50 protein-coding genes (1 of these 50 running past the window's edge) are annotated in these 57,448 nt (G+C 66.1%); 33 read left to right on the top strand and 17 right to left on the bottom strand.

Going from position 1 to position 57,448, the window contains the following annotated elements:
- Window positions 1-223 precede the first annotated feature (223 nt).
- Window positions 224-2,497, top strand: a complete 2,274-nt coding sequence (locus tag ABIA30_RS22090) for a hypothetical protein (RefSeq protein WP_370069346.1) — start codon at window positions 224-226, stop codon at window positions 2,495-2,497.
- Between the two features lie 10 nt (window positions 2,498-2,507).
- Here the strand turns inward: ABIA30_RS22090 and ABIA30_RS22085 are convergent, their stop codons facing one another.
- The gene (locus ABIA30_RS22085) at window positions 2,508-3,272 is read right to left on the bottom strand and encodes a pirin family protein (protein ID WP_370069344.1); all 765 of its coding nucleotides are present in this window, start codon (window positions 3,270-3,272) and stop codon (window positions 2,508-2,510) included.
- Between the two features lie 80 nt (window positions 3,273-3,352).
- Here ABIA30_RS22085 and ABIA30_RS22080 point away from each other — a divergent pair, with 80 nt between their 5' ends.
- From ABIA30_RS22080 to ABIA30_RS22065, 4 genes are all read left to right on the top strand, one after another.
- Window positions 3,353-3,784: a MarR family winged helix-turn-helix transcriptional regulator gene (locus ABIA30_RS22080; RefSeq protein ID WP_370069342.1), complete on the top strand. Its 432-nt coding sequence runs from the start codon at window positions 3,353-3,355 to the stop codon at window positions 3,782-3,784.
- Window positions 3,785-3,850: 66 nt separating this feature from the next.
- Window positions 3,851-4,225 (top strand): hypothetical protein, encoded by a 375-nt coding sequence (locus ABIA30_RS22075; protein WP_370069340.1) that lies wholly within the window; start codon window positions 3,851-3,853, stop codon window positions 4,223-4,225.
- A 101-nt stretch (window positions 4,226-4,326) separates the two neighbouring features.
- Window positions 4,327-5,103, top strand: a complete 777-nt coding sequence (locus ABIA30_RS22070) for an SDR family NAD(P)-dependent oxidoreductase (RefSeq protein WP_370069338.1) — start codon at window positions 4,327-4,329, stop codon at window positions 5,101-5,103.
- A gap of 298 nt (window positions 5,104-5,401) precedes the next feature.
- On the top strand, window positions 5,402-8,068 hold the full coding sequence (locus ABIA30_RS22065) for a beta strand repeat-containing protein (protein WP_370069336.1): 2,667 nt from the start codon (window positions 5,402-5,404) through the stop codon (window positions 8,066-8,068).
- Between the two features lie 22 nt (window positions 8,069-8,090).
- Here the strand turns inward: ABIA30_RS22065 and ABIA30_RS22060 are convergent, their stop codons facing one another.
- Window positions 8,091-9,215 (bottom strand): NDMA-dependent alcohol dehydrogenase, encoded by a 1,125-nt coding sequence (locus tag ABIA30_RS22060; RefSeq protein WP_370069334.1) that lies wholly within the window; start codon window positions 9,213-9,215, stop codon window positions 8,091-8,093.
- 118 nt (window positions 9,216-9,333) lie between these two features.
- Entirely contained in the window at window positions 9,334-10,233 is a 900-nt protein-coding gene (locus tag ABIA30_RS22055; protein WP_370069332.1) for a MarR family transcriptional regulator, read from the bottom strand.
- 60 nt (window positions 10,234-10,293) lie between these two features.
- Between ABIA30_RS22055 and ABIA30_RS22050 the strand changes: the two genes are divergently transcribed.
- Window positions 10,294-11,427 carry a dihydrodipicolinate reductase gene (locus ABIA30_RS22050; protein ID WP_370069330.1) on the top strand — a complete coding sequence of 378 codons (1,134 nt, stop codon included), beginning with the start codon at window positions 10,294-10,296 and terminating at the stop codon, window positions 11,425-11,427.
- Here ABIA30_RS22050 and ABIA30_RS22045 read toward each other — a convergent pair whose 3' ends face one another.
- Window positions 11,428-12,453 carry a sigma-70 family RNA polymerase sigma factor gene (locus ABIA30_RS22045; RefSeq protein WP_370069328.1) on the bottom strand — a complete coding sequence of 342 codons (1,026 nt, stop codon included), beginning with the start codon at window positions 12,451-12,453 and terminating at the stop codon, window positions 11,428-11,430.
- Between the two features lie 35 nt (window positions 12,454-12,488).
- Here ABIA30_RS22045 and ABIA30_RS22040 point away from each other — a divergent pair, with 35 nt between their 5' ends.
- The 4 genes from ABIA30_RS22040 (at window position 12,489) to ABIA30_RS22025 (ending at window position 15,678) form a co-directional block, all read left to right on the top strand.
- Window positions 12,489-13,328, top strand: coding sequence for a lysophospholipase (locus ABIA30_RS22040; RefSeq protein ID WP_370069326.1), 840 nt, complete (start codon window positions 12,489-12,491; stop codon window positions 13,326-13,328).
- Entirely contained in the window at window positions 13,325-14,362 is a 1,038-nt protein-coding gene (locus ABIA30_RS22035) for a hypothetical protein (RefSeq protein WP_370069324.1), read from the top strand. Before ABIA30_RS22040 ends, ABIA30_RS22035 begins: the two co-directional genes overlap by 4 nt.
- A gap of 75 nt (window positions 14,363-14,437) precedes the next feature.
- Entirely contained in the window at window positions 14,438-15,187 is a 750-nt protein-coding gene (locus ABIA30_RS22030) for a DUF2786 domain-containing protein (RefSeq protein WP_370069322.1), read from the top strand.
- Window positions 15,184-15,678 carry a TIGR04338 family metallohydrolase gene (locus tag ABIA30_RS22025; protein WP_370069320.1) on the top strand — a complete coding sequence of 165 codons (495 nt, stop codon included), beginning with the start codon at window positions 15,184-15,186 and terminating at the stop codon, window positions 15,676-15,678. Before ABIA30_RS22030 ends, ABIA30_RS22025 begins: the two co-directional genes overlap by 4 nt.
- Before the next feature lie 31 nt (window positions 15,679-15,709).
- Here ABIA30_RS22025 and ABIA30_RS22020 read toward each other — a convergent pair whose 3' ends face one another.
- Complete coding sequence (locus ABIA30_RS22020) at window positions 15,710-16,711, bottom strand: DUF4331 family protein (protein WP_370069318.1); 1,002 nt, start codon at window positions 16,709-16,711, stop codon at window positions 15,710-15,712.
- Here ABIA30_RS22020 and ABIA30_RS22015 point away from each other — a divergent pair.
- The 4 genes from ABIA30_RS22015 to ABIA30_RS22000 all read left to right on the top strand — a co-directional run bounded on the left by ABIA30_RS22015 (window position 16,710) and on the right by ABIA30_RS22000 (window position 20,043).
- Window positions 16,710-17,186 carry a hypothetical protein gene (locus ABIA30_RS22015; protein ID WP_370069316.1) on the top strand — a complete coding sequence of 159 codons (477 nt, stop codon included), beginning with the start codon at window positions 16,710-16,712 and terminating at the stop codon, window positions 17,184-17,186. The genes ABIA30_RS22020 and ABIA30_RS22015 overlap by 2 nt on opposite strands.
- A 52-nt stretch (window positions 17,187-17,238) precedes the next feature.
- Window positions 17,239-17,904 carry an O-methyltransferase gene (locus ABIA30_RS22010; protein ID WP_370069314.1) on the top strand — a complete coding sequence of 222 codons (666 nt, stop codon included), beginning with the start codon at window positions 17,239-17,241 and terminating at the stop codon, window positions 17,902-17,904.
- The gene (locus ABIA30_RS22005; RefSeq protein WP_370069312.1) at window positions 17,904-18,296 is read left to right on the top strand and encodes a hypothetical protein; all 393 of its coding nucleotides are present in this window, start codon (window positions 17,904-17,906) and stop codon (window positions 18,294-18,296) included. The genes ABIA30_RS22010 and ABIA30_RS22005 overlap by 1 nt, the downstream gene beginning before the upstream one ends.
- 136 nt (window positions 18,297-18,432) lie before the next feature.
- A complete protein-coding gene (locus tag ABIA30_RS22000; RefSeq protein WP_370069310.1) occupies window positions 18,433-20,043 on the top strand; it encodes a PE-PPE domain-containing protein in 1,611 nt (536 codons plus the stop codon).
- A 147-nt stretch (window positions 20,044-20,190) separates the two neighbouring features.
- On the opposite strand, the gene ilvD is transcribed toward ABIA30_RS22000, so the two are convergent.
- Window positions 20,191-21,891, bottom strand: coding sequence for a dihydroxy-acid dehydratase (gene ilvD / locus ABIA30_RS21995; protein WP_370069308.1), 1,701 nt, complete (start codon window positions 21,889-21,891; stop codon window positions 20,191-20,193).
- A gap of 75 nt (window positions 21,892-21,966) precedes the next feature.
- Here ilvD and ABIA30_RS21990 point away from each other — a divergent pair, with 75 nt between their 5' ends.
- Window positions 21,967-22,266, top strand: coding sequence for a metal-sensitive transcriptional regulator (locus ABIA30_RS21990; protein ID WP_370069306.1), 300 nt, complete (start codon window positions 21,967-21,969; stop codon window positions 22,264-22,266).
- Between the two features lie 160 nt (window positions 22,267-22,426).
- Window positions 22,427-23,572 (top strand): Ig-like domain-containing protein, encoded by a 1,146-nt coding sequence (locus ABIA30_RS21985; protein ID WP_370069304.1) that lies wholly within the window; start codon window positions 22,427-22,429, stop codon window positions 23,570-23,572.
- 70 nt (window positions 23,573-23,642) lie between these two features.
- On the opposite strand, the gene ABIA30_RS21980 is transcribed toward ABIA30_RS21985, so the two are convergent.
- Window positions 23,643-25,625: a M13 family metallopeptidase gene (locus tag ABIA30_RS21980; protein ID WP_370069302.1), complete on the bottom strand. Its 1,983-nt coding sequence runs from the start codon at window positions 25,623-25,625 to the stop codon at window positions 23,643-23,645.
- Between the two features lie 59 nt (window positions 25,626-25,684).
- Between ABIA30_RS21980 and ABIA30_RS21975 the strand changes: the two genes are divergently transcribed.
- Window positions 25,685-26,320: a hypothetical protein gene (locus ABIA30_RS21975; protein ID WP_370069300.1), complete on the top strand. Its 636-nt coding sequence runs from the start codon at window positions 25,685-25,687 to the stop codon at window positions 26,318-26,320.
- Window positions 26,317-27,006: a hypothetical protein gene (locus ABIA30_RS21970; protein ID WP_370069298.1), complete on the top strand. Its 690-nt coding sequence runs from the start codon at window positions 26,317-26,319 to the stop codon at window positions 27,004-27,006. The genes ABIA30_RS21975 and ABIA30_RS21970 overlap by 4 nt, the downstream gene beginning before the upstream one ends.
- A gap of 3 nt (window positions 27,007-27,009) precedes the next feature.
- Here ABIA30_RS21970 and ABIA30_RS21965 read toward each other — a convergent pair whose 3' ends face one another.
- Window positions 27,010-27,468 (bottom strand): XRE family transcriptional regulator, encoded by a 459-nt coding sequence (locus ABIA30_RS21965; protein ID WP_370069425.1) that lies wholly within the window; start codon window positions 27,466-27,468, stop codon window positions 27,010-27,012.
- A gap of 17 nt (window positions 27,469-27,485) precedes the next feature.
- On the bottom strand, window positions 27,486-30,362 hold the full coding sequence (locus ABIA30_RS21960) for an MMPL family transporter (RefSeq protein WP_370069296.1): 2,877 nt from the start codon (window positions 30,360-30,362) through the stop codon (window positions 27,486-27,488).
- Window positions 30,363-30,770: 408 nt separating this feature from the next.
- Here ABIA30_RS21960 and ABIA30_RS21955 point away from each other — a divergent pair, with 408 nt between their 5' ends.
- Together ABIA30_RS21955 and ABIA30_RS21950 are read left to right on the top strand one after the other, a co-directional pair.
- On the top strand, window positions 30,771-31,355 hold the full coding sequence (locus ABIA30_RS21955) for a hemophore (RefSeq protein ID WP_370069294.1): 585 nt from the start codon (window positions 30,771-30,773) through the stop codon (window positions 31,353-31,355).
- A gap of 154 nt (window positions 31,356-31,509) precedes the next feature.
- Window positions 31,510-31,896, top strand: a complete 387-nt coding sequence (locus ABIA30_RS21950) for a heme-binding protein (RefSeq protein WP_370069292.1) — start codon at window positions 31,510-31,512, stop codon at window positions 31,894-31,896.
- Between the two features lie 65 nt (window positions 31,897-31,961).
- Here ABIA30_RS21950 and ABIA30_RS21945 read toward each other — a convergent pair whose 3' ends face one another.
- From ABIA30_RS21945 to ABIA30_RS21935, 3 genes are read right to left on the bottom strand one after another with little or no spacing between them, the layout of a single operon-like run.
- Window positions 31,962-32,348: a DUF3054 domain-containing protein gene (locus tag ABIA30_RS21945; protein WP_370069290.1), complete on the bottom strand. Its 387-nt coding sequence runs from the start codon at window positions 32,346-32,348 to the stop codon at window positions 31,962-31,964.
- Window positions 32,338-33,573 carry a M23 family metallopeptidase gene (locus ABIA30_RS21940; RefSeq protein ID WP_370069288.1) on the bottom strand — a complete coding sequence of 412 codons (1,236 nt, stop codon included), beginning with the start codon at window positions 33,571-33,573 and terminating at the stop codon, window positions 32,338-32,340. The genes ABIA30_RS21945 and ABIA30_RS21940 overlap by 11 nt, the downstream gene beginning before the upstream one ends.
- Window positions 33,554-34,693, bottom strand: a complete 1,140-nt coding sequence (locus ABIA30_RS21935) for a YbhN family protein (RefSeq protein ID WP_370069286.1) — start codon at window positions 34,691-34,693, stop codon at window positions 33,554-33,556. Before ABIA30_RS21935 ends, ABIA30_RS21940 begins: the two co-directional genes overlap by 20 nt.
- Window positions 34,694-34,789: 96 nt before the next feature.
- Between ABIA30_RS21935 and ABIA30_RS21930 the strand changes: the two genes are divergently transcribed.
- Window positions 34,790-35,926, top strand: coding sequence for an AI-2E family transporter (locus tag ABIA30_RS21930; protein WP_370069284.1), 1,137 nt, complete (start codon window positions 34,790-34,792; stop codon window positions 35,924-35,926).
- Here ABIA30_RS21930 and ABIA30_RS21925 read toward each other — a convergent pair.
- The 3 genes from ABIA30_RS21925 to trmB all read right to left on the bottom strand — a co-directional run bounded on the left by ABIA30_RS21925 (window position 35,886) and on the right by trmB (window position 40,451).
- The gene (locus ABIA30_RS21925; RefSeq protein WP_370069282.1) at window positions 35,886-38,873 is read right to left on the bottom strand and encodes an MMPL family transporter; all 2,988 of its coding nucleotides are present in this window, start codon (window positions 38,871-38,873) and stop codon (window positions 35,886-35,888) included. The genes ABIA30_RS21930 and ABIA30_RS21925 overlap by 41 nt on opposite strands.
- A 65-nt stretch (window positions 38,874-38,938) precedes the next feature.
- A complete protein-coding gene (locus ABIA30_RS21920) occupies window positions 38,939-39,646 on the bottom strand; it encodes an NYN domain-containing protein (RefSeq protein ID WP_370069280.1) in 708 nt (235 codons plus the stop codon).
- Between the two features lie 61 nt (window positions 39,647-39,707).
- The gene (trmB, locus tag ABIA30_RS21915; protein WP_370069278.1) at window positions 39,708-40,451 is read right to left on the bottom strand and encodes a tRNA (guanosine(46)-N7)-methyltransferase TrmB; all 744 of its coding nucleotides are present in this window, start codon (window positions 40,449-40,451) and stop codon (window positions 39,708-39,710) included.
- 124 nt (window positions 40,452-40,575) lie between these two features.
- On the opposite strand from trmB, the gene ABIA30_RS21910 reads away from it, so the two are divergent.
- Complete coding sequence (locus tag ABIA30_RS21910; RefSeq protein WP_370069276.1) at window positions 40,576-41,613, top strand: hypothetical protein; 1,038 nt, start codon at window positions 40,576-40,578, stop codon at window positions 41,611-41,613.
- 207 nt (window positions 41,614-41,820) lie between these two features.
- Window positions 41,821-43,650 (top strand): phosphoenolpyruvate carboxykinase (GTP), encoded by a 1,830-nt coding sequence (locus tag ABIA30_RS21905; protein WP_370069274.1) that lies wholly within the window; start codon window positions 41,821-41,823, stop codon window positions 43,648-43,650.
- Between the two features lie 101 nt (window positions 43,651-43,751).
- Here the strand turns inward: ABIA30_RS21905 and ABIA30_RS21900 are convergent, their stop codons facing one another.
- Complete coding sequence (locus ABIA30_RS21900) at window positions 43,752-44,522, bottom strand: hypothetical protein (RefSeq protein ID WP_370069272.1); 771 nt, start codon at window positions 44,520-44,522, stop codon at window positions 43,752-43,754.
- A gap of 555 nt (window positions 44,523-45,077) precedes the next feature.
- On the opposite strand from ABIA30_RS21900, the gene ABIA30_RS21895 reads away from it, so the two are divergent.
- Genes ABIA30_RS21895 through ABIA30_RS21885 form a run of 3 tightly spaced genes read left to right on the top strand, consistent with a single transcriptional unit; the run spans window position 45,078 to window position 48,839 of the window.
- Window positions 45,078-46,367 (top strand): sodium:proton exchanger, encoded by a 1,290-nt coding sequence (locus ABIA30_RS21895; protein WP_370069270.1) that lies wholly within the window; start codon window positions 45,078-45,080, stop codon window positions 46,365-46,367.
- Window positions 46,368-46,417: 50 nt separating this feature from the next.
- Entirely contained in the window at window positions 46,418-47,938 is a 1,521-nt protein-coding gene (gene fadD4 / locus ABIA30_RS21890) for a fatty-acid--CoA ligase FadD4 (protein ID WP_370069268.1), read from the top strand.
- On the top strand, window positions 47,931-48,839 hold the full coding sequence (locus ABIA30_RS21885) for an enoyl-CoA hydratase/isomerase family protein (protein WP_370069266.1): 909 nt from the start codon (window positions 47,931-47,933) through the stop codon (window positions 48,837-48,839). The genes fadD4 and ABIA30_RS21885 overlap by 8 nt, the downstream gene beginning before the upstream one ends.
- A 22-nt stretch (window positions 48,840-48,861) precedes the next feature.
- Here the strand turns inward: ABIA30_RS21885 and ABIA30_RS21880 are convergent, their stop codons facing one another.
- Window positions 48,862-50,022: an acyl-CoA dehydrogenase family protein gene (locus ABIA30_RS21880; protein ID WP_370069264.1), complete on the bottom strand. Its 1,161-nt coding sequence runs from the start codon at window positions 50,020-50,022 to the stop codon at window positions 48,862-48,864.
- A gap of 17 nt (window positions 50,023-50,039) precedes the next feature.
- On the opposite strand from ABIA30_RS21880, the gene ABIA30_RS21875 reads away from it, so the two are divergent.
- The 7 genes from ABIA30_RS21875 to ABIA30_RS21845 form a co-directional block, all read left to right on the top strand.
- A complete protein-coding gene (locus ABIA30_RS21875; protein WP_370069262.1) occupies window positions 50,040-51,038 on the top strand; it encodes a MaoC family dehydratase in 999 nt (332 codons plus the stop codon).
- Window positions 51,039-51,057: 19 nt separating this feature from the next.
- The gene (locus tag ABIA30_RS21870) at window positions 51,058-52,230 is read left to right on the top strand and encodes a CoA transferase (protein WP_370069260.1); all 1,173 of its coding nucleotides are present in this window, start codon (window positions 51,058-51,060) and stop codon (window positions 52,228-52,230) included.
- Complete coding sequence (locus ABIA30_RS21865) at window positions 52,224-53,528, top strand: amidohydrolase family protein (protein WP_370069258.1); 1,305 nt, start codon at window positions 52,224-52,226, stop codon at window positions 53,526-53,528. Before ABIA30_RS21870 ends, ABIA30_RS21865 begins: the two co-directional genes overlap by 7 nt.
- A complete protein-coding gene (locus tag ABIA30_RS21860) occupies window positions 53,525-54,556 on the top strand; it encodes a PucR family transcriptional regulator (RefSeq protein WP_370069256.1) in 1,032 nt (343 codons plus the stop codon). The genes ABIA30_RS21865 and ABIA30_RS21860 overlap by 4 nt, the downstream gene beginning before the upstream one ends.
- 108 nt (window positions 54,557-54,664) lie before the next feature.
- Complete coding sequence (locus ABIA30_RS21855; RefSeq protein WP_370069254.1) at window positions 54,665-55,219, top strand: nuclear transport factor 2 family protein; 555 nt, start codon at window positions 54,665-54,667, stop codon at window positions 55,217-55,219.
- The gene (locus tag ABIA30_RS21850) at window positions 55,219-56,901 is read left to right on the top strand and encodes an AMP-binding protein (protein WP_370069252.1); all 1,683 of its coding nucleotides are present in this window, start codon (window positions 55,219-55,221) and stop codon (window positions 56,899-56,901) included. Before ABIA30_RS21855 ends, ABIA30_RS21850 begins: the two co-directional genes overlap by 1 nt.
- A 20-nt stretch (window positions 56,902-56,921) precedes the next feature.
- Window positions 56,922-57,448, top strand: the start of a protein-coding gene (locus ABIA30_RS21845; protein WP_370069250.1) for an FAD-binding protein. It continues 1,018 nt past the right edge of the window; the window shows 527 of its 1,545 coding nt (coding positions 1-527); the start codon lies at window positions 56,922-56,924; its stop codon lies beyond the right edge, outside the window.

Raw genomic sequence — 57,448 nt, 5'->3', positions numbered from 1 at the left:
CCGTCAGAATTTTGGCGTTTGCCAAATTCGGATTGCCGAGTGGTGTTTAGCGAGTGCAATTAAGACGCCATTAATTGACGCTAGAGTCAACAATTCTTGACCGCCTGAGTTTGGCGAATTAGATGGGAAATTGGTGTTACCGTCCTGTCAATTGTCGGGTGTGGACATAACGGGGGTTGCGATGGCCGGTGGGCACTACAGGACGAAAACCCAGGTGCGGCGGATGGCTGTGCTGGGTGCGGCTACGGCTACGGCCACCGCGGTCACGATGGCGGCGGCGGTACCTGCCCCGCTACCGCCGAAGCCGGTGCTGCGGCCCGTCATCACCCATTCGGTCGATCTGTCTTCGTACACCAGCCTGTTTCCGGGACCCGGTGTGCTGCATGACATTACGAATGGCCTGGGTACCGATGTGTACGACACCGGCCAGAACATCATCAACACCGTTTTGCCGGCGATCGTCAATGCGATCGGCCTGGAGGGGATCGCGAACAATACCGGCCTGAACCTCACGGGCCTCATCAACCAGATCCCCAAATCGCTGCTGCCGCAGATCCTCAACGCCTTGCCGCTGAACCTTGGGCCGTTACTCGAACAATTGCTGCCCGTCGTCGGCGGGCCGTTGGTCGGTGTCCTTCAGGCGCTGGGCCTGCTCGACAGCAAGGGCAACATCACGCTCAACAACCTGCTCGGCTTGGTCGGTATCGACATCAACAACCTGCTGAACCTGGGCGGCTTGGCCATCCCCGGCGTCAAGATCGTCACCGCCGGACCGTTGTTCACCCTGGCGAAGATGATCGGCATCGACCTGGGCTGGACGCCCGGCACGGCCACCGCGGTGGCCAAGGCCATCGACGGCACGCAGTACCTCGACGTGGGCGTCGCGGGCCTGGTCACCACGGTGCTTAACAAGGCGGCTTCCGCACTGCCGCTGCTCGATCCGGTCGTGGTGTTGCTGGAGAACGTGATCAAGGGACTCGACCTGTCCAAGCTCGACCTGATCGGCATTCGAGTGCCGATCACCATCGGCTTCGGACTGGGTGCCTTCTCGCTCGGGCAGGCCTACAACCAGATCGTCAAGAATCTGGCCAATCAGCCCGGTGGTCTTGACGACAAGGGTGCCAATCTCCTCGGCAGCCTGACGATCATGCCCGAGATCCTGCTGAACAACCTGGGCCGCGCCAATGGCGGCCTGCTGGCGCGGTTCTATCCGGTCGGCGACCTGTTGGGCATCAACACCATCACCCCGGACGCGCAAGCCGCCCACAGCGGCAGCGGCCTGGACGTGTTGGGCACCGGAATTTCGCTCGGTGCTGCGAACATCTTGCCGGTCAAGGTCGATGCAACCCTTGAGTACCAACCATTTTCGGACTTCGCCGCCTGGCCCGACCCCTTCAGCCTGCTCAACAACCTGGTGGCAGGAACGCTGCCGACCTACCTGCTGCGCGGCATCTCCACCAACACCCTGACCAGCCAGCTGGAGTCGGCGCTGGGCGCCATCACCGGCGGCATCCTCGGCAATAAAGCGTTGGCAGCCAACATCTATCTGACCATCCCGACCGCGACCCTGCCGCTGCTGGAACCGCTCTACCTGGCCGGCGACGTGGCGAACATGGTCAGCTTCGGCACCCTTGGCGGTTTCTTCACCCGACTGGCCAACGCGCTCTCGCCGGCCCTGACCAGCCTGGTGAACCTCGGTTACACCGACGTGGTGCGCAATAGCGACGGCACGTACAGCCGTACCCTCGACAGCGCCGGGCAAGCAGTTCCGTTCTTCTCGTTCCCGAACCTCAACTGGTCCAGGGTGCCGGGCGACATCCTGCATGACCTTCAGGTGGGACTGCAGAAGCAGTTCAGCGCCACCCCGACTGCGGCGCCGCCGAATATCATCGAGGCCGTGGTCTCGTTGTTGACCGGCGGCAAGGTCAAACTGGGCTTCAACCCGTTGGCGGGCCCGTTGGCCGCCGTCGGCAAGATCCTCTCGACGTTGATCGGGGACCTCACCGGCACGCTCAGGGGGCTGACCGCCAAGACCACCAGTGTTGCGGCCACGCACGCGGCGGCACTGCCAAGTGCCACCAGCAAGTTGGTGGCACTGCCCGCGGCATCGGCTGCGGCAGTGGGGGATTCGGCTCGCCCCGCGGGCAAGGCCGACAAGACGACGAAGTCGGGCAAGCACGCGGCCGCCGATGACGGCACCACGCCGGTGGACTCCGGTAAGGCGCCCAAGCATGCTCGGCCCGACACTTCCGACAGTGCCGGAACCACGTCCCCGACCAAGAACTCGGGCAGCAAGAAATCCGGTCAGAAGGACGGCCAGGACGTGCCGTCGCTCAAGGTCGTGCACGACGCAACGTCGTCGGCTGCCGGCGCTGCGGCGGCATCGGCTGCCGACGCCGCCAAGCCGGGTGCGAAAGCTTCTGGAAACAAGGGGAATCCAGGTGCGCACCACGGCTCGTCGGGCAATCGGGCCGCGGCCGGCGGCCACGCCGCCTGACCGTCACCGGTTATTGGGAGAAGACGTCGGCGTGCATCTCCCACACCAGGATCTCGGCCGGTGTGGTCGCGGTGACGCGCTGTCCGCCGGAGGAGGTGAAGCGGACCGCGTCTCCTTCGCGCAGTTCCCCGGCGCCCTCCAACGTGACTTCGCCCTGTGCGACGAACAGGTGCAGGTACGGGGCCGTCGGCAGTTCAACAGCCTCGCCGGGCTGCAGCCGGGCACCGTGTAGGGCGGCGTCGCGGTTGCCGATGGCTATCGCCGTCTCGCCGGCGTGCTGGGGCATCCCGGAGGCGATGGTGACCAGTCGGCCGCGCATCAGCTCGTCGTCGATCTCCAGCTGCTGGTAGCCGGGGGTTCTGCCGGCCTGGTCCGGGACCACCCACATCTGTACGAAACGGACCGGCTCATTGTGATCCTGCGAGGCGTTGAGGGTCCAGGAGTCGTTCTTCTCCGAGTGCAGAATGCCGCGGCCCGCCGACATCCGCTGGGCCAGGCCGGGGTAGATGATGCCGGAGTTTCCGGTCGAATCCTGGTGCACCAGGGAACCGCGCAGCACCCAGGTCACGATCTCCATGTCGCGGTGCGGATGCGTCTCAAAACCACTGCCCGCCTTGACAATATCGTCGTTGTTGACCAATAGCAGGCCGTGATGGGTGTTGGCGGGGTCGTAGTGATCGGCGAACGAGAACGAGTGACGCGAGTCCAACCAGGAGATCTTGGTGGCGGCGCGGTCGTCGGCACGGCGGATGTCGATGCTCTCGGCACGGGTCATGTCATCACCTCTGTTGTCAGGTGCAGCTTATCGGCGGCTGCTACTGGACGGCACAACATAAATGATGTGTCATATATTTCATGTGGCTCACCGATGACCAGCAAGAGTTGTGGCGCAGTTATCTGGCGATGAGCGCCCGGCTGCAAAGTGAACTCAACCGGCAACTGCAGGGCCATGGGTTGTCCCTCGCGGACTACGACGTGCTCGTCGCCCTCAGCGAACGCCCGGGATGCCGGATGAGCGTGCTGGGCGAGCATCTGGGGTGGGAGCAGAGTCGCGTCTCGCACCAGCTGGCCCGGATGCGGGCCCGGGGACTGGTGATACGCACCGGTTCGCAGGACGATCGACGGGCCGCCGCCGTCGAGCTCACTGCAGAGGGAGTTCAGGCACTGGAGACGGCCGCACCGGGGCATGCCGAATTGGTCCGTGCGACGGTGTTCGGCTCGATGAGCCGGCAGCAGGCCGACGTGGTGCGACAGTGGATGAGCGAGGTCTTGCAGCGGCTCGATTGAGGGCCGAGCAACCCGCTCTACGCCGGCTCACAGCTACAGTGGGGTCGAAACTGCGGGAGGGTTCACGTGAAACATTCGGTCGGCGTCGCCATGACACTGGGCAGCGCACTGACGGCCGGAATGACCGTGATCGGCGGTCCGCTGGCGACAGCGGGCAACAAGTGCGTTCCGCTGGATGGATCCAACCTGGTGCAGAGTCGTACCCACAATCCCGGCGTCGGCATGAGGGTCCTGACCACGGAGTCCTACAGCTATCGCGAGGGACAGGTGCTCTACGACTTCCAGTCCACCGGTGGTCTCAAGCCCCGAAATGACCGTCTGCCCGGTGGAGACCTGATCGCGCCCTACGCGGTCGCCGGCTCGCAGCCGGCCGGCCCCGGGGACACCATCACCATCATCACCCCCGGCTACGTCAGCACCATCACGGTCTGCAAGCAGTAAGGCGGGGTTGTTCCGTCCGGCGTAATCGCCGAATGGGCCAGCAACTTTTGCGCCCGTGCCCGGTAGATCTCGGCCACGTCGGTACGCATACTCTGTGGCACGTGGATATCAATGGAGCTAGCGCGATCGTCACTGGCGGCGCGTCAGGAATCGGTGCGGCGACTGCGCGTCAGTTGGCCGCCAAAGGTGCCCGGGTCGTCGTAGCCGACCTGCAGGCGGAAAAGGGCGAGGCCCTCGCCAAGGAGATCGGCGGCGTCTTCGTCACCGTCGATGTCACCAACACCGACCAGATCATCGACGCGGTCAAGACCGCCGCGGACCTCGGCCCGCTGCGCGCCCTGGTGAACTCGGCCGGCGTCGGTTGGGCCCAGCGCACCATCGGCAAGGACGGCGAGTTCTCCTCGGCTCACGACCTGGGCCTGTACAAGAAGGTGCTCGACATCAACCTGGTCGGCACCTTCGACTGCATCCGCCTGGCCGCCACCCAGATGAGCAAGAACGAGTTCACCGAGACCGGTGAACGCGGCGCCATCGTCAACATGACCAGCGTCGCGGCCTTCGACGGCCAGATCGGCCAGGCCGCCTACTCGTCCTCCAAGGGCGGCGTCGTGGGTCTGACCCTGCCGGTTGCCCGCGACCTGTCGGCTGTCGGCATCCGCGTGAACACCGTCGCCCCCGGCTTGATCGACACCCCGATCTACGGCGAGGGCGAGGCCTCCGAGGCCTTCAAGGCCAAGCTCGGTGAGTCCGTGCTGTTCCCGCACCGCCTGGGCAAGCCCGACGAGCTGGCCTCCATGGTCGTCGAACTGCTGACCAACTCGTACATGAACGCTGAGGTCGTCCGCGTGGACGGTGGCATCCGGATGCCACCGAAGTAACTTCTTTCTACGAAAAGACACAAATGTCCCCGCACGCCTGGCGTGTCGGGGACATTTGCGTTTGCTCGCGTGTGGGCCGGCTTCGCCTCTGTCCCCGTCGACCCGGTAGCTAATTAGTTGTCTAGCCCGACTATTTGCTATGCACCTGCCGAGGCGAGCCGCCGACGTATTGTCCGATTCGTCTGCGGCAGGGCCAAAAACATCGAGAATTCGGCAGCGCAACAGGCCTTTTGGGAGCCCGAGCGAGTGTTACGGTGATGTCAATTACGTGTAGCGCTACGTAGGGAGGGGCAGTCCAATGAGTCCCAACAACCTCGCGATCGGTGCCAACACAAGACGAATGGCATTGCTGGGAGTGGCGGCGGCTACCGTCGCCGCGACCGTGGCCACGACGACTGTGCCGACCCCGCCGGCGCTGCTCGCCGAGAGTCACCACAGCGTCAGCCTGACCGGTGCGGTCAGCCCGTACCAACAGCTGCAGAACGTCGTCGACACGGTGCTGCCGGCCTTGGTCAACACCTTCGGCGGAAAACCGAAGGTGACGCTGCAAAGCCTGCTGTCTCAGATCCCGTCGAGTCTGCTGACCGATGTGCTCAACGCCAACGGCGGGGCGATCAACGTGAACTCGCTGCTCACCAGCATCGGATTCGGGAACACCGGATCGAGCCTGAACTCGGCGATCACCGGCGCCCTCGCGTCTGCCTTGGGCGGCTTGCTGACCACGGCCACCACGGGGACAGGTGCGACGACCTTGATCTCCGAGCTGTCGAGTGCGATCGCGTCTGCGGTGGGATCGACGCTGAACGGCCTCAGCATCACGGTTCCCGTTCCGGGGCTCGGAAATCAGACCATCGGGCTGTCGGCGATTCTCAACAGCACGGGCATCAACAATCTGGTGACCAGCGTGGCGAACCTCGTCGCCGGCGGCCTGGTGACGGATCTGACCGGCCTTCTGCCGAACACTTCGCAGCTCGCGTCAGATCTCCTCCCGGCCCTGCCGAACGTCCTGGACACCATCCTCACCTCGGCCAACCTGACCGACGCGAGCGGCAACATCAAACTCGGAAACCTGTTGAATCTGCTGGGTGTGAACCTCAGCGGCATCCAGACCGCCAATGCGCTCACTGTGACCTCGGCCGGTCCGCTGTTCACCGCGGCACGGCTGTTCGCCGGCGTCGACCTCGGCTGGGTACCCGGCACCGAGACCGCAGTCGCGAATTCCGTCAACAGCACCGGGTACCTGGACGTCGGGACGTCGACGCTCAAGACGAACCTGGCCGACGCCCTGTCCGGCGTGCTGGGCGACGGCTCCCTGGCCTCCAGTCTGGGCACCGACCTGACGCCAGCACTGACCTCCATCGTCAGCCAGATCGTGGGCAGCTCGACGGCGAATCTGCAGAGCGACCTGACCAGTGCCCTCAACAGCGCCCTGGCCGATCTGAACCTTTCGATCATCGGCCTCACGATTCCGGTGGGCACGTTGCTCCAAAGTGCCGTCGACCCGCTGATCGGCGGGCTCGTCTCCGGTCTGACAAGTGGCCTGCAGGGCACCGTGAGCAGTGCGGTGAGCGGAGTGATCAGCGGTACGACCGGCAGCATCTCGGGAGCGCTGAATACCGCCGTCACCGCCGCGATCAATGCGATCCCGAATCTCAGCGTCGCCGACCTCCGGGTGCCGATCGTCATCGGCAGTGGTCTCGGCGCATTCTCCGCCGGCGCGGCCTACAAGGACGTGCTGGCCCAGTTGTCGGCGCAGCCGGGCGGTGCGAACTTCGCCGGCACCAACCCGGTCGCGGGCAGCCTGACCATCCTGCCGGAGCTCCTGCTCAACAACGCCGGGCGCGCCAACGGCGGCCTACTGGCCAGGTTCGCGTCGATCCTCAAGCTGTTCGGGATCAATGCCGTCACCCCGGATGTGGCGACCAGCAGCAGCGGCGGAACCGCGATCGGCAGCACCGGACTGGCGCTCGGCGGCGCAAACCTGCTGCCCGTCAAGGTCGATGCGACCGTCGAATACCAGCTGATGTCCGACTTCGCGGCGTGGCCCGACCCCTTCACCCTGGTCAACAACCTGGCGTCGCTCATCCCGACCTACATGTTGCGGGGCCTGGACACCACTGCGGCGATCGGGCAGGTGACCACCGCGCTGCAATCACTGGTCAGCGGCCTCACTGGCCAGCAGTCGGTGAACCCCAACATCTACCTCACAGTGGCGGCCAAGACTCTGCCGCTGCTTGAGCCGATGTACCTGGTCGGGGACGTGATGAATCTGATCGGTCTGCGGCCCGTGGCCACCTTCGTCAACGACCTGGCCAATGCGATGTCCCCGGCGCTGACCAGCTTGGTGAATCTCGGCTACTCCGATGCGTACTGGGATCCCACGACTGGTACCTACCAGCGCACGCTGCAATCTGCGGCCCAGCAGGTCCAGTTCGGCACCTTGCCGCACATCAACTGGTCGGAGGTGCTGCCGAACGTTCTCAACTCCCTCGTCAAGGGCTTCCAGACGGCGTTCACCGCGAATGCGCCGGTGCCCAACGCGATCAAGGCGGTGCTCTCGGGACTCAGCGGTGGCGTCAACGGTCTGCTGTCGGGTCTGCTCGGCGGACTGACCAGCCTGAGTGCCGCGACACCCGTGGCAGCGGCTGCGAAGGCGCCCGCTGCGCTGACCGCCGTCAAGCCCGCCACTGCGCAGGCCAGCGCCACGTCGTCCAGCACATCGACACCGACCCCGATGACCAAGAGTCAGAAGAAAGCGGCCAAGCAGGCCAAGCTGCTGGCCGCTACGGCGTCGGGCAGCGACACCGGTGCGGGCGCACCGAAGAAGACTGCGGCGCACCCGAACAAGGGCACGGACGCCACGACGAGTGAGTCCGACAACAGCAGCGGGAGCTCGGCCAAGGGCAGCGGGAACTCGCCGAAGCACACCAATTCGTCGGGCAGCGCCGGCAAGCACGCCGCCTGACCCACTGTTGGGCGGCGGCGAGTTACCAGTCCGACTCGTCGAAGGTGACTACACCGCGAATGTTGTTGCCGTCCAACATGTCCTGGTAGCCCTGGTTGATGTTCTCGAGCTTGTAGGTCCGGGTGATCATGTCGTCGATGTTCAGCAGGCCCGACTTGTACAGTGCGGTCAGTCGCGGGGTCTCGATGTGGCTGCTGCCGCCGCCGAAGATGTTGCCCTTCAACGTCTTCTGCAACATGGTGAACAGGAACAGGTTCAGCTTGACGTCGGCGTCCATCATCGAGCCCATGCCGGTGACCACGCAGGTGCCGGTCTTGGCGGTCAGGATCATCGCCTCTTCGAGGTACTCGCCCTTCATCTCGCCGACCGCGATGATGACCTTGTCGGCCATCAGTCCCCAGGTCAGGTCGATCATCGGGCCGATCGCATCGGCCATCGAGGCGTACACGTGCGTCGCGCCGAACTTGATGGCCTGCTCGCGCTTCCACTCGTTGGGGTCGATGGCGATGACGTGCTTGGCGCCGGAGATCACCGCGCCCTGCAGCGCGCTCATCCCGATACCGCCGACGCCGACGATGGCGACGGTTTCACCCGGCTGTACCTGAGCGACGTTGGTGGCCGAACCGAAGCCGGTCGGCACCGCGCAGCCCATGATGGCGGCCGACTCGAACGGGATGTCCTTGTCGATCTTGACGACGGAGTCCTTATGGACCGTCATGTACGGGGCGAAGGTGCCCAGCAGGTTCATGGCCGCGACCTCTTTGCCGCGGGCGTGAATGCGGTTGGTGCCGTCGGCGATCGACTTGCCGCCAAGCAGCACCGCGCCGCGGTCGCACAGCGACCGGAAGCCCTTCATACACGGCGGGCAGGAGCCACAGGCCGGGATGAACGCCAGGATGACGTGATCGCCCTCTTCGATGCCGGTCACGTTCTTGCCGACCTTGGTGACGACGCCGGCGCCCTCGTGCCCGCCCAGGCAGGGCAGTGGCATCGGGGTGGCGCCGGTGGTCAGGTGGTAGTCGGAGTGGCACATGCCCGCGGCATGCATGCGGATCTGTACTTCGTCGGCGACGGGGTCACCGAGGTCGATTTCCTCGACCTGGAACGGTGAGTTCACTTCCCACAGCAGAGCACCTTTGGTCTTCATGACGCAGATCATAGCCAGAAATCGAGAACACGTTCCAAAAGAGTGCTATGCAGTGGCTTTCACCTGCATAAATAGGGCGGCAGAACCTATCGCTACCTGGGTCAGGATGTGACGTGTGCTAGTTGAGGCCGGCGGTGGGCGCGAGTAATGCCTGGGCGTGGCTCAGCGCGGACTCCAGCTCGCTCAGGCTCAGCGCCGTGCGGCCACCCAGGTGGATCTCGATCTGATATTCGGGCTGATTGTCGGGCCCGAAGATCGGTAACACGACGAATTCGGCGACGGGGAGGTCGGTCTCCATGGAATGCGTCACCGACTGCAGCGTCACCATGGTCAGCAGGGTGCTGAGCCGACGCGCGACCCGGTCGGTCGGCTCGATGGAGGCCAGTATCGACGAGAGCCGATCATGCAGGGGCGCGTGGGCTTCATCGAAGCGCCACGCGCCGTAGCCCCGTTCCCGGATGGCGCTCAGCACGCAGCGGTACCGGCTGATATCGGTGTGGTCGAGTCGGGGGCTGACCTCGCGCAGCCAGGAATCGATGGTGGTCTCGTCCCGCCAGGCCATTGCCACCAGCCCGAACGGTGGATCGATCGGAAAGCGTTGTCCGACAGCGTGTTCGCCGTCGGTGCCGTGTCCTACGGTATCGACCGTGGTCAGCCTTCGATCGTCGATGCGGGACATCGAACAACCGGCCGCCAACCGAGTGTTCAGGAAAGTCAGGGCGTCACGACCGCGGTCGAGTAACGGGAATTGCCGGCGCAGCCCGTGAACCAGTCCGAACAGGCCGCTGCCCAGGGTGTACCGCCGATCGTCGTGGCGAGCGACCCAGCCGTCGACTTCCAGCTCGGCAAGGACCAGCGCGCAGGTAGAGGTGGTGATGCCGCACTCTCGGGCCAGCTCAGCTGAGGTGCGCCCGCGTGGTGTCCGGGCAAGTGCCGACAGCACCGCGATGGTCCGGCGGGTGGGCGGGGACTTCGTGCCCGAGTCGCCCGCGGGATCTGAAGTCGTTGACGGCGGCACGATGACTCCCTACGATCCGTCCGAAAATTAATTGTCTCAATCCTAATATTAGGAGAAGTGATGGCGATCAAGGTCGGTGTCTGGGGTCCGGGATCCATGGGAATCGTCGCGCTACGGGCGGTGATCGACCATCCACAGTTGGAGTTGGTCGGCCTGGTCGTGCACAGCGAGTCGAAGGCGGGCCGGGACGCCGGAGAGCTATGCGGGATCGCTCCGGTCGGGGTGCAGGCGAGCCAGGACGCCGCCGCGCTGGACGGTGCCGAGATCGTGGTCTATGCCGCGGCGGCGAACCTGCGTCCGATGGAAGCCATCGCCGACATGGCGGGCCTGCTGCGCTCCGGCAGGGACGTGGTGTCCTGCTCGGTGGTTCCGTTGGTGTTCCCGGATGCGGTCGATGATGCGCTCACCGGACCGCTGCGCGATGCCGCCGCCGCTGGAGGGTCTTCGTTCTACACCACCGGTATCGACACCGGTTTTGCCAATGACGTTCTGCCCCTGGTGCTTTCTGGAGTTTCGCGGCAGATCGAATCGGTACGGATGACCGAGATGTTCAACTACGCAACCTACCCGGACCCCGAGGCGGTGTACGAGATCCTCGGGTTCGGCAAGCAGCCCGACGAAGCCGCGCTGGCCGCCATGCCCGGGGTATTCAGCTTCGGGTGGGGACCGGTACTGCACCAGCTGGCCGCGGGTCTCGGGGTGAAACTCGACGAGATCAAAGAGACGAACGAACGGATCGCGGCTCCAGCCGATTTCGATACCCCGACGGGCCGCATCGCGGCGGGGACCATCGCAGCCATGCGCTCAACTCTCACCGGATACGTCGATGGCAAGCCGGCGTTGGTCGTGGACCATGTCACGCGCATGCACGACGACCTGGCGCCGGATTGGCCGCAGCCGCATGTCGCGATCGAACCCAAGGATCTGGGCTTCGGCGGAGCTTCCGGGCGAGGGGTCTACCGGGTGGAGATCGAAGGCTCGCCGAGCATCCGGTGCGAATTGGAACTGGCTGACGATCACGACCACGATCTCGGCGCCCGCATCGCCGGTGCGTGCCGGATGGTCAACGCCATTCCGGCCGTGCGCGCAGCGGCACCGGGGCTGCTGTCCGCGGCTGAACTACCACTGGTCACCGGTGCCGGGTTGATGCGACCCGGCTATGGGCCGACACCGGACAGCCGGATGGTCGGCTGATCAGAGGTGCGGCGGCAGGCCGAACTTGTCGAACAGCGCCGGATCCATGAAGGCGACCACGTGCGAGATGCCGTCGCGCTTGATGTCCAACACGTGGAGTTGAAACGCCTCGTGGCGACCGGTCTGCGGGTTGCGCATGTACATCGCCGCGGCAGGCTGGCCGTTGGCGGTGGTCACCACGAAACGCATATCGCCCGGGCCCTCGGCCGGGCATTTGTACCGGGACAGGTCGCCGATGTCCTGCGGCCCGGAGTACCAGGTGTCGAACGGCGGCATCTCCCACACCGAGTCGGCGGTGAACAATTCCACCAGCGCATCGATGTTGTAGGACTCGAACGCGTCGATGTAGCGGGACAGCAGCTCACGAGCCTCGTCGGACTCCGGCTCGACCAGGGCGTCGTCTCGGCTGGGGCCGACCGCGTCGAGCTGGGCGCGGGCCCGCTGCAACAGGCTGTTGACCGAGGCCGTCGACGCACCGACCGCCTCGCCGACCTCGGCGGCCTTGAACTGCAACACCTCGCGTAGGACCAAGACTGCACGCTGGCGAGGTGGAAGATGTTGCAGCGCAGCGATAAACGCCAGCCGGACCGATTCCCTGCCGCCGACGATGGTCTGTGGATCATCGTCGGCATCGTGCACTTCGGGCAGCGGCTCAAGCCAGGCGAGGTCGGTACGTTCGGTGATCTCGGTCTGTGGATCGGCCGCCGGCTGTCCCAATCCGGACGGCAGCGGCCGTCGGGCGCGACCATCCAGCGCGGTGAGGCAGGTGTTGGTGGCGATCCGGTACAGCCAGGTCCGCACGGACGACTTTCCTTGGAATCCCTCGTACGCCTTCCAGGCCCGCAGGTAAGTCTCCTGCACCAGGTCTTCGGCGTCGTGCAGCGAACCGGTCATCCGGTAGCAGTGCGCCAACAGCTCGCGACGGTGGCTTTGCGCGTCGGCCAGAAAGGCGTCGCGGGACGTCGAATCCTGTGGGTTTTCAGCCAGGACGCTCACCCGCCCGAGCGTACGCGCGCGCTCCGACAAGTGTGACGGCCGGAAACCCCGGATAGTCTCTGACCATGGCCATCACCCGCAGTGAACGAAGCTTTGACGGTGTCGGGGGAGTCAACATCGTCTACGACGTCTGGGTACCCGACACCACCCCGACGGGCGTGGTGGTGTTGTCGCACGGTTTCGGCGAACACGCCCGCCGCTACGACCATGTGGCGCAGCGCTTCGGTCAGGCCGGCCTGATCACCTTCGCGCTGGATCACCGCGGTCACGGCCGCTCCGGCGGTAAGCGGGTGTACGTCCGGGACATGTCCGAGTACACCGGCGATTTCCACCATCTGGTGGGCCTGGCCACCGCCGAATATCCCGAGCTGAAGCGAGTGGTGCTCGGGCACAGCATGGGTGGCGGCATCGTCTTCGCCTACGGCGTCGAACATCCCGACGACTATCACCTGATGGTGTTGTCAGGCCCGGCGGTCGATGCCCGGGCCTCGGTGTCGGTATGGCTCGCGATGTTGGCCAACGTGCTGGGGACCCTGACGCCGGGCCTGCCGGTCCAAGAGCTGCCGGCCGACGCAGTCTCCCGCGACCCGAAGGTTGTCGCCGCCTATGAGGCCGATCCGCTGGTGTACCACGGGCGAGTGCCGGCCGGCGTCGGCAAGGCCCTGATCGACGTCAGTGAGACGATGCCCCGGCGCGCGGCCGCCATCACCGCGCCACTGCTCGTGGTGCACGGCGAGGCCGACAGGCTGATCCCGGTCGAGGGCAGCCGCAAGCTCGTCGAGTGCGTGGGTTCCACCGACGTGGCGCTGAAGGTGTATCCCGGCCTCTATCACGAGGTGTTCAACGAGCCGGAGCAGGCTGTGGTGCTGGACGACGTGGTGAGCTGGATCGAGGTTCGTCTGTGAAAGGTGCTGCTCGCCTTTTGATTTCGCTGGTGGTCCTGATCGCTGCGGCGTGCGGTTCGCCCGAGCCCGCACCCGCGCCCAGCTGGGTCGAGGAGGATGTCAGCTTCGTCGCCGACGGGCTGACCATCCACGGCACCTACCGGCACCTGAGCGATGCCAAGCCCGGACCGGCGGCACTGTTGATCTCCGAGAGCGGCAACACAGACCGAAATGGGGACAATGCCGTCGCCGGGCCGGTCGGCAACATGCGGCAGTTGGCGGAGTTCCTGTCCGGAAAGAATGTCGCCAGCTTGCGCTACGACAAGGTGGGCACCGGCAAGACCGGCCTGGGTCCGTATGCGAAGAATCCGAAAGACGTTGGCAGTGCGGTGTATACCGCAGGGGCCAAGGCTGCGGTGCGCTATCTGGCGGCCCGACCGGGCACCGACAAGTCTCGGATCTCGGTGTACGGCCTGGGTGAGGGAACGGTGCACGCATTGGCCCTGACCATCGACACGACACCCGATGCGCCCAAGATTCATTCGTTGGCATTGCTGCAACCGCTGTCTGCGCGGTACCTGGACATCATCACCGGGCGGGTGCGGTCGTCCGTCGATGCCGACGTGAAGGCCGGGGCCAAGACCCGCCAGCAGGGCGACGAGGTGCTGGCGGTGTGGAACGGTGCGGTCACCCAGGCTCGGACCACCGGCGTGGCGCCGACCAAGCTGCCCGAAGGCCTTGGCGCCATTCTGAATCCGGGGAATGTCAAGGCGGTCCTGGAGACCGATGCCATCGACCCGCTGGCGTTGGCGGCCAAGGTGCCGGCCGGAATGCCCGTGCTGTTGACGTGTTCGGACTCCGATGCGCAGGCCATGTGTGTGGCCGAGCAGCCGTTGATCGCCGCACTGGGGCACGCCAAGTTGACGGTGGTGTCGCTACAGGGTGTCAACCACGTACTGAGGGACGACCCGTCCGACAACGTCGCGAACTACGCCAAGCAGGCGCCGTTGTCGCCGCAGTTGGTGACCGCGTTGAACGGTTTTGTCGGTGAGTAGTCGTACACTGCCGCCATGGGGGATGAATTCACCACTATGTATCTGAAAGTTCTTGTCGGGTAAGGTAGTTGGCGCATGAGTGACGACAAGATGTTGGCCCGGATCGCAGCGCTGCTGCGTCAGGCCGAGAACACTGACAACGCGCACGAGGCCGAGGCGTTCATGGCCGCCGCGCAGCGGTTGGCCACCACCACCTCGATCGATCTCGCGGTGGCGCGGGCGCATTCGGCCGTGCGTACCGCGGCGCAGGCACCGGTCCAGCGCACCGTCACCATCGGTGAGGCGGGTGTGCGGGGGCTTCGCACCTTCGTGCAGTTGTTCGTGGTGATCGCCGTGGCGAATGATGTCAAATGCGATATCGCGTCCAATTCGACGTTCGTGTACGCCTACGGATTTGCCGAAGATATCGATGCCACCCACGCGTTGTATGCCAGCCTGGTGGTGCAGATGGTCAAGGCGTCCGATGCCTACATCGGCACCGGTGCGCACCGGCCGACGCCGACCATCACAGCGCGGTTGAATTTCCAGCTGGCCTTCGGTTCGCGGGTGGGGCAGCGATTGACCGATGCCCGGGAGGAAGCACGTGCGTCGGTTGCGGCCGAGCGTGCCGACCAGCCGGGTACCGAGATCGCGTTGCGTAACAAGGATCTTGAATTGGTGTCCTTCTACCGGCAGACATCGAAGGCGCGGGGTTCGTGGCGGCCGACCAGTGCGACGGCGGGTTATTCGTCGGAGGCCCGGCGGGCCGGGGACCGCGCCGGGCGCCGTGCCCGGCTGGGGTCGAGCCCCGAATTGTCCGGTGCGCGTTCGGCTTTGGAGAGATGACTCGGGACAGTCAACGATCTGCGGTGTACGCCGCCGAGCAGTTCGTGCGGACATTGTTCGACCGCGCTGGTGAGCGTGGCAATCGCGTGGTCGAGTTCTTTGGCACGCAGCTGACGTTGCCGCCGGAGGCCCGGTTCGCCTCGCTCGAGGCGGTACGGCGCTACGTGGATGAGGTCGTAGCGATGCCGGCGGTGGCGGCACGTTGGCCGTCGGCCGGTCCGCTGGCCGTGCGGGCCCGCCGAGGGACGATGGCCGCCCACTACGAAGGTGCTGAACGCGGCGGCGTGATCGCCGTACCTGAGCGTGAAAGCAGTTGGGCGCTGCGGGAATTGGTGCTGTTGCACGAGATCGCACACCACTTGGCGGACGCGGTGCCGCCGCCGCATGGGCCGGCCTTCACAGCGACCTTTTGCCAGTTGTGCGAAATGGTGATGGGCCCGGAGGTCGGCCACGTGCTCCGGGTGGTCTACGCCAAAGAGGGTGTGCGCTGACGCGCATCTCCGGCGAGCGATCGGTCGAGAGCTAGTGCGGTGGACCCAGATACGGGAAGACGTCCGCGGTGTCGGTGTGCGGACTCAGGCCAGACGGCGGGCAGTCGCCCTTGGTCAGTGAGGCCAGCCGATAGTTGATCACGTCATCGGTGAACACCCGTCCGTTCGGGTATTTGGCGGGCTCGGCCGGATTGAACGCCAACATGTCGGGCAGGATGCCTTCGGCGTCGACAGCGGCGACGGCCTCCTCGTCCGAATAGCCGCCGGTGTGCCCCAGCAGGTGCACGAACATGCCCAACCAGCGCTGCCGGTCGTGGACCGGCTCGCTGGCGTTGTACTCCTCCTTGGTGTCGTCGGTGTTGAAGAAGCTGCTGACCGACGGATGCCCGGCGCGGTCCACATGGAGCAGCTCACCGTCCCGGCGCAGGCTGCAGCGGCCCCAGATCCGGATGTCGGGCGCGGCGCCCAGTTGCGCGGTCGGCAGTTCCAGGACCATCGAGCACACATTGGCCTGCGTGTTGGAATCCACGCCGGTCCAAGGGAACTCGCCGCTGAGATGCAGTGCGGTGAAATTGCGGCCACCCCTGATGTCGAACAGGTTCTTGATGCCGTCGAAATCGAAGAAGAAGGCGTCACTGCGGGCGCCGGCGAAGAATCGGTAGCCGTTCGACTCGACGATGACGGGCTCCTTGCCGAAAGACACCGCGACGCCCTCGAAGATCTTGTCGCCCACCGCTTCCGGGGATTCGGCGGCATCGCCGGTGGCCAGGTACACGTCAACGGTCTGCTGGCCGTCGACCGGCTCGGAGAACACGTAGCTGAAGGCGATGTCGTTTTGCAGGTCGCCGTCGTTGTCGATGGCCAGCCGGTAGATGGCATCCGGATGTAGCGCGTCGGCGTTGGGATTGGCGTTGAGGATCAGCACGGTGCGTGCCGGATCGGTCGGCGATTGGAACGCGTATAGATCGCAGAGGTCCAGGCGTTGGTCGCCCAGGGGCGGGCCAAGGCTCAGCCCGGTGAAGTGATTGGACATGAACGCCATCAAAGTCGACCACGGACTCGCCCGCACCGGAATCGGCCGATCTTCGCCTCACCTGTGTCGGGACCGGGATCCATGCGCAACGACGCGGCCCGTCTTCGGATCCGTCGGTGTCGACGGTCTCGACCGTCCCCTGCTGATGCTCGCCGGCGACGACCCCGCGTGGACGGACCGGCCCGGTTGGAATGCGAACTGGACCAACAACATCGGGGAGAAAGTCTTGCTTCGTCTGGCCGGGGCGGCACACATGTCGTTCATCGACCAGCAAGTCGTCATTCCGCAGTTGGTGTCGGCGGGACTGCTGCTACCCGGTTCCGCGGAATCGATCGTCGGCACCATCGACCCCGTCCGCTCGATCGATCTGCAGCGCACCTACGTCCGCACGTTCCTCAACGCGGTCTTCGCCGACACCGACCCCAGATCGGCCGTCAACGACCTGGCGGCGCCAGAAATCGAAGTGCATCCCTGAGCGCACCAGCGTGGCGCTGAATTCCGGCGGGGTTCGTCGTAGCGTGGCACGTATGGCAGATCCCGATCCACAGGCCGTCGATGAAATGTTCAACCAGCTGTTGCACACCGAAGACGATGTGCTCAGCCTGGCCCGCCAGTCCTCGGCGGCGGCCGGTATGCCGGCCATCGAAGTGTCGGCGCAACACGGAAAGTTGTTGTCGCTGTTGGCGATGGCCAGCGGAGCGCGCCGGGTGCTGGAGATCGGAACGCTGGCCGGATACAGCACTATCAATCTGGCTTGCGGCGTCGGCGCGGCCGGGCGGGTGATCACCCTCGAATACGAGCCACGCCATGCCGAGGTGGCGCGGGCCAACTTCGCGGCGGCCGGTGTCGCCGACCGGGTCGAGGTGCTGGTCGGGGCGGCCCTGGAATCCTTGCCTCAGCTGGCCGAGCGAGGCGAGCAGTTCGACTTCTTCTTCATCGATGCCGACAAGGAGAACAATCGCGCCTACGTCGAATGGGCTGTGCGCCTGGCGGTTCCGGGTGCGCTGATCGTCATCGACAACATCACCCGGATGGGTCGGGTGCTCGACCCCGCCCCCGACGACCTGCAAGCCCGTGGGGTTCGCGACATGTTGGAGTTGATCGGCAACCATCAGCGGCTGCAGGCCGCAGCCATCCAGACCGTCGGCACCAAGGGCTGGGATGGATTCGCGGTCGCGCGAGTAGGGGACTAATGCTCCGCAGCGCTGCGGCTGTGCTGCTGCTCGCGGTGGCCGCAATGCCGGCAGCGTCGGCCGACGCGGTACTGCCGGAGGTTGCGGCGAATACCGGCGCGGTGACATTCGTCGACAACCCGGGGATCAGCGATCCGCGGCCATTGCCTCCACAGTCCTGGAGCCGCCTGGACCCGCAGCCGCAACTGGCGCTGAATTTCGAGATCGGGTCGCCCGAGTGCAACGGTGTGCATGCCACGGTGCAGGAGACTGATCAGACCGTCACAGTCACGCTGGCCACCGGCCGCAGGTACACCCGGGCGCGCATGGTCTGCACCATGATCATGGTGCCCGGCACCATTGTTGTGCCGCTGGCTGGCCCGGTTGGTGACCGGACCGTGCTGACCAGCTGAGGCCGTTCGATCCCCACAGGCGGGCCCTCGGAAAGACCGGCCTGGCGGTGGAGCGCAACGCTGCGAAATTGACGCAGAAGATAATACAGAGTGTTACGTTTCGCTGGCGGGTAACGGTGGCGAAGGGGTGGTCATCATGACGACAGCGATCAGTCGGAAGCGCCTGACCATCACGACGCGGGCCTTGTTAGGCGTGCTCATGGCCGTCGCGTTGTTGCTCGGGGGCCTGAATACGTCTGCGCTGCTCCCCAGATCCCGGGCCGCGTTGGACCTCAACGGTGTCACCACCGGACCATTGCTCCGGCTGGCCGACCTACTCGGCATCCACAGCGTCTCCATCCCCGGAGTGCCCGTCGTCGGCGATGTCAACATCAACCTGGCCTACACCGGCCAGGATCCGGCGAATCTTTACAACGCGGTCAACGGATTTCCGTTCGGCGGATTCTTGCTCGGCAATTTCTACCGTCAGCCCGGTGGGTCGCTCGGCACCGCGATACTGGCGTCCTCGGGTATTGCGGTGGGTAACGCCGTCAAGGCCTATGAGGCCTTGCTCGCCAGCGCTGGTGGCAATACGCCGGCTGGGTACACCCCGCTGACTGCGTCCGGGAAGGTCAACACACTGACAGGCGTTTCGTGCACGTCGGGCATCACGTGCATCCAGGGCACCAACGTGACCAACCTCGCCGCGCTCTTCGTCAATGATCCGGGCACGCCAAATGGCGGTCTGTACACCAGATTCGGGTCCATCCTGAACTTGTTCGGACTCAATCCGATAACCCCGGGAGGCCAGTCTGCATCCAGCACCGGCGTCCGGGTCAACGCCGCGACGGTCGGCATCGGCTGGGGATACAGCCTGATGTCGGACTTCCCGGCGACGCTCAACCCCTTCTCACTGGTCAATTCGTTGCTGGCGACGGTATTGCCGACGAACCTGTTGGGTGGAGTAACGCTCGGCGGCGCGTCGACCACCGACATCGGAACCAACCTCGGTCTACTCGCGACGCTAGGAACGCCCACCACGACCTACAGCACGTTGGTCCCCAATGACCTACCGCTGCTGGAGCCGCTGCGACTGCCGTCGCGGATCATCAACTTTGTGCTCGGCAAGCTTGGGGTGCAGGCCAAGTTGGGCACCCCGCTGGCCAATGCCCTGCAGCCGGCCTTGTCGATCCTGGTCGATCTCGGGTACACCGACGTGGTGCTACCCAGCCAGGGCGGTACCTACAACCGGTCCTACACCGACCAGGGCACCTACACCCAGTTCATGTCGCAGGGCATCCTGACCCCGAAGCAATGGCTGTTCCAGGTTCCCGGTGACATCATCCGCGCATTGATCGTCGGTTTCCAGGACCAGTTCCCGATTCTGCGGTTCGGCCGCCCGGCGCCGACACTCGTTCCTGATGGCGACCATCTGGCCATCAACTACGGGTCATCGAGCGTCGCCGGCACCGGCGCCACACCGGCTTCGACCACCAAATCTGTTGCAGCAGTGGCAGCCAAGCCGGTGGCCGCGGCTGCGGTAACCAAGCCCCCGAAATCCGTCGCTAAATCCGTTGCAGCGAGCCCGGTTTCGGGCAGTGCCGCGGGTACCACCGGCGCAAAAGCCAAGGCCGATCACAACGCGAAGCCGCGGACCGACGGCCAAGACGCGGACCAGCAAGGCCCGGGCGTGTGTTCGTCGAGATCAAAGGCGATCTCGCGGAAATGCGCTCCCGGTTCTGGATGGGCGGGCGGCACGTCAGCCTGACATCAGGAAAATCTCTGGCGGACAAGGCGTTGAAGGTGATCGCCGAACGCCAGCTACCCGAGCTCTATGCGCACTGCGGCCCAACGTGAGCTTGTGTTCGAAAATCGATGGGTGTTTCGACCACGAGCTCACGTTCGGCGTGAGCAGTCAGTTGCACACAGCGCCGACGGCGGCGGACTGCACCAGCTTGGTGTACTTGGCCAGCACGCCGGTGGTGTAGGTCGGGGGTAGCGGCTGCCAGTCGGCCTTGCGGGACTCGAACTCGGCCTCGTCGACCAGCAGATCCAGCGTGCCGTTGGCCACGTCGAGGCGGATCCGGTCACCGTCGCGCACGAACGCGATGGGCCCGCCGTCGACCGCTTCCGGCGCGATGTGCCCGACGCACAGGCCCGTTGTCCCGCCGGAGAACCGGCCGTCGGTCATCAGCAGCACGTCCTTGCCCAGCCCGGCGCCCTTGATCGCGCCGGTGATGGCCAGCATCTCGCGCATGCCCGGGCCGCCCTTGGGGCCCTCGTAACGGATGACGACAACGTCGCCGTGGGTGATGGTGCCGTCCTCCAGAGCGTCCAGCGCTGCCCGCTCGCGCTCGAAAACCCTTGCGGTGCCTTCGAAAACGTCGGAGTCAAAGCCCGCGGACTTGACCACGGCGCCTTCGGGGGCCAGTGATCCGTGCAGGATGGTGATGCCGCCGGTGGGGTGGATCGGGTTGTTCATCGCTCGCAGTACCTTGCCGTCCGGGTCGGGCGGCGCGATGTTGGCCAGGTTCTCGGCCATGGTCTTACCGGTGACGGTCAGGCAATCGCCATACAGCAGACCGGCATCCAGCAGTGCACGCATCACCACCGGCACCCCGCCGATCTCGTCGACGTCTTTCATCACATGGCGGCCAAAGGGTTTCACGTCAGCCAGGTGTGGCACCTTGGCGCCGACGCGGGTGAAGTCGGCCAGCGTCAGCTCGACCTCGGCCTCGCGGGCGATGGCCAGCAGGTGCAGCACCGCGTTGGTGGACCCGCCGAACGCCATGACCACTGCGATGGCGTTCTCGAACGCTTCCTTGGTCAGGATGTCGCGGGCAGTGATGCCGCGGCGCAACAACCCGACGACGGCCTCACCGGACTTGCGGGCGTACTCGTCGCGCCGCTTGTCGATCGCGACCGGAGATGCGCTGCCCGGCAACGACATCCCGAGCGCCTCGGCCGCCGATGCCATGGTGTTGGCGGTGTACATACCGCCGCAGGCACCCTCGCCGGGACAGATCGCGCGTTCGATGATGTCCACGTCTTCACGTGACATCAGCCCGCGGGCGCAGGCCCCGACCGCCTCGAAGGCGTCGATGATGGTGACTTCCTTCTCGGTGCCGTCCGTCAGCTTCGCCACACCTGGCATGATCGAACCGTTGTAGAGGAACACCGAAGCCAGGTTCAGCCGGGCCGCGGCCATCAGCATGCCGGGGATCGACTTGTCGCAGCCGGCCAACAGCACGCTGCCGTCGAGGCGCTCGGCCTGGATCACCGTCTCGACGCTGTCGGCGATCACCTCGCGGGACACCAGAGAGAAGTGCATGCCCTCGTGGCCCATCGAGATGCCGTCGGAGACCGAGATGGTGCCGAACTCCAGCGGATAGCCGCCGGCTTCGTGCACGCCGGCCTTGACCGCTTGGGCCAGCCGCTGCAGCGACATGTTGCACGGGGTGATCTCGTTCCAGGACGAGCCGACGCCGATCTGCGGTTTGGCCCAGTCGTCGTCGCCCATGCCTACCGCGCGGAGCATGCCGCGGGCTGCGGTTTTCTCCAGGCCGTCGGTGACGTCGCGGCTGCGGGGTTTGATATCGGGCTGGTCTGCAGACATGCACGTAAGTATGCCTCCAGGCGGCAAACCAAATTCTTTTGGATACCCCTAAGGGGTATGCGGTACGCTGGGGTGATGACGGCAGCAGCGGGTGAGCACGGTTACTCGCCAAACAAGGACAACTACGCCAAGCGTCTGCGCCGTATCGAGGGGCAGGTTCGCGGCATCGCAAAGATGATCGAGGACGACAAATACTGCATCGATATCCTGACTCAGATCAGCGCGGTCAACAGTGCGCTGCAGTCGGTGGCACTCGGTCTGCTCGACGAGCATCTGGGGCATTGCGTGAGCCATGCCGTCGCCGATGGCGGGGCCGAAGCGGACAAGAAACTGGCCGAGGCATCCGCCGCAATCGCCCGATTGGTGCGTTCTTAGCCGTTGCGGCGCAGGTAACAGTATCGGCCTTTGCGGCGATGAATACTGCAGATCAGGGCAAGTCCTGCAGTGGTCGCCGAGAGGTAAAGCGCACGTCAGAGCCGTTAGCTGGCCATCGTGCTGTGCGACACTGGAAACAGCTTGGTATGGGAGGTGGCGGATGCCGCAGGGGAAGAAGAGCAGACTGCTGACAGTGTTGCTCGGTGCCGTGATGGTTGCCGGGCTGACCATCACGGCTCCATCCGCGATGGCTGACCCGGACGCGCCGGACCCCGGGGCAGCGGCTCCACCGGCAGTCGATCAGCCGCTGCCACCGCCCGGCGACCCCGGTGCGCCGCCTCCGCCGCCCGGAGATCCGGTGCAGGTGGGGCTTCCGCTGGAGGGTCCGGTCGCTCCGCCGGCGGTCGTTCCGGCGGGCCCGGTTCAGCCGTTGCCGGGGGCCGTCATCCCGGGTACCCCGCAGCCCATCCCCGCGGGTACCCCGGCCGGCCAGAACCCGACCCCGTTCGCCGGGCAGCCGCCGTTCAACCCGCCGTCGTTCAACCCGCTGAACGGGTCGATGGTGGGCGTGGCCAAGCCGATCTACATCAATTTCCAGCGGCCGATCGCCAACAAGCAGATGGCCCAGGACGCGGTGCACATCTCGTCGACGCCAGCGGTGGCAGGCATGTTCTATTGGGTGACCGACACCCAGCTGCGGTGGCGGCCGATCGCCTTCTGGCCCGCCAATACCGTCGTCAACATCGACGCCGCGGGTACCAAGTCCACCTTCCGGACCGGTGACTCGCTGGTGGCCACCGCTGACAACGCGACCCACACCATGACCGTGAGCCGAAACGGCGTGGTGGAGAAGACCTTCCCGATGTCCATGGGCAAGTCCGGCGACGAGACCAAGAACGGCACCTACTACGTGCTGGAGAAGTTCCCCACCGTGGTGATGGACTCGTCGACCTACGGCGTGCCGGTGAATTCGCCGCAGGGCTACAAGGTGAACGTGCAGTGGGCGGTCCGGATCGACAACAGCGGGGCGTTCGTGCACAGTGCGCCGTGGTCGGTGGCCGATCAAGGCAAACGCAATGTCAGCCATGGCTGTATCAACATCGGGCCGGACAATGCCAAGTGGTTCTACGACCAGTTCGGCAGCGGCGACCCGATCGTGGTGAAGAACTCCGTCGGTCTGTACAACTACTCGGACGGCGCCGACGACTGGCAGTGGGGCATGCAGACCCCGACCGGCAGCTCTTCTTCTTCGAGCTCCTCGTCGAATTCGTCGTCATCCGGGAGCTCGTCCGGTAGCACCCGGTAACTGCTGAACAGACGCAAATGTCCCCGACACGCCGAGCGTGCGGGGACATTTGCGTCTGCTCGCGAGAAGGCTAGTTCCAGATACGCACGCGCGCAGCCGGTTCCAGATACAGCTCGTCGGATTCGGTGACGCTGAACTCCTCGTAGAACGAGTCGATGTTGCGGATCACGCCATTGCACCGGAACTCCGGCGGTGAGTGCGGATCCACCGCCAACCGCCGAATGGCTTCGGCATCACGGGATTTGGTGCGCCACACCTGTGCCCACCCGAAGTAGACCCGTTGCACGCCGGTCAGCCCGTCGATCACCGGAGCCGGTGCACCGTCAAGGGACAGCTCGTAGGCCAGCAGTGCTATGGACAGCCCGCCCAGGTCACCGATGTTCTCGCCGACGGTGAACGCGCCGTTCACGTGGTGTGACGGATCCAGAGAACGCGGCGAGAACTCCTCGTACTGCTCGATCAGAGCCTTTGTGCGCAAGCCGAATTCAGTCCGGTCGGCGTCGGTCCACCAGTCGACCAGATTGCCGTCGCCGTCGTACTTGGCACCTTGGTCGTCGAAACCGTGGCCGATCTCGTGCCCGATCACCGCGCCGATACCGCCATAGTTGGCCGCGTCATCGGCCTCGGCGTCGAAGAACGGTGGCTGCAGAATGGCTGCGGGGAAGACGATCTCGTTCATCCCCGGGTTGTAGTAGGCGTTGACGGTCTGCGGCGTCATGAACCACTCGTCGCGGTCCACCGGCCCGCCCAGCTTGGCCACCTCGCGGTCTGACTCCGTCGCGTGCCCGCGCTGGTAGTTGCCGTACAGGTCGCCGGCGTCGATGGTCAGCGTCGAGTAATCGCGCCAGCGTGCTGGGTAACCGATCTTGGGCGTGAACTTGTCGAGCTTGGTCAGCGCCCGCTGCCGCGTCTCCGGCGTCATCCACTCCAGGTTGGTGATGCTGACCCGGTAGGCCTCGCGCAGGTTGGCCACCAGCTCGTCCATCCGGGCCTTGTGCGACGGTGGGAAATGCTTTGCCACATAGAGCTTTCCGACCGCATCGCCCATCAGGCCCTCGACCAGTCCGACGCCGCGCTTCCAGCGATCCCGGATCTCTTCGGTGCCGGACAAGGTGCGGCCGTAGAACTCGAAGTTCTCGTTCACCAGCTCGTCGGTCAGGATCGATGCCCGGCCGCTGATCACCCGCCAACTCAGCCACGACTTCCAGTCCTCCAGCGGCTCGGAAGCCCACATCCCCGCGAACGCGGTCAGGAAATCAGGTTGACGCACAACCACTTCGGCGACTGTCGAGGCAGACGTTCCGAGCGCGACGAGCCACCCGTTCCAGTCGAACCCCGGCGCCTCGTCGGCCAGGTCGGCGAAGGCCCGCAGGTTGTAGCTCAGGTCGGCATCGCGACGCTTGACCACATCCCAGTGTGCCGCAGCCAGTTTCGTCTCCAGCGCCACTATCCGCGCAGCGGTCGCTGTGTGAGTTTCGGCCCCGCCGCCCAGTACCAGCGAGAGCATCCGGGCAATGTGGGCCGGGTACGCCTCCAGCACCGCGACATGCTGCGGATCGCGGTAGTACGACTCATCGGGCAGCCCCAGGCCGGACTGCGAGAAATGCAGGAGATAGCGGGTGGAGTCCTTGGAGTCGGTGTCGACGTACACCCCGGCGCCGCCGCCGATACCCGTGCGCTGCAGCCCGCCCAAGACCGCGGCCAGGGCCGCGGGGTCCGCGGCAGCCGAGATCGCCGCCAGTTCAGCCAGCAGCGGCGCCAGGCCGACCTCGTTCACCCGCGAGGTGTCCATGAAGCTTGCATACAGATCGCCGATCTGCTGCGCGTCCGAGCCCACATCACCCGAGGCCGTGGTGATCAATTCCCGCACCTGCTCCTCGGCGCGGTCGGCCAACAACCGGAATGCGCCATCGGTGGCCCGGTCGGCGGGAATGTCGTAACCGGACAACCAGCGGCCGTTGACGTGACCGAACAGGTCGTCCTGAGGACGGGCGGCGGCGTCGACGAAACTCAAGTCGATACCGGAACGGGGAGAGGTTGCTTCGAGCGTCACGCAGCCATCCTGCCATCGCCGCCGGAAACCGGCCCGGACTTGGCGGGTACCCTCACGCCATGCCCGACGAGCGCAGCGAAGATCAGATCGCCGAACCCGAAGGCCAGGTAGCGGAGAAGCCGTCGGCTCCGAGCATCGATCAGCCTGAGGGAATCTTCAGCGGGTACGGCCTCGGATCGGCGGCGTTGGGTGTAGTCGCGGTCATCGCTGTCGCGGTTGCCACGGTGCTGCTGCTCAATCATCGCGCCGCCGACGCCGACCGCGCGCACAAGACGCGGGTGCTGCAGGCGGCTGCCGATTGGGCGTCGGTGCTGATCAACATGAACGCCGGCAATGTCGGCAGCAGCGTGCAGAAGCTGCACGACGGCACCGTCGGCCAGCTCAACGAGGATTTCGAAACCACGGTGACGCCGTTCACCCAGGTGGTGCAGAAGCTGCAGAACAAGACCAGCGGGCAGATCGAATCGGTCGCCATCGAGTCCCTGCACCACCCGGCACCCGGCCAGGAGAACAAACCGGACATCCCCCCGGAGCTGGCGGCGTTGGCCACCAGCACCGATGAGGTGCTGGTGGTGGCGACTTCGGTGAGCCAGAACGCCGGGGTGCAGCCCACGGTGGTGCGGTGGAACCTGCGGTTGGGGGTCTCCGACGTCCAGGGCAAACTGCTGATCTCGAAGCTGGAGATGCTGCGATGAGGAATCTGTGGCGGGTCGTCGCGTTCGACTTCCTGGTGCCGCTGCTGATCGTCGCGGCGCTGGTCTACATCGGCTTCGTCCTGGACTGGCCGATGTGGTGGGCCGCGGTGGCGGCGGTCCTGGCCCTGCTGGTCGTGCAGAGCTCGGCGGTCAACTTTGTGCTGTACCGCCGGGACGGGGTGACCCTGGGCACCGATGACGACCGACCGGGCCTGCGGCTCATCGTCGTCGGGATCGCCACGGTCGCGGCGGTTGCGGCTGCGGTTGTCGGCTACCTCGGTTGGACCGAGAAGGACGCCGCGCTCGATCGCGACAGCGGCATGGTCGTCGGGATCGCGAGCAGCGTGGCCGAGGCGTCGGCCACCTTCACCCCGGGCGCCCCCAATGCCTCGATCGACCGGGCCGCGTCATTGATGGTGCCGCAGCGCGCAGACGCCTATCGCACCGAATTCAACAAGGTGGCAAAGGATCTGACCGCTCGCGGGGTCTCTGGTCAGGCCAGCACCATCTCGGCCGGAGTGGAGGCGATCGCCCCGGACATGGCCAGCGTCGTAGTGATCCTGCGCGGCACGCAGAACACGTCGGGTCAGCCGCCGAAGGTGGCGATCCTGTCGTTGCGGATCACCCTGATCAAGGACTCGGGTCGCTGGCTGGTGACCGACGTGACGCCGATCAACGCGCGTTAGTCGTCACTCGCCGCGGGTGGCGCGGATCTTGGCGAACCGGTCCGACAGCCGTCGCATCCGCACCAGCAGCGACGCCGACGGACTGGTGGTGCCTTCCAGGTAGGCCGAGAGTTCTTCGCCGCGAACGCCGATGCGTGAGGCGAATTCGGGGACCCCGAGGCCGGAGCGCTCCAACAGCAGCCGGATCTGGCGGGCGACCTCTTCACACTCGTTGGCTTCCAGATGGGCGCGGGTGCGGGCCAGCACCTCGGTCAGCGCCTTGGAAACCCCGAACGGTTGGGTGGTCTCGAGCACCTCTTCGACCTGGCGGGCGGTGCGTCCGAAGGGGTCCCGCTTGATGGCCACCACGATGCGCTGCCATACCGACAGGTCATCGGTCTCCAGTGCCGAGCGGATCGCTGATGTCGGCCAGAACTCCACCGGGGTGTCAGCCGGCGACGACGCGGCGTCTGCGCCGTCCATTGCTTCGGATGTCAACGTCACCTCGTCTCCTCCAACATCGCCACCGCCACCGCCAGGCACCGCTCTCGCACGAGGGCCCAATCGCCTGGATGGTCCTGCCCCCCACGCGGGGACGGATCAGCCAGCCGACGGACCAACTGACTGGCGACCCATGGCCCCTTCGACTCCAGACCACAGTAATACCGGTCCATGCCGGTCAGTACCGCCGCGACGGTGCGCGGATCCATGCAGGTCACCAGGTCGGCGAAGTCGGCATAGTCCTGGGTGCTGTTGCGGCCCATGATCAGATAGCTCTTCAGTCGCAGTGTCTCGGCGCCGGTGGGGATCCGGAGCCGGTCGCCGGTGGGCAGCAACACTTCGGCGGTCTCTACCGGACGGCTGCGTTCCAGCGCGGGTATGGGGCTGTCGGTGGCGCTGGACAGTGCATCCAGGGCTACCGCCAGCCGACTGCCCCACAAGGTCACCGGGTGTATCCGGGTGTCTGAATCAGCTTGTTGCACTGCGGGTTTTGTGGTCTTGGTGACGCCTCGGGGCAACACGGCCACTGCGCCGCGGGTCAGTCCAGCCGCCGAACAGCCACTGAACACCAACGGATCGCTCACCGTAATGGATTGCGGAGCAAGTGTTTTGAACTTTGCAGCGGACTTCACCACGGTCCGCAATTCGGCCCCCGAGGGCCCGACGATCGGCAGATCCTCGGGAATGATGACCAGCGTGCCGGTGTCGGCCTGGGGGAGCGGCTTCTCGAAATCCACCGACGGCAAGAGTCGGTCGAGCCAGCGCGGCACCCACCAGTTCCACTGGTCGAACATCGCCATCAGGGCGGGCACCAGGACCAACCGGACCACGGTGGCGTCCACCGCGATGGCGACCGCGCAGGCGACACCGATCTGCGCAACCAACGGCATGCCCGCGAAGGCGAAACCGATGAACACCGCGATCATGATCAGCGCGGCACTGGTGATGGTGCGGGCGCTGGTGGACACGCCGTAGGACACCGCGTCGCGGGTGTCGCCGGTCTGCAGGAACCGCTCCCGGATGCGGGTCAGCAGGAAGATCTCGTAGTCCATCGACAACCCGAAGGTCATCGCCAACACCAGTGGCGGGACGGTGCTGTCCAGCGATTCGAGGTGTTTGAAGCCAAGGGCCTGCCCCCAGCCCCACTGGAAGACAACCACCAGGCTGCCGTAGGCCGCGGCGACCGACAGCACCGTCATCAGCACGCCCTTGAAGGCCAGGAACACCGAGCGGATCGAGATCAGCAGCATCACGAAGGCGATGCACGCGACGAACACGAAGACCAGGGACTGCGTGGCGGTCACCCGGGCGTCGAAGTCCTGGATCAGTGCGGTCGGCCCGCCGACGTCCACGGTGACGTGCGGGCCCGCAGCCGGCGGTAGTTTGTCGCGCATCCAGGTGACGGTCTGGCGCGCTTCCAGGTCCTCGGGGTCGACCGACATCACCGCGGAGAAGAGAGCACTGCGATTGTCATTGCCGAACACCGGCGGTGACACGTTGATCACGTGCGGCGCCTGCGTCATGGTCCGATGCACCGCATCGAGCGTCGCGGCGTTCTGGGCGTCGGCCGCGGTGTTGTCCCCGAACGTCACCAGTACCCGTATCGGCCCGAGAGCTCCGGGACCGAGCGCTTCCGCGGCGGCCGCCACCCCGCCACGGATCTCGTGGTTCGGCTCGAACTGGCGCAGCATGCTGTTGCCCAGACTCATCGAGAAGGCCGGTGCCGCCATGATGATGAGGAAGACCGCGGCCAGCAGCGCCGACAACCAGGGCTGGTGCATGGTCTTGTCGGTCCATCGAGTCCAGAACGGCGACTGCGAGGAGTCCGGTCGCCGGGTCAGGTGCAGCCAGGACGAACGACGTGCCGCCCGCTTGCCGAATGTCGCCAGCACCGCCGGGGTCAGGGTGGTCGAGGTCAGCACCGCCACGGCCACGGCCAAGATCGCGCCGGTCGCCATCGAGCTCAGCACCGGGGTGCCGATCAGGTAGATGCCGGTGACCGAGGCGATGACGGTGAGTCCGGACAGCAATACCGCCAGGCCCGAGGTCGCCATCGCCGCGTCGGCGGCCTGGTCCGGATCGCGTCCGGCCCGCAGTTCCTCGCGGAACCGCATCAGGATGAACAACGAGTAGTCCACGGCCAAGGCGATGCCGAACATCGACAACGTGGACGTGGCGAACACGCTCATGGTGACCCAGATGGACAGCAGGTACACCAGGCCCATCGTCACCACCACAGTGCAGAAGCCGACCAGGATCGGCATGGCTGCCGCGGCGAGCGAACCGAACACCGCCAACAACACGATCAGAACGATCGGCATGTTCCACTGCTCGGCCTTGCCGATGTCGTGTTTGGTGGTCTCACTGGCGGCGGCGCCCAGGGCACCCTGGCCGATCACGTACAGCTTGACCTTGCCGTCCGCGAATTCACCGGGCTTGGACCCGTCGATGCCGACGGCCTTGCGCAACTGTTTGGCGATGTCGACGGCGCCGCTGTTGTGGAAGTCGAGCTGCAGGGTCACCACGTACGGCCGGTCGGCCTGTGGCGCCGGCTGTCCGGGGTTGGGCACGATCTTGACGCTGGATACGCCCCCGGCTATCTGCTTGAGGTGGTCGACGGCACCGGCCAGGTCCTGCAGCGACGCACCCGGCTGCGGCGCGGCGACCAGGGCCAGCGGCGAAGCGCCCTGATCGGGGAAGTGGTCCTCGAGTTGGTATTGCACATGCAGGGACTGGGATCCGGCCACGTCGAAGCCGCCGCCGGTGAGATTGCTCGACTGGGTGGCCGCCAGCGAGATCGACGGCACCAGCAGCAGCAGCCAGACCGCGAACACGGGCCAGCGCCAACGGCGCAGCAGGCCGCTCAACCGCATCATGAACTGCTGGATGGCGAACCCTCTCCGTGCGGTGTGCCCTGCGCTGTGCAGGTGTGTCGGGCGGCGCTGTGCCGCGGTGACCCTACTCCAGTATGGGATAGGCCGACTGTGTCCCGCGGGGCCTCGCAGAATGCTCGTCGCCGGCATTGCGGTATCGCGCAGCCAATGCCCAGCAACGTCGATGACCGGCGAATACGGTGCCGCCGGAAGTCATTCTAATGCCCGCTGAACTGCGAGTTTGCTGGATGGATTGGGCGCCGGTCTGTTCTGAGTGGCAATATGGTGGGTGATCGCCTCCGGGGATGGGGCCGGCCGCTCGCTCGGCAAGTCTCGACGACATTCGGAAACCGGAGTTCGCCAAGTGTTTACCCGGCTGTCGGTGCGGCGTGAACCATGAGGAGTTACGCAATGAGAAAAGCCATAGTCAGCAGCCGTCGGGCCTGGGTCGGCGCGTTCGCTGCCATCGCTCTCGGCGGTGCGATTTCGGGTGCCTTGGACGCCCCGTCAGCTACTGCCGGTCAAGATCCGTGCGCGGCCAGCCAGGTGGCCAAGACCATAGGCATGGTGGCGACCTCGACCGGCACCTACCTCGATGCGCACCCGGAGACCAACCAGGCGCTGACCACCATCTCGCAGCAGCAGCCGGGTCCGCAGTCCCTGGGCTCGCTGAAGGCGTACTTCGATGGGCACCCGCAAGAGGGCATGGTCATGCAGCAGTTGCAGCAGCCACTCGTCTCCTTGACCACGCAGTGTCACCTGCCGCTGACCCTGCCGCAGTTGATGGGCGTGATGCAGCCTGGACAGGGCGGTGCACCCGCCCAGCCCGGGCCGGGCGGCGCACCCGCCGGCACGCTGCCGATCCTGCCGGCTGAGGCTGCCACGCCGCCCGCGCAGGCGGTCGCCGCGACGCCGGGCACACCGGGGGGCAGCATGTGGAATCCGAGCCTGCCGGGGGTCACCACGGCCACGTCGAGCACGGCCGGCGTCCACTGACGTATCGCGCCAGCGTCCCGCAGTGCCCGTGACGACCGAATCTCTGCATCGGATCGGCACGGAAACACCACGACATGACACAGTCGAGGTCGATTCCGATTAGGTTTGGGTGCCGGTACCTTCCGGCACTGTCGACATCGACGAAGGAGTGAGCATGTTGTTCTCGGCCCTTGCGGGGCGGCGCGTTGTTGCCGGTGCCATCGGCGCCGGTGCGATCGCCGGCTCCATGCTGTTCGGTGGGGTTCCGTCGGCCCTGGCCGACGATCAGCCGAACTGTACCGCCGCGGATCTGGCCGGCGTCGCGTCCGGCGTCTCGGCGTCGACCTCCGCGTACCTGTTCACCCACCCGGACGTCAATGCGTTCTTCACCGGGCTCAAGGGGCAGCCGCGCGACCAGATCAGGTCCAAGGTGAAGGATTACTTCTCTCAGAACCCCGACATCAAGGCTGACATGGAAGGTATCCGCCAGCCGCTGACCGACATGAAAGCCCGTTGCGGTGACGACCTGCCGGTTGGGCCCGGCGGTCCGATGGCGCACTGAGGCCGCTCTCGACGACCCGGGCCCGGCTGATCATTTGACGGCCCCGGGTCGTCGTGGTCTTGGGGTCAGCGCCGCCGGCGCAGGGCCGCCGCGCCGCGCCAGCCCAGCAGAAGTACCGCCGTGACGGTCGACGCGACCACGACGAAGCTGACTGCCACGCCCTGAGACGTGGCTTTGCGCAACAACATTCCGATCACCACGGTGCTGATCCAGACCGCCAGCCCGGTCGGCGCAATGGCCAGCGGCCGGCGCCAGCCTCGCGACGCCACCCAGCCGACAGCGGTTCCCGTCAGGAACGGCCATGCCGTGTGCGCCACGCCGGCCAGGGTGATGCCTTCGGCGTGACTGCGCCGGCCGACCGTGGCGAACACCACGATGCAGACCACGTCCATAAGCAATGCTGTTGCGGCAGACCGTGTTCCGATGGTGGTAGTTTCGCTGCTATTGGGCATAGTTCATCACATCCAGAAACAGTGGGCTGACGTTGCTCTCGGCGCGGGCGGCGAACCCGGGCTGAAGTTGTGCGGGCCGGCCCGCCTCCAGTGCGGTTTCGGCTGCGCTGGAGGCCAGCCGGTTGGTCAGGTGGAACGACGTGAAGACGAACGGCAGGCCGTCGGAGCGCAGCGGGTCGGGTGTGCTCATCACGTGGAAATGCAGATGGGGCGCATCCGAATTGCCGGAATTGCCCAGCCGTCCGAGGGCTTGCCCGGTGCTCAGCCGGTCGCCGGGGTGCACCCGAACGCTGCCTGTCTGCAGGTGAGCGTAGAACGCGTAGTTGCCGCCGCCGATGTCCTGGACGACGTGGTTTCCGCCGTACTGCTGCAGCGTCAATCCGGTCGGCGCCTGCCCGGGTACCTGTTCTGCAAGGCCGTCGAGGACGGCGACCACCGGACCGTCGGCGACGGCGTGCACATCGGCGCCGAAGTATCGGTAGCTCTCCGGTTTTGTCTTGTCGCCCTGGAACACTCGGCCGTCGTCGTCCAACTGTAAGTAGTCGATGGCGAAACGCTCAGCGCCCCAGAGCTTTCCGTCGATAGGGTTGAGTGCCATGCGGTGCGGCGTCATGTCGCAACAACTGTTGGCGTCCAACCAGTTCGGGCCGTACAGCGGTGGTGAGATGACCGCCGGAGCGCGATCCGAGACTTTCACCTCGGCAACGGTCTCGGTGACGACTGGCGGTACCAGCGGCGGCATCGGCCGAGTCACGGTTACCACCAACTTGTGCGAAAGATGTTGGGGAACTGGGCTACCGGTGTCGACACTGACGTCGAGCCAGACCTTTCCGAACTGGCCGGCCCCGAGCTTGGTGGTGGGGTCGTGGCTGCCGGCCGGCCTGGTCCAGTAGGCCAACCGCTCGCCGGAAAGTTGCAACAGCGTCTGGTCGCCGGAGTTCACTGCCAGTGAATCCACGGTGACGTCCTGGTCGCTGGCGTTGGTCAGCAGTAGTTCATAGGCCAGATGCGTGCGGCCATCGGTGGCCGGCACCGGGACCGGCGCCGCCAACACCTCGGCCAGCACCGGTGTGACGATCGGTGTAGCTGCAGATTCTGTTGTGACAGTCGATGATCCGGTGCTGGTCGGACCTGATGCCACGGGCGCCGACGGTGAACACGCGGTCACGGTTGCGGCCAGCGTCACGGTGGCCAGCCGCGCCGCGTTACGGGCTGTGCGGGACATTGGGTGGTTCCCATCGGTCCTGCTGGGCGTTGGTGGACGGAGGGTGATTCGGTTCGGTGGCAAGGCTTTCCGGGGCGTCTGGGTCGATGTCCTTCTCGGTGCGGAACATGAAGAAGAACACCACCCAGCCGATCGCCGAGATGAAGATCCAGCTGATCAACCGATAGATGAGCATGGTGGAAATGGCTGCGGCCAAGGTCATTCCGCTGGAGACCAGGCCGGGTACCAACACGGCCTCGACCACCAGCAGGCCGCCGGGCATCAACGGGATCGCGCCGACGGCGCGGGCCGCCGCGTATGCGACCGTCAACCCGGCCAACGATGGGTGGCCGCCCGAAGCATAGGCCGCGCAGGCCAGACAGGCCACGTCCGCGACCCAGTTGAACACCGACCAACTGAACGCCACCGTCAGCGTCCGGCGGTTCAGGCGCACGGACTCCAACTGCCCCAGGGTCTTGCGCCAGGCGGCCAGTCCGGTGTCAGAGGGCTTGCCGCGCAACGTGTTCAGCCAGGCCAGTACGCGCACGCCGATGCCGTCGATCTGGTTCGGATTGGCTGCCACCGACTGGCCCAGCAGCAACAGGGCCACGAACCCGCCCAGTGAGAAGATCAAGGACAGCGGGTTCTTGCTGGCGCCCAACATGAATGCGCCACCCAGCCCGAGCAATGCGAGTCCCACTACCTGCAGCACCCCGGACATCACCAGCTGCCAGGACGCCACCAGCGGCGAGGCTCCCCACAGCCGCTGTTGGCGGTATACGAAGGTGGCGGACAGCACCGGTCCGCCCGGAAGGGTTGTGGACAACGCGTTGCCGGCATAGAAGGCGGCTTCGGATCGCCACTGCTTGACGGTGACACCGGCTGAGCGCAGCAGGGTGCGCTGTATCTGCGCAAAACTGTGCATAGAACCGAGCGCGGCGAACGCGGCAGCGAGCACCCACCACCACGTGGCGGTCAGCATGCTGTGCCAGGCCTTCGCCAGCTGCTCCCAGACAATGACGACCTCGACGGTCAGCACGGTGACCGCGATGGCGATGAGAACCCAGCGCAACCACCAGTACTTGCCGCGCGTACGGCCTACCCGGATTCGGCCGTCGCTGACCGGCGCGTCGTGCGACACGGTCTCCAGGGTAGTCGGGGCCGGTCGGCATGCCGTGTGCCACACCCCGGCGGCGGACACGCCAGTTTGTCCGGACCCGGGATTACGCTGACGCCCATGCCCGAGGGAACCCCGCTGGATAGCCTCGCCCACGACTCGGTGAGCCCGCTGGTCAGAAAGGTCGCGGCCTGGAGTTGGCGGCTGCTGGTCATTTTCGCCGCGGTGGTGGCGGCGTTGTCGTTGATCGCCCGACTGGAAGCCATCGTGGTGCCGGTGCTGTTGGCCACGCTGGCCACCGCGCTGCTGGTGCCGGTGGTGGATCAGCTGGACCGACGTGGCCTGCCGCGCGGCGCCGCCGTCGCCGTCGTGGTGCTCGGCGGGGTGGTGGTCATGGGCGGCGTGTTGACCTTTGTCGTCAGCCAATTCATCGATGGCGCACCGGCATTGGTAGATCAGGTGACCAGGAGCATCGACGGGGCCCGGCAGTGGTTGACCGACGGGCCGGTGGTGCACCTGAGCAAGGATCAGATCAACAACGCGGGGCAGACCGCCATCAAGGCGTTGAAGGACAACCAGGCCAAGCTGACCAGCGGTGCACTGTCGACTGCCGGCGCACTGACCGAGATCATCACCGGCGCGCTGCTGACGATGTTCACCCTGATCTTCCTGTTGCAGGGTGGGCGCGACATCTTCGCCTACGTCACCAAGATCTTTCCGGACTCGGTCCGCGACCGGGTTCGTGACGCCGGCCGGGCCGGTTTCCGCTCACTGATCGGCTACGTCCGGGCCACGTTTCTGGTCGCTCTGGTGGACGCGGTGGGTATCGGTGCGGGACTGGCGATCATCGGGGTTCCGCTGGCCCTGCCGCTGGCGTCGCTGGTGTTCCTCGGTGCGTTCATCCCACTGGTCGGTGCGGTGCTCACCGGTGGCCTTGCGGTCGTCGTAGCACTGATCGCCAAGGGCTGGGTCTACGCGCTCATCGCGTTCGGCCTGATCATCGCGGTGCAGCAGCTGGAGGCGCATGTGCTGCAGCCGCTGGTGATGGGCCGGGCGGTGTCGGTACATCCGTTGGCCGTGGTGCTGGCGATCGCGGCCGGCGGATTCACCGCTGGCATCATCGGAGCGCTGATCGCCGTGCCGACCGTCGCATTCCTGAACAACGCGATTCAGGTGCTGCTGGCACCTGATCCCGCGGCTGAGGAGGAAGCGCTGGCTACAGCCGACCTTCCCGACGCAGGAGATCCTGCGCACTGACCCCGCCGCCGCGGCGCTTGCCCTTTTCACCCTCGCGGGTGTCGATCTTCTCGGTGGCGTCGGGCTGACTCTGCGCCCGGAACGCCGTGGTGGGTGCGTTCCCGGCATCGGCAGGCGCGCCCGGGGTGGGGATGGCCTGCGTCGGCGGAGCCGAGAATGCCTGGGTCGGTGGGGTCGAGGTGTCCTGCGTGGCCGACGGCCGCGGGCCGTTGGGGGGCGGAGCCGGTGTGCCGCTTCGCAATTCGCCGAGCCACGACTCGATCTCCCGGTTGCCGTTCGGCCCGTCGGTGCCCGCGGCGCGCTTTGCGCGGCCGGGGACTCCGAATGCTGTGGTGGCGGGGGCGTCGTCTGCCGATTCCGGTTGCGGCGCGGGACGGCCACCGGCCATGCCTGACACCACATTGCGCAAGGCATCCTTGGCGATACCGAACCGAGTCGTCGCGGGCTCCGTCGACGGTGCCGGAGGCAGCGGCGGCGGTTTGGGCTGCGCGGGCGGTGCCGGTAAGCGGGCGGGTGCGGCCGTCGAACCGGGCTCGATCCGTGCCGGCGGTACTCGGCCGGCGACGCCGGGATGGGTCGGGTCATGAGGCTGGCGCGGCGGTACCGGTGCTCCCGAGCCGACCAGGGCACGCGGCTCTTCGGGGTCGCGGTTCACCGGACGCTTGCGTTCGTCGGGCAGCTCGGTTTCGCCGAGGCCCAGCTTGACCTGGATCCGCTTCATCCAGGTCGGCGCCCACCAGCAGTCGTCGCCGAGCAGCTTCATGATGGCCGGCACCAGGAACATCCGGATGACGGTGGCGTCCAGCAGCAGTGCGATGAGCAGGCCGAAGGCCAGGTACTTCATCACCACCAGGTCGGAGAATGCGAACGCTGCGACGACCACGGCCAGCACCAGCGCGGCGCCGGTGATCAGTCGACCAGTGGTCGCGGTACCGATCCGGATGGCCTCGGCGGTGGACATGCCGCGTTCGCGGGCCTCCACCATGCGGGACACCAGGAACACCTCGTAGTCGGTGGACAGGCCCCAGATCACGGCGATGATCAAGCCGATCATGGGCGCCAACAGGGGCTGCGGCGTGTAGTTCAGTAACCCAGAGCCGTGCCCGGCATCGACGAACATCCAGGTCAGGATGCCCATGGTGGAGCCCAGAGTGAGCGCGCTCATCAATGCGGCCTTGATCGGCAGCACGATCGATCCGAACGCCAGGAACATCAGGACGGTGGTCGTGGCGACCAGGAGCACCGCCATCAACGGCAGTTTCTCGTACAGAGTGCTGATGCTGTCCTGCGCCAGCGCCGGCGTACCGCCGACCAGCACGGTGACACCGTGTGGTTCCTGCAATGCGCGAAGTTCGTTGATCTTCTGCGCAGCGTCATTGCTGTTGACCAGGGCGTTGGACAGCACCCGGACAGCCGGGTTCTTGGTGCCGCCGTCCTGGTAGGACCGCTCGGTCCACATCTTGGACGGGTCGTTGTTCGGGTCGACGAACCCGGACACCGCCATGGCGTTGGCCTTGACCTGGGCGATCTGCTGATCGGTGACCGGTTGGCCGTTGTCGCTCTTGATCACCAGGGTCAGCGGGTCGGTGCGGAAACCGGGGAAGAGCCTGTCGAAGTCCTCTTGGGCCACCCGGACCGCGTTGTCCGGCGGCAGGTACTTCTCACTGAGGCCGCCGAGTGCCAGCTGCCCGAGTGGGATGACCAGCAGGATCATGCCGATGATGATCGGTACGGCGAAGGCCAGCGGCCGCTTCATCACGACGTTGACCAGGCGGCCCCAGAAGCCCTTCTCGACCTCTTCGCGGGTCTTGGTCTTCTGGGTCTTCTCGGCGAACCAGTCGATGATCTTGCGAGAGAACGGCCAGTTGGCCAGGAACGGCACCCGCAGGAGCGTCCGCACGCCGAGTGCATCGACATTGGTGCCCAGGATGCCCAGGACCGCCGGCAGCACGGTGTTGGACAGGAACGCGGCCAGCAGCACCGAGGCGATGATCGCGTAGGTGATGGACCGCAGGAAGCCCAGTGGGATCAGCAGCAGGGGCAGCGAGGACGCCACGATGATCACTGCGGAGAACGCCACGGTCCGGCCCGACGTCATGACCGATCGGCGTACCGCGGCTTCGACGTCGTAGCCGTCGGCCAATTCCTCTCGGAACCGGCTGACGATGAACAGGCCGTAGTCGATCGCGATACCGAAGCCCATCATGGTCACGACAGGTTGGGCGAAGAAGTGCACCGGGCCGAACTCGGCGGTGAAGCGCAGGATGCCGAGCGCCCCGCCGATGGTCAGGCCACCGATGATGGCGGGCAGTGCGGCCGCGATCGCGCCGCCGAAGACGAAGAACAGCACCACGGCCACCAGGGGGACGATGGCGAACTCGGCGCGCTTCTGGTCGGTGCCGATGGTTCCGGTCAGCTCGCTGGCCAGCGGCTCCATACCGGCCAGCTTGATGTCGCCGCCGTTGATCTTCTGCAGGTCGGGAGCGACCGCCTGGTAGGTCTTGAGGAGCGTGTCGTCGTCATCGCCCTTGAGCGGGACGGTGATGAAGGTGTGTTTGAGGTCGGCCGTCTTCATCGCCTGGACCGTCGGATTGTCCGTGGTCGGTGCCTTCAGCCAGCCGACCCAGGCGACCACCTGGTCCTTGTGGGCGTTGACGAAGGAGTCCAGCTCACCGGTGACTTTTTTCTGCCAGGCCGGGTCGTCGATCTTCCCGTTGTTCGGCGGGGTCAGGATCGCCACCACCAGGCTGGTCCGGTCACGTCCGTACACCTGGTCACCCAGGACCGAGGCCTGCACGGACTGGCTGTCCTCGTTGTAGTAACCGCTCTGGGTGACGTGCTGGCCCAGGCTGGACCCGTACACGGCGCCACCAAGGCACAGGGCGACCAAGACTCCAATAACTATGTATCGGAATCGGTACACCGTTCGACCCCACCAGGCGAACACGTCAGCTCCTCACAATTCTTTTCACAACACTCGTTGCCACCGCGCACATCATGTGTAGTTATGCCCTAGACGCGCGAGGTCAGCAGCGAGGACAACGGCCGGAACGGCTGTAGCCACGCGCCCTGATCAGGCAGCGAATCCAGGCCGATTCGCGGCAGCGGCTCCCGAAAGACACCAGGGATGTCCTCAAGGTCGACAAAGTCCAAGGTATCCGACGCTAATGCCCAACTGGCATGTTCGCGAAATCCGAGGACGGTCGCTGGCGTGCCGTCCCGGGCGATGTCCTCCAGGGGTGATCGGAACGCCTGCCCGTCGGCCGAGGCGACAAAAACCCTGGCCAGGCCTTCGGACCGGCGCAGCGCGAGGTGCGCGAGCATGTCCGCGTCGACGTCGCTGTCGTCGTCGGTTTTCGGCTTGGCGAAGACCGCGAAGCCGACATTGCGCAGTGCCTCGACCCATGGCCGCACCACGTCGGCGCTGCCGGGTGCGATGTTGGTGAACACGGTGGCTTCGGGCTCATGTGACACCGAAAGCTGGTCGGGCCGACGCGCGGCGGCGATCTCGGCGGTGCGGGCCAACAACCACCGGCCCAGGGCGTCGAACCGTGGGCGGTGTGCCGCGGTCGGGCGTCCGCCCAGGATCGACCCCAGGCCCATGTCCAGGTTGGGTGCGTCCCAGATCAACAGGACCCGGTCCTGCGGCGGCACGGACGGCAGCTGCGGGTCTGGGGTGGACGGCAGCGGCTGAACCGGAATGGCCTCGGTGATACTCATGCGACTCCCTCGCAGGCTCGGACGTCGCGCGCCTGCTGTCGATTCGCTCCGCGGGCGTTGCTCATGGCAACTTCTCCCAGATCAGTTCGGTGATCGAGCTGCCGAGACCCAGGCCACGTGCCTCATACTTGGTGGTCGGGCGGTGCACCGACACCGGCAGTTCGGCGTCTTCGGTAGTCCGTCGCAGGGTCGGCTCGGCGTCGCCGACCTCGGCGATCTGTACGGCGTATTCGGCATGGTCGGTGGCCGCATGCAGGATGCCGCCGGCACGCAGTCGGCTGGAGATCAGCGCCACGGTCTCCGGTTGCAACAGCCGGCGCTTGTGATGGCGGGCCTTGGGCCAGGGGTCCGGGAAGAACACCCGCACCGCCGTCAGCGTGCCGGGCGCAACCATGTGCTCCAGCACGTCGACGCCGTCACCCCGGACGAACCGGACATTGGTCAGCCCGGCACGGTCCACGGCGCCGAGCAACTGCGCGATGCCCTTGCGATAAACCTCGACGGCGACCACGTCCAGATGCGGCTCGTCCTGTGCCATCGCCAGCGTGGATATGCCGGTGCCACAGCCGATCTCCAACACCACCGGGGCGGTGCGGCCGAACCAGCCGGGCAGGTCCAGCCGCGGTGCGGGCTCGTCTTTCTCGGACCGGGCGGCGGTACCCAGCTCAGGCCAGCGCCGGTTCCACAAATTTTGTTGATTCGCGGACAGGGCGGACCGGCGGGATCGGAAGCTGGTGACACGACGGTGTTGGTGCGCTTGGTCGGCGTCCTCGCGCTGGGCATGCATTGGTCCATCGTCGCGCATTGCGCCTCGGGCGCCCGCATCGTGGTGCAGATTGATACCCAACAGTTGCCTTATGGGACCCAGTGGGGCCCATGGGGCAAAACTGGCGTCGGATTGCCTGCGTCCCGGGTGCAACGATGATCTGGTGCAGGCAGCGCTGACCGCGGCAGATCGGTTGGCCGATGCCCTGCAGCAGTTTGCTGAAGTCAATGCGATCCCGCGGCTGCTGCCGGTGGTATCGGGGCTGCAGGAGGCCTCCGATCCGCACGATCCGGTGCGGGACTATCTGGCCGTTCGGCGGGCGTTGGCCGAAACATCCTGTCTGGCAGCCGAATTGGCCGATGGGCGGATCGACGCGTGGCTGGCCTGCGAGGCCGTGGCCCTGGTCGCAATGGCAGCTGCCGTGGCGGTGGTCGAATCGGCAGGGGTGCCGGTGGACCGCGGGACCGATGCCCGATCGCAGCTGAACCGGGCTCGGTATTGGCGGGGCTACAGCCGCGGTCCGGTCACCGACCTGCACCGTCGTTGCGGCCAGGACATCACTCGGGGTTCGCTGCGCATGCTCGCCGGGCATCGTCCGGCCGTCTCGGATGCCCGGCTGGCCCTGCAGCGGGCCCGGCTACAGCTGGTCGACGCAGGTCGTGCGCGCTGCGGCGCGCTGCGTCGAGACGTGCTGTCGTGGCCGCTGACCGGCCGGGGCGGTCGGACCCGGTTCGAGCAGCGGGTCCGGGCCAGGTCGGCGTACCTGTTCGAGGTCGCCGACGTGGAATCGGCACGTCAACTGGCCGAGATCGTCGATCTGGCGACGACCCCGTGGCGGATGCCCACCATCCCGGATCCGCCGGCCGGACCGCGCACCGATGAGCGCTGGCTCGGTGCGGTGCTCGGCGCTGGGTTCGGGATGGGGGTGGCGCTGGCGGCGATGCGACTGATGAGTGGCCTGGCCGGTGTGGCAGAGGCCGGCGCCGCGGTGTTCGGCCTGCTCGTCGGATTGGGCCTGAGCTGGTGGGTGGTGGCGGTTCGGGGCCGGTTGCAGGCGCGCGCCGCGTTGGATCGCTGGGTAGCGGACGTGATCGGTGCGGTCCGGCAGGCGTCCGAGTACGAGCTGGCACGCCGGTGGCTCGATGCGGGTCAGCACTTGGCCGAGCGCCGCCCGCCGACACATCACAAATCGAGAAATTGATGTTGTCCCGACAATTGCCAGCGACCCTACTGGTGGGTAACCGACGCGATTCTCGGAAGTTTCGGTGGTAGTCGCGTTAGGGCAGGCCAACCGGCGTTTCTGAATCGTTCTTGTGAGAGATCGGACAGGGTCCCGATTCCCCATGTGTATGTCACTCACGTTAACCTCTAAGCAGGTATTACCGCGAAAACCGAGCAGGAGAATTTGATGACTTCAGCGACCATTCCCGGTCTGGACGCCGCGCCGACGAAACATGAGGGGCTGCTCGCCTGGGTTCGCGAAGTTGCCGACCTCACCCAGCCGGACCGGGTGATGTTCGCTGATGGTTCGGCCGAGGAGTACGACCGGCTCGCGGCGCAACTCGTCTCGGCCGGCACCTTCCAGAAGCTGAACGACGAAAAGCAGCCGAATTCCTATCTGGCGCTGTCGGATCCGTCCGATGTCGCACGTGTCGAGTCGCGTACCTACATCTGCTCGGAGCGCGAAGAGGACGCCGGTCCGACCAACAACTGGATGGCCCCGTCCGAGATGCGGCCGCTGATGACCGACCTCTACCGCGGCTCCATGCGCGGCCGGACGATGTGGGTGGTCCCGTTCTGCATGGGCCCGCTGGACGCCGAGGACCCCAAGCTCGGTGTCGAGATCACCGATTCGGAGTACGTCGTCGTCTCCATGCGCACCATGACCCGGATGGGGCAGGCCGCGCTGGACAAGATCGGGGAGGACGGCTTCTTCGTCAAGGCGCTGCACTCGATCGGGGCACCGCTGGAGCCGGGCCAGGCCGATGTGCCGTGGCCGTGCAACGACACCAAGTACATCACCCACTTCCCGGAGACCCGCGAGATCTGGAGCTACGGCTCCGGTTACGGCGGCAACGCCTTGCTGGGTAAGAAGTGCTACTCGCTGCGCATTGCCTCGGCGATGGCCCATGACGAGGGCTGGCTCGCCGAGCACATGCTGATCCTCAAGCTGATCTCCCCGGAGAACAAGGCGTACTTCATCGCCGCGGCGTTCCCGTCGGCCTGCGGTAAGACCAACCTTGCGATGCTGCAGCCGACCATCCCGGGCTGGCGCGCCGAGACCGTCGGTGACGACATCGCCTGGATGCGGTTCGGCAAGGACGGCCGGCTCTATGCGGTCAACCCCGAGTTCGGCTTCTTCGGCGTGGCGCCGGGCACCAACTGGGATTCCAACCCGAACGCGATGAAGACCATCGCCGCAGGCAACACCGTCTTCACCAACGTCGCCAAGACCGACGACAACGATGTGTGGTGGGAAGGACTGGAGGGCGAGCCCGACCACCTGATCGACTGGAAGGGTCACGACTGGATCCTTCGTGAGACCGAAACCAAAGCGGCGCATCCGAATTCGCGCTACTGCACCCCGATCTCGCAGTGCCCGACGCTGGCTCCGGAGTGGGACGACCCGCAGGGTGTGCCGATCTCGGCGATCCTGTTCGGCGGCCGTCGCAAGACCACCGTCCCGCTGATCACCGAGGCCCGCGACTGGCAGCACGGCGTGTTCATCGGCGCCACCCTGGGCTCCGAGCAGACCGCTGCCGCCGAGGGCAAGGTCGGCACCGTGCGTCGCGACCCGATGGCCATGCTGCCGTTCCTGGGTTACCACGTGGGTGACTACTTCCAGCACTGGATCAACATCGGCAAGAACGCCGACGAGTCCAAGATGCCGAAGATCTTCTTCGTCAACTGGTTCCGCCGCGGCGGCGACGGCCGCTTCCTGTGGCCGGGGTTCGGTGAGAACAGCCGGGTGCTGAAGTGGGCCGTTGAGCGCATCGAGCACCAGGCCGAGGGCACCAGCACCCCGATCGGCATCGTTCCCAGTGCGGCCGATCTCGACTTGTCGGGTCTGGATGTCGACACCGCCGATGTCGCTGAGGCCCTGGCCGTCAACGCCGACGAATGGCGCAACGAGGTGCCGTTGATCGAGGAGTGGTTCGAGTTCGTCGGTGAGAAGCTGCCGACCGGCATCAAGGACGAGTTCGACGCCCTCAAGCATCGGTTGGCCGAGGAAGGCTGACCCCTTCGCGCGCACGCGTAAAACTGCCCCTCTTCTTCTCGGACGAGGGGCAGTTTTGCTTCTGATGGACGATCTGATTCAGCCAGAGCGTCGACTGCGGGTCACATCCCGCCGAAGCCAACCATGCCATGTCGGAATGCCTTGGCGTACTTGACGATTTGACTTCGTGCGTGCACGTCCCGGTAGTGCAGGATGACAGTGACCCGTTTCGAGCCGGGTGCCACGGGCATGGTCGCGTGGTAGGACCGGTAGCCCCAGAACAGGTACGCGTTGCCCGGCTGCAACTGCACGGTTTCGGCATCGCGATGCAAGTTCAGTCGCCGAACGAATCGCCGACGGAACGTATCGCTCTGGGTGACGGCCTTCTCTAGGACGTTGGTCACGGCCCAGCGTCGATACGGCCGCCGGTTGGGGTAGATGACCAACTCGCCGGACTGGCCGGGGGCGGCCTCGGGGATGACGATCGGCAGCACCACCGTCACGACGCTGGCGTCATAGTGGAACCACAACGGCCGGTCCGCAGGATCGGCGCCGCTGATCACCCGTAGCGCGCATTCGATGCCAGACTTCGATGTATCGGCCGTCGGATGTGCCGCATCTGTCACGGCGTGGAGCAGAGCGCACAGGTCCGGGTTCGAGGTGAGATCCCGCAGGAACGGTAGCCCGCTCGCGGAATCTCCCTGAAGCATCACCTCGTGAACTCCGGTGGGAACCGTATCGGCGTAGTTGCGCACCGCGTCGAGCCACTCTTGTGGCACGGCCGCGGGGAGGCAGGCGGACCCGGTGAGATCGATCTCCGAGGCGACGGTGGTGGGGGAAGCCTGGAATCCGCGGCTCGGGATGGCGGGCGCAGGCGTACTGGTCGAGCGCATGGGATGAATCTATAACATACCTACGGTATTTATTTGCTTGTAGCTTCGCACTCTGACATTTCCGCAGCGGCTAGTAGGTGGTGAACTGCACAGTTGGCCGGATTGCCGTGGTGAATGAGCTTTGCCAAAACTGTCGTGCTGTGTAGATTTTGGCCGGGGTAACGGGGTGGCGCGCCGACCTTGCCGCGCTCGACTCGGGGGCTGTCACGTATTTGCTAAGGAAACTCAAATACAAAAATACGGGTGGCCAAACTTCTGTTTCAGGGCCATTGACCAGCAAATTTAGTGCCACAATCGAGATCAATTCGTAGTAGCGCTAAGTTGCTGAGGGTTGGAAATCGGGCTATCGTCGACGTCAGCGAAGGGGAGTAGTTCCTCACCGTCGAGCAATTCGGGCGGGATGCGGATGGTCGACATGCTGGCGGCAGAGAAGCCGCCCGGTCATCCACCGGGTGTTCCCCGGCGAACGAGACCTTCGGCCGGCACCGCAGTTGTCGGTCCGAGTCTCGTCGCCCGTCGATCAGGTTCGGACCACCCAACCGAAGGACCACCGACGTGATCCACACCCAGTCGCTCCGCCCGACCTCGGGGCGAACCTTCGCCAGATCCCTGGTCCTGACCGCAGTGTTCATCCTGCCTGCGGTGGTCCTGCGGGTCACCGACATTCACCCCAGCCCGGTCGTCTCGCTGCTGGCGTACGGTGCCGCGGTCGTCGCGGCGAGCTTCGTCCTGGCCTGGGCCGCCGAATCTGCGCAGATGGACGTGTCGGGTGGCCTGGCCATCGCAGTGCTGGCGCTCATCGCGGTGCTGCCCGAATATGCCGTCGACCTCTACTACGCCTACGTCGCCGGGCACGACGCCGACTACGTGCAATACGCCGCGGCCAACATGACGGGCTCCAACCGGTTGCTCATGGGTATCGGCTGGCCGGTGGTGGTCATCGTCGGATTGTTCGTCGCGCAGAAGACTGCGGCGCACAAGACGGGCGGCAGCAAGTCCGTGCTGCCGCTGGAATCCAGTAACCGGGTCGAGCTCGGCTTCCTGCTGATAGCAGGCCTCGTCGCCTTCATCATCCCGGCCACCGGTCGCATCCACCTGGTGTTGGGTGTCGCCATGCTGGCCTGGTTCGGCTTCTACCTGTACAAGATGACCCGCGGCGAGCCCGAGGAGCCGGAGCTGATCGGCACCGCTGCGGCGATCGGAGACCTGCCGACCCGTGCGCGCCGGGTAACCGTGGTGACGATGTTCGTGGTGGCCGGTGCGGTGATCCTGATGTGCGCGGCGCCGTTCGCAGACAGTTTGATCGCTGCCGGTACGCAGTTGGGTGTCGACCGCTTCCTGTTGGTGCAGTGGTTGGCACCGCTGGCTTCGGAGGCCCCGGAATTCATCATCGCGATCATCTTCGCCTCGCGCGGTAAGAGCACGGCGGCCATCGCCACCCTGATCGCTTCCAAGGTGAACCAATGGACCCTGCTGGTCGGTTCGTTGCCCATCGCCTACCTGGCCGGTGGTGGCGGTACATCGCTGGTGCTCGACGGCCGCCAGATCGAAGAGGTGCTACTGACCGCGACGCAGACCATGATGGGTGTCGCGCTGATCCTGTCGCTGCGCTTCCACCGCAATGTGGCTTGGCTGCTGCTGGCGCTGTTCCTGGTGCAGTTCCCGATCACCTCGACCACCGGGCGACTGGCGCTCTGTGGTGTCTACGGTGTGCTCACGGTGATCGGCCTGATCGTCAACCGCAGCAACGTGGTGGCGACGCTGCGGGCGCCGTTCGTCGACGCGGATGACGATGACACCGACCTGGCGCCCGGCAAACGAGCGTTGTCCGGCGTCGGAAATTGACCCGCTTACATACTTGACACGTGTCAAGTATGTCGTCGTAAAGTTCTCGCATGCAGATTCGCGAGCACGTCGGCACCGGTAAACCAGCTGTCATCTTGCATCCGTCCGGCAAGGTGATCACGTTCGACGAGTTGGAAGCCCGAGCGAATCGACTTGCGCACCACTTCCGGGCACACGGTTTGGTGGAGGGCGACGCCGTTGCCATCCTGATGGAGAACAACGAGCACATCCACGCGGTGATGTGGGCGGCCCGGCGCAGCGGCCTGTACTACGTGCCGATCAACATCCACCTGACCCCGTCCGAGGCCGCGTACATCATCGAGAACAGTGGCGCCAAAGCAGTGGTCGGCTCGGCGGCATTGCGGGGGACTTGTGTGGCCCTGGCTGACCACCTGAGCCTGCCCGATCTGCTGCTGATCGCCGACGACGACCTCGACGGCTGGGCACGGTATCCCGAATGTGTTGCGGGCCAGCCAGATACCCCGATCGCCGACGAGATCGAGGGCGACCTGCTGCAGTACTCCTCGGGCACCACCGGTCGGCCCAAGGGCATCAAGCGTGCCCTGACCCACCAGCCGCCGGCCGAAGTGCCGGGGCTGATGAAGATGCTGATGAGCTTCTGGCTGCCCAAGGACGCCGTATACCTAAGTCCCGCACCGCTTTATCACACCGCGCCGTCGGTCTGGTCGATGCAGATCCAGGCCGAGGGCGTCACCACCGTGGTGATGGAGAAGTTCGACGCCGAGGGTTGTCTGGACGCCATCGCCCGCCATGGCGTCACACACGGGCAGTTCGTCCCGGTGATGTTCACCCGCATGCTCAAACTGCCTCAGTCCGTGCGTGATTCGTACGACCTGTCGACCCTCACGCGGATCATGCACGCTGCCGCACCGTGTCCGGTGGAGATCAAGAAGCAGATGATCGACTGGTGGGGACCGATCGTCGACGAGTACTACGCCTCCTCGGAGGCCATCGGCTCGACGCTGATCACCGCCGACGACTGGCTGGCCCACCCCGGATCAGTGGGTAAACCGATGCTGGGCAATCTGCACATCCTCGATGAGGACGGCAACGAGCTGCCTGTAGGCCAGGCCGGTGAGATCTATTTCGAGGGCGGCAACACCTTCGAGTATCTCAACGACCCGGCCAAGACCGCGTCCTCACGTGACGGCAACGGCTGGATGACGGTGGGGGACATCGGATATCTGGACGACGAAGGCTACCTGTACCTGACCGACCGGCGGCATCACATGATCATCAGCGGTGGGGTGAACATCTACCCGCAGGAAGCGGAGAACATGCTCGTCACGCACCCCAAGGTGATGGACGCAGCGGTGTTCGGCATTCCCGACAGCGAGATGGGGCAGAGCGTCAAAGCGGTGGTGCAGACGGTCGACGCGAGCGATGCCACCGAGGAGTTCGGTGACGAGCTGCTGGCGTGGTTGCGGGAACGGTTGGCGCACTACAAATGCCCGCGGTCCATCGCGTTCGAAGCGCAACTGCCGCGCACCGACACCGGCAAGCTGTACAAGCAGTCGTTGATCGAGAAGTATTCGGTGGCCGTTGTCTGATACGCCGGAGGTCGTGGACATCGGTGGCATTGGCATCGGGGTCGGCCTCGACAGCGAATCCTGCTTGCAGCAGGCAACTTTCACCTTGGTGGACCAGCCGTGCGACGACCGGCGCACGGTGCAGGTGTCCGATGTGCCGGCCGTGCTGGAATCGTTGCGCGACAGGGTGGCGCGTTGGCCGCAGGCCGCCGCGGTGTGCGACGACGTGCTGCGGGCACTGGACCCCGGGGCGCCGGCGTTCGGCGGGGTGATCACCGAGTCGCTGGCCTATTCCACGTTGCAGTCCGGCGCCGAGTTCGGCGGGTGGTTGGCGCAGCGCGGAGTGGCGAGCCTGCCGGCGACTCCGGCTCCCGTCGTGGCGCACCGCGACGGCGACACCCTGCACGTGGCGTTCAATCGCCCCCAGCGGCACAACGCCTTCACCACCGAGGCTCGGGCCGCGCTGCTGGAAGCGCTCGAAGTGGCTCGAGTGGATCCGTCGGTGACCGCCGTGGTGCTCACCGGAAATGGCAAATCCTTTTGCAGCGGAGGCGATCTCGCGGAGTTCGGCACCTTCGACGATCCGGCGTCTGCACACTTGGCGCGTACCCGCCACAGCCCGGCCCTGGTACTCGACGAGATCACCGGCCGCCTGGGCGCGGCCTGCCGCGCCGTCGTGCACGGCCAGGTCCTGGGCAGTGGACTGGAGATGGCCGCGTTCTGCGGGCATGTCAGCGCTGACCCGGATGCGGTGCTGGGGCTACCGGAACTGGCGCTCGGACTGATCCCCGGCGCCGGCGGCACGGTCAGCGTCACCCGGCGGATCGGTCGTTGGCGCACGGCCTACCTGGTGCTCTCCGGTGCCACCTTGGACGCGGTGACCGCCCTGGACTGGGGTCTCGTCGACTCCATCGCAGTGTGATTTCGGCGCACACCGAAATCACTCAGAGGTGGCCGCGGGCCACCAACTGTGCGGCGATCACGTTGCGCTGGATCTCGTTGGTGCCCTCGCCGACGATCATCAGTGGGGCGTCGCGGAAGTAGCGTTCGACGTCGTACTCGGTGGAGTAGCCATAACCACCGTGGATCCGCACCGCGTTCAAGGCGATCTCCATTGCGGTCTCGGAGGCGAACAGCTTGGCCATGCCTGCCTCCATGTCGGCGCGTTCGCCGCTGTCGTAGCGGTCGGCCGCGTAGAACGTGAGTTGCCGTGCCGCAGTGAGTTTGGTGGCCATGTCGGCCAGGTAATTGCCCACCGATTGGTGCCGCCAGATGGGCTGGCCGAAGCTGTGCCGGTCCTGCGCGTAGGCCAGCGCGTCGTCGAGCGCGGCGGTGGCCACGCCGAGTGCCCGGCTGGCGACTTGGATACGGCCGGTCTCCAGTCCCTTCATCATCTGGGAGAACCCGCGGCCGGGCACCGCACCGAGGATCGCCGAGGCCGGGACCCGGCAGTCATCGAAGGACAGTTCGCAGGATTCGACGCCCTTGTAGCCCAGCTTGGGCAGGTCCCGTGAGATGGCCAGGCCCGCGCTCGGGTTTTCCACCAGCACCACGGAGATGCCGGTGTGTTTGGGTTGCGCGTCCGGATCGGTCTTGCACAGCAGTGCGATCAGCCCGGACCGGCGGGCGTTGGAGATCCAGGTCTTGGCACCGTTGATCACCAGATCGTCGTCGCCGTCGGCGCGGGCCACCGTGGTCATGTTCTGCAGGTCCGACCCGCCGCCGGGTTCGGTCAGCGCCATGGTGGCCCGCAATTCGCCGGTCGCCATGGCCGGCAGGTAGGCCTGCCGCTGTTCCTCGGTACCGAACAGGCCGATCAGTTTCGTCACCACGGTGTGTCCGCCCATGGCCCCGGCCAGGCTCATCCAGCCGCGAGCAAGTTCCTGGGTGACCTCGACGTAGCAGCGGGTCGAGACCGGGGTGCCGCCGTACTCCTCGGGTACCGCCAGGCCGAAGATGCCGATCTGCTTCATCTGGTTGATCCACGCCTCGGGATAGGTGTTGGCGTGTTCGACGTCGCGTACCTCGGGCCGCACTTCCCGGTCGATGAAGGTGCGCACGGTCTCGACCAGCATGGCCTCGTCATCGCTGAGCCGGAGGTTCATGGTTAGCATTCTGCGTTGTGGAGCTGCACGGCCAGAGCGCAGGACCGTTCTTCGACGACCTGACGGTGGGGCAGAGCTTCGACTGGGCCCCGGCGATGACGCTGAGCAGCGGCGCTGCCGCGACCCATCAGGCGATCCTCGGCGATCGGATGCGACTGCCGCTCGATGCCACGTTGTCCGCGGCCGTCACCGGGTCCGACCAGGCGCTGGCGCATCCGGCGCTGGTCTGCGACGTGGCCATCGGACAGTCGACGCTGGCCACGCAGCGGGTCAAGGCCAACCTGTTCTATCGCGGGCTGCGGTTCCATCGATTCCCGGTGCTCGGCGACACCATCAGCACCCGCACTGAAGTGGTTGGCCTGAAACAGAATTCGTCCAGACCCGGCAAATCTCGCACCGGTCTGGCGGCGCTGCGGATGACCACCGTCGACCAAGAGGGCCGCCGGGTATTGGACTTTCACCGGTGCGCCATGCTGCCGCTGAGTGCCGATGCTCCCGATACCGGTCACGCCGACGACCTGAGCACCGTCGGCGTTGATCAACCCAATCCAGCTGATCCGACCGTGAACTGGGATGCCGAAGCCTGGCGCGCCCGGGTACCCGGGCCGCACTTCGACCCCGCTCTGAGCGGCACGGTATTGCGCAGCACCGCCGACGTGGTCAGCAGCGCTCCGGAGCTCGCTCGGTTGACCCTCAACATCGCGGCGACCCACCATGATGCGCGGGTCGCCGGTAGCCGTCTGGTGTACGGCGGGCACACCATCGGGCTGGCGTTGGCGCAGGTCAGCCGGCTGTTGCCGAATATCGTCACGCTGTTGGGCTGGGAGTCCTGCGACCACACCGGACCGGTGCGCGAGGGCGACACGCTGTACAGCGAAGTCCACGTCGAGAGGGCCACGGCGCGGTCGGACGGCCGGGGCGGCACCCTGCAGCTGCGGTCGCTGGTCTACGCCGCGGCGACCGGCGGCGAGGATCGTCAGGTGCTGGACTGGAGATTCAGCGCCCTGCACTTCTGAGCATTGCCACAATGAAGCCATGGACAAGGCGGATTGGGCGGTCAGCGGCCTGGCCGCCCTGACCGGCCGGCCGGACGGACCGCCCGACGGTAGCCGTGCCGCTGTCCTGGCCGGGGCGCGCGCGGCAGCCGAACAGCTCCGGGTCAGCTCCGGGGTGGCCGTCGACGCGGCCGAACTACTGACCGGTCGGGCGGCGATGCTGGGCTTGGCCCGCCGCGGTCGGATCAGTGCGGGTGGGGCCACCCGGCTGTTTGCCGCCCGGGATGGCTGGTGTGCGCTCACCCTGTCCAGGCCCGACGATGTCGCTGCGGTTCCGGCGCTGCTAGAGGCCGACGAGGTCGATTCCTGGCCGGCGATCGAGGCCTGGGCGGCCCGCCGGGACGCCGCGGAGGTGGCCGAGAGGGCTCGGTTGCTCGGTCTACCGGCCGGGGTGCTCGGCGAAACAGTGCCGGCGCCAAAGGTTTTTCGGCAGATCGGTCGACGTGCCGAAGATCGCGGATACGCCGGGTTGCTGGTGGTCGACCTCTCGTCGATGTGGGCGGGCCCGCTGTGCGGGCAATTGCTGGCCCGGGCCGGCGCCACCGTTGTCAAGGTGGAGAGTCGGGCCAGGCCGGACGGCACCCGCTGCGGTGATCATCGGTTCTTTGACTGGATGAACTCCGGAAAGCTTTGTTACGCGGCTGATTTCAACTACCCCACGGAATTGCGTGAGTTGCTCGCGGGTGCCGATGTGGTGATCGAATCCTCGCGGCCCGCGGCCTTGGCGCAGCGGGGTCTGGGGCCCGACGATGTTCCGGCCAGGGACGGGCGGGTGTGGCTGCGCGTCACCGGCCACGGCAGCGACGCTGTGCGTGCCAACTGGGTCGGGTTCGGTGACGATGCCGCGGTGTCGGGCGGTTTGGTCGGCGCCGGGCCGGTGTTCTGTGGCGATGCGATTGCCGATCCGTTGACCGGCCTGCACGCAGCGCTGGAAGTGGCGCAGTCGCGGCAACGCGGCGGTGGTGAGCTGGTGGAGATCGCGTTGGCCGGCGTAGCCGCGAACTACGCCGCACTGCCCACCACGGATGACGAATTGCCTTGTCCCGCAGGCTCACCGGTCATTCCACCGACCGTACCGAGGGCCGGCGAACTGGGGTCCGACAACCACCGCGTCGCAGAGGTGATCCGGGAAAGGAGTGCTGCTGCATGCTGATTCGCCAGGCTCATCTGTTGGACGGTCGGCTGGTCGACATTCGGCTGGGCCGCCGCATCGAGGAGATATCGCAGCGGCTGGACCCGCTGCCCGGGGAGGCGGTCCTGGAGGCCGGCCACGGCACCGTCATTCCCGGTCTGCATGACCACCACGTCCATCTGCGGTCGGCGGCTGCGGCTTTGACGTCGGTCAAGGTCGGGCCCGGGGAGGTCCGGAGTCGCGATGGCCTGCGGCGGGTGTTGGCGGGCGCTGCGGTAGGGGAGGACGGCTGGATCCGCGCCGTCGGCTATCACGAGACGGTCGCCGGGCCATTGGATCGAGCTGTGCTGGACGAGGTTTCACCACCTGTGCCGGTCCGGGTGCAGCACCGCAGTGGTGTGCTGTGGACCCTCAACTCGGCAGGGTTGGCGGCCGTCGGCCTGCCGGACCATCGCGACGGCCGGCTGCGCAGTGCGGACCCCAGCTGGTCGCACGCGCTGCGGCGGCGGGAAACCGGACTGGCCAAGGTGAGCAGGAAGCTGGCGGCCTTCGGTGTCACCGGCGTCACCGACGCCACCCCCGACATCGGGGCGGATGACGTGGTGGACTTCGCCGAGGCCCGCCGCCACGGCGAGTTGCTGCAACGAGTTCGGATCCTGGCGCCGGCCAAACGGATTCTGCACGATGACGACCTGGACCTTGATGCCCTCACCGCATGGATCGCGGGCCGGCATGCCCAGGGCGGAATCGTTGCGCTGCACTGTGTCACCGCGATGCAGTTGATCGTGTCCATCGGCGCGTTGCGGGCGGCCGGAGCACTGCCCGGCGATCGGATCGAACATGCTGCGGTGGTCCCGGAGGATTGCCTGGCCGATCTGGCCGAACTGGGCGTCACCGTGGTGACGCAGCCTAACTTCGTGGCCGAGCGCGGCGACCAGTACCTGATCGACGTGCCCGCGAGCCGGCACCATGAACTGTGGCGCGTCGCCTCGTTGTGCGGCGGACGGATTCCGGTCGCGTTGTCCACCGACCTGCCGTTCGGCGATGCCGATCCGTGGGCGGTGATGCGCGCTGCGGTGCATCGGACCACGGCGACCGCACGGGTCTTGGGTCCCGGCGAATGCATCACTGCAGCAACAGCATTGGGAATGTTCTTGGGGTCGCCGGAGATCCCGGCCCAGCCGCGCGAGGTGGTTTCCGGTGCCCGCGCCGATCTGTGTGTGTTGGGGGCGGCGCCATCGGAGGTGTTGGCTGCGCTCGACGGGGACCTGGTGGCGGCGACCGTCATCGACGGCGCGGTGGTGTACGAAAAGCCATGACCTCGGTGCGATTGGCAGATCTGGGGACTGACCCCGAATCGGTGTTGGCCCTGGTCCGCTTTTTCGATGAGCTCACGCCCCAGGCCGACGTCGTGTTGCGGGCCGCCGAGGAGGTGGCCGGCTGCGCGATCCGGGTCGATGGTCTTGAGGTTGAGCTGCAGCGGGACGGTGCGCCGCACCCACTGGATGCAGTGCTGTTGGATCGGTTGCGGCACAAGCTCGCCGCGCTTCCGGTCAGCGCCCGGCCGCGACTCGGCGATCCGGCGTTGGTGGAGGTGGTGCTGTCCGGCAAGGAACGTCCGGCGGATCGGGCCCGCGCGATCCGGCTCCTGGGACTGGACGAGACCCGACCGGTACGGGTGCTGGCCGTGTCGGCGCAGTCGACCCCGAAAGCGTTGCGGGTCATCACCTCTGCGCTACCCGAGGTATCGGTGCGGTCGGCGGATCTGGGCACCGCGATCGCGGTCTTGTGTCAGGGTCATACCGAAATTCGGGCGTTGTCCGACGGCCTGGACCAGGCGATCGTCAGCGCGTACCCGGCGCCGCTGCCGGTCGGCGCCGACCGCGGACCCTGGGTCGGCATCGGCGCCGGCGGCGGTGTGTTCGCGGCACCGGTCTCGTGGGATCAAGCGTTGCGGGCATTGGGATTTGCCTCTTCGACCGGCTTCGGCCGGCGTGCCGTGGCCTATGAGCGGCTCAGTGCGCTGGAGCTGCTGGCCGAGTTGCCACCCGATGCCGCGCGCCGAAATCTTTTGCTGCAGAGGATTAATGCCATCGCCGATACGGATGCCGGTCGGCTTCAGGTGGACACCGTCGAGGCCTTCTGCGTGTTCGGTTCGCTTCGGCGCACGGCCGAGGAGTTGCATGTGCACCACAGCACCGTGGCGGCGCGGCTCGCGCGCATCGAAGCCGAACTCGGCTGGGATCTGGACGACCCGTTGGACAGGTTCTCCGCGACGCTGGTGCTGATGCTGAGAAGGATCGGCCTGTCCTCTGCCGAGCTATCCGACGAACGTCGGGTGGATTGACCGAATCGCCCGACGTACGTCGGATGACCCGGACCGCTCAAGTTGGTGATGATGGCCACAGGAGCCTGAACAGCCCCAGGCCGAGAACAGAACTCAAGGAGTCCCCACATGGCCATCATCGACCCCACCAAGACCTGGGTCCCCGTGGAAGAGCGCCTCGCAGTCACCACCAACGAGCGCCACCGTCAGGTGCTCAGCGTCGTCCTGGAGCACATGAAGGCCGAGGCCGAGCCCGACATGGAACGCCTGATGGCCACCTTGGCCCCGAACCCGGATTACCACTTCTGGTACGCCAACGCGGACATGGGCCCCAAGACCACCGAGGGGGTACGTGCCTACTACGAGGCCTTCGTCGAAAGCGGCGCCAACACACTCGTTTTCGAGATCGATCGGCTTGCGGTAGACGACAATCTGGTGATGACCGAAGGCTGGATGAAGATGATCTACCCGGGCGCCGCCGCCCAGGCGATCGGCGTCGAGGTCGACGACCCGAACGGCGACTACCTGCTGCTGTTCCGCCAGCTCATCAATTGGCCGATCGACACCGACGGACTGATCCTGGGCGAGGACGCCTACCAGACCGGCCCGGTCAGTGTGACCAAGCTGAGCCCTGAAGAGCTGCCGCAGAAGTACATCGACCAGAAGAACAACGCGACCGTCTGATGGCTCACCTCTCCCGATCAGAAGACCGGCCCGACCGCGAAGACATCGCGTCGCTGCTGCTGGACCGGCTCGGCGATGAGCGGCTGGGGTTGCGCACCCGCGAGCGGGACTGGACCTGGGACGACGTGGTCCGCGAGTCCGCCGCCCGCGGTGCGCTGGCCATAGAAATGTGCCCGTCGGGTCCTTTTCACATCGGCGTGCTGCTGGAGAACCTGCCCGACTTCGTCTTCTGGTTGGGCGGTGCCGCGCTGGCCGGGGCGACGATCGTCGGCATCAATCCGACCCGTGGCCCCGAAGAGCTCGCCGCCGAGATCCGGCACGCGGACTGCCAGTTGATCGTCACCGATTCGGCTGGGCGGCAACGCCTTCAAGGCCTGGACCTGGGATTGGCTGCGGACCGTTTCCTGGTCGTCGACGACCCGGCGTACTCGGATGCGCTCGCGCGGCATCAGGTCGAACCGGCGGTCGCGCCCGGTGTCGGCGAGCAGACGCTGCTGCTGCTGTTGTTCACCTCCGGTACCACCGGCGCGTCGAAGGCGGTCAAGTGCAGCCAGGGCCGGCTGGCCTGGGTGGCCTACGCGGCAGTGGAGAAGTTCGGCCATGTGCGCGACGACGTCGACTACTGCTGTATGCCGCTGTTCCACGGCAACGCCATCATGGCCCTGTGGGCCCCGGCGCTGGCCGTCGGCGCGACGGTGTGCCTGACCCCGAGCTTCTCGGCGTCCCGCTTCCTGCCCGATGTTCGATTCTTCGGCGCCACGTTCTTCACCTATGTCGGCAAGGCGCTGGGTTACCTGATGGCGACCCCGGAGCGGCCCGACGACGCCGACAACCAACTGGTCCGCGGTTTCGGCACCGAGGCGTCGCCGGACGATCAGGTGCAGTTCCGTCGCCGGTTCGGTGCCGAACTGTACGAGGGCTACGGCTCCAGCGAGGGGGGCGGCGCCGTGGTGCTCGACCCGGACCAGCCCCCGGGCTCGCTGGGCCGCCCCGCCCATCCTGGAGTGGCGATCGTCAACCCGGAGACGTTGCAGGACTGTGCCACAGCGGTTCTCGACGATCACGGCGGTTTGCTCAACCCCGACGACGCGGTCGGTGAGATCGTGGACCGGCTCGGCACGAAGAAGTTCGAGGGCTACTACAAGAACGAGGCTGCGGATGCCGACCGGATCCGCAACGGCTGGTACTGGACCGGTGACCTGGGCTACCTCGACGAGAAAGGTTTCATCTATTTCGCCGGCCGCCGCGGTGACTGGATTCGCGTCGACGGTGAGAACACCTCGGCGCTGGCCATCGAGCGGGTGTTGCGTCGCCATCCCGACGTGATCGCGGCCGGCGCTTATGCGGTTCCGGACCCGCGTTCGGGCGACCAGGTGATGGCGGCCATCGAGGTCGTCGACCCGGCCACGTTCAACGCGGAGCAGTTCGCCAAGTACCTGCGCGAGCAGGACGATCTGGGCAGCAAGGGCGCCCCGCGCTTCCTGCGGGTATCGGGCGGCCTTCCGGTGACCGGATCCAACAAGGTGCTCAAACGTGAGCTGCAGGCCCAGAACTGGCACACCGACGAATCGGTGTACCGCTGGGTGGGCCGGGGCGTGCCGGAATACGCGGCGATGACCGACGATGCCAAGCGCGCGCTGGACGATGAGTTCGCGCAGTACGGACGGCAGCGGTATCTCTAGTACCAAGTAGGAGTTCAGACATGGAGTGGGACGCACAGTACGACGTGCTGGTGGCGGGATCCGGTGGTGGCGGCGTCACCGGTGCGTACACCGCGGCGCGTGAAGGACTCGATGTCCTGCTGGTCGAGGCGACCGACAAGTTCGGTGGCACGACCGCGTATTCCGGCGGCGGCGGGGTGTGGTTCCCGTGCAACCCGGTGCTGCAGCGGGCCGGCACCGACGACACCATCGAGGATGCGCTGGAGTACTACCACGCGGTGGTCGGGGACCGCACGCCCCGTGAGCTGCAGGACACCTACGTCCGTGCGGGTGCCCCGCTGATCGAATACCTGGAAGCCGACCCGAACATCAAGTTCGACATGCTGCCCTGGCCGGACTATTTCGGTAAGTTGCCCAAGGCGCGGCAGGACGGTCAGCGGCACGTCGCGGCTCGGCCGCTGAAGGTGGCGAAGGCGCCCGAGTTCCGTGAATTGGTCCGCGGTCCATTGGATTCCGACCGGCTCGGCGCCGAGCAGCCGGATGACTACTACATCGGCGGGCGGGCGCT

The sequence above is a fragment of the Mycobacterium sp. MAA66 genome (assembly GCF_041261665.1).
Classification (GTDB): domain Bacteria; phylum Actinomycetota; class Actinomycetes; order Mycobacteriales; family Mycobacteriaceae; genus Mycobacterium.
Note: the sequence above shows the minus strand (reverse complement) of the source record. Positions and strands in the feature narration are given on the sequence as shown.

Excerpts from the sequence above, each read along its gene's own strand:
- ABIA30_RS22090 (WP_370069346.1), top strand. The coding sequence starts at position 224 with ATGGCTGTGCTGGGTGCGGCTACGGCTACGGCCACCGCGGTCACGATG.
- ABIA30_RS22085 (WP_370069344.1), bottom strand. The coding sequence starts at position 3,272 with ATGACCCGTGCCGAGAGCATCGACATCCGCCGTGCCGACGACCGCGCC.
- ABIA30_RS22080 (WP_370069342.1), top strand. The coding sequence starts at position 3,353 with ATGTGGCTCACCGATGACCAGCAAGAGTTGTGGCGCAGTTATCTGGCG.
- ABIA30_RS22065 (WP_370069336.1), top strand. The coding sequence starts at position 5,402 with ATGAGTCCCAACAACCTCGCGATCGGTGCCAACACAAGACGAATGGCA.
- ABIA30_RS22060 (WP_370069334.1), bottom strand. The coding sequence starts at position 9,215 with ATGAAGACCAAAGGTGCTCTGCTGTGGGAAGTGAACTCACCGTTCCAG.
- ABIA30_RS22050 (WP_370069330.1), top strand. The coding sequence starts at position 10,294 with ATGGCGATCAAGGTCGGTGTCTGGGGTCCGGGATCCATGGGAATCGTC.
- ABIA30_RS22040 (WP_370069326.1), top strand. The coding sequence starts at position 12,489 with ATGGCCATCACCCGCAGTGAACGAAGCTTTGACGGTGTCGGGGGAGTC.
- ABIA30_RS22030 (WP_370069322.1), top strand. The coding sequence starts at position 14,438 with ATGAGTGACGACAAGATGTTGGCCCGGATCGCAGCGCTGCTGCGTCAG.
- ABIA30_RS22025 (WP_370069320.1), top strand. The coding sequence starts at position 15,184 with ATGACTCGGGACAGTCAACGATCTGCGGTGTACGCCGCCGAGCAGTTC.
- ABIA30_RS22015 (WP_370069316.1), top strand. The coding sequence starts at position 16,710 with ATGAACGCCATCAAAGTCGACCACGGACTCGCCCGCACCGGAATCGGC.
- ABIA30_RS22020 (WP_370069318.1), bottom strand. The coding sequence starts at position 16,711 with ATGTCCAATCACTTCACCGGGCTGAGCCTTGGCCCGCCCCTGGGCGAC.
- ABIA30_RS22010 (WP_370069314.1), top strand. The coding sequence starts at position 17,239 with ATGGCAGATCCCGATCCACAGGCCGTCGATGAAATGTTCAACCAGCTG.
- ABIA30_RS22005 (WP_370069312.1), top strand. The coding sequence starts at position 17,904 with ATGCTCCGCAGCGCTGCGGCTGTGCTGCTGCTCGCGGTGGCCGCAATG.
- ABIA30_RS22000 (WP_370069310.1), top strand. The coding sequence starts at position 18,433 with ATGACGACAGCGATCAGTCGGAAGCGCCTGACCATCACGACGCGGGCC.
- ilvD (WP_370069308.1), bottom strand. The coding sequence starts at position 21,891 with ATGTCTGCAGACCAGCCCGATATCAAACCCCGCAGCCGCGACGTCACC.
- ABIA30_RS21990 (WP_370069306.1), top strand. The coding sequence starts at position 21,967 with ATGACGGCAGCAGCGGGTGAGCACGGTTACTCGCCAAACAAGGACAAC.
- ABIA30_RS21985 (WP_370069304.1), top strand. The coding sequence starts at position 22,427 with ATGCCGCAGGGGAAGAAGAGCAGACTGCTGACAGTGTTGCTCGGTGCC.
- ABIA30_RS21975 (WP_370069300.1), top strand. The coding sequence starts at position 25,685 with ATGCCCGACGAGCGCAGCGAAGATCAGATCGCCGAACCCGAAGGCCAG.
- ABIA30_RS21970 (WP_370069298.1), top strand. The coding sequence starts at position 26,317 with ATGAGGAATCTGTGGCGGGTCGTCGCGTTCGACTTCCTGGTGCCGCTG.
- ABIA30_RS21965 (WP_370069425.1), bottom strand. The coding sequence starts at position 27,468 with ATGGACGGCGCAGACGCCGCGTCGTCGCCGGCTGACACCCCGGTGGAG.
- ABIA30_RS21960 (WP_370069296.1), bottom strand. The coding sequence starts at position 30,362 with ATGATGCGGTTGAGCGGCCTGCTGCGCCGTTGGCGCTGGCCCGTGTTC.
- ABIA30_RS21955 (WP_370069294.1), top strand. The coding sequence starts at position 30,771 with ATGAGAAAAGCCATAGTCAGCAGCCGTCGGGCCTGGGTCGGCGCGTTC.
- ABIA30_RS21950 (WP_370069292.1), top strand. The coding sequence starts at position 31,510 with ATGTTGTTCTCGGCCCTTGCGGGGCGGCGCGTTGTTGCCGGTGCCATC.
- ABIA30_RS21945 (WP_370069290.1), bottom strand. The coding sequence starts at position 32,348 with ATGCCCAATAGCAGCGAAACTACCACCATCGGAACACGGTCTGCCGCA.
- ABIA30_RS21940 (WP_370069288.1), bottom strand. The coding sequence starts at position 33,573 with ATGTCCCGCACAGCCCGTAACGCGGCGCGGCTGGCCACCGTGACGCTG.
- ABIA30_RS21930 (WP_370069284.1), top strand. The coding sequence starts at position 34,790 with ATGCCCGAGGGAACCCCGCTGGATAGCCTCGCCCACGACTCGGTGAGC.
- ABIA30_RS21920 (WP_370069280.1), bottom strand. The coding sequence starts at position 39,646 with ATGAGTATCACCGAGGCCATTCCGGTTCAGCCGCTGCCGTCCACCCCA.
- trmB (WP_370069278.1), bottom strand. The coding sequence starts at position 40,451 with ATGCGCGACGATGGACCAATGCATGCCCAGCGCGAGGACGCCGACCAA.
- ABIA30_RS21905 (WP_370069274.1), top strand. The coding sequence starts at position 41,821 with ATGACTTCAGCGACCATTCCCGGTCTGGACGCCGCGCCGACGAAACAT.
- ABIA30_RS21900 (WP_370069272.1), bottom strand. The coding sequence starts at position 44,522 with ATGCGCTCGACCAGTACGCCTGCGCCCGCCATCCCGAGCCGCGGATTC.
- fadD4 (WP_370069268.1), top strand. The coding sequence starts at position 46,418 with ATGCAGATTCGCGAGCACGTCGGCACCGGTAAACCAGCTGTCATCTTG.
- ABIA30_RS21880 (WP_370069264.1), bottom strand. The coding sequence starts at position 50,022 with ATGAACCTCCGGCTCAGCGATGACGAGGCCATGCTGGTCGAGACCGTG.
- ABIA30_RS21870 (WP_370069260.1), top strand. The coding sequence starts at position 51,058 with ATGGACAAGGCGGATTGGGCGGTCAGCGGCCTGGCCGCCCTGACCGGC.
- ABIA30_RS21865 (WP_370069258.1), top strand. The coding sequence starts at position 52,224 with ATGCTGATTCGCCAGGCTCATCTGTTGGACGGTCGGCTGGTCGACATT.
- ABIA30_RS21860 (WP_370069256.1), top strand. The coding sequence starts at position 53,525 with ATGACCTCGGTGCGATTGGCAGATCTGGGGACTGACCCCGAATCGGTG.
- ABIA30_RS21855 (WP_370069254.1), top strand. The coding sequence starts at position 54,665 with ATGGCCATCATCGACCCCACCAAGACCTGGGTCCCCGTGGAAGAGCGC.
- ABIA30_RS21850 (WP_370069252.1), top strand. The coding sequence starts at position 55,219 with ATGGCTCACCTCTCCCGATCAGAAGACCGGCCCGACCGCGAAGACATC.